At 59.2% G+C, this 57222-nt stretch carries 53 protein-coding genes, 8 pseudogenes and 1 riboswitch (1 of these 62 only partly in view); of the genes and pseudogenes, 35 read left to right on the top strand and 26 right to left on the bottom strand.

The window, feature by feature from the left end; all coding sequences use genetic code 11:
• The 3 genes in view from CK220_RS27595 to CK220_RS27585 are tightly spaced (at most 40 nt apart) and all read left to right on the top strand, a layout consistent with a single transcriptional unit that may run on beyond the window.
• Positions 1–74 carry the final stretch of a nitrogen fixation protein NifZ gene (locus CK220_RS27595; protein ID WP_095814548.1) on the top strand. Its footprint begins 253 nt before the window's first position, so only the last 74 of its 327 coding nucleotides appear in the window; the start codon falls outside the window, past its left edge; it ends in the stop codon at positions 72–74.
• A complete protein-coding gene (nifT, locus tag CK220_RS27590) occupies positions 71–283 on the top strand; it encodes a putative nitrogen fixation protein NifT (RefSeq protein ID WP_095814547.1) in 213 nt (70 codons plus the stop codon). The genes CK220_RS27595 and nifT overlap by 4 nt, the downstream gene beginning before the upstream one ends.
• 40 nt (positions 284–323) lie before the next feature.
• Positions 324–1235, top strand: coding sequence for an SIR2 family protein (locus CK220_RS27585; protein WP_095814546.1), 912 nt, complete (start codon positions 324–326; stop codon positions 1233–1235).
• A gap of 455 nt (positions 1236–1690) precedes the next feature.
• Here the strand turns inward: CK220_RS27585 and CK220_RS27580 are convergent, their stop codons facing one another.
• From CK220_RS27580 to CK220_RS32650, 5 genes and pseudogenes are all read right to left on the bottom strand, one after another.
• Positions 1691–2644: a GDP-L-fucose synthase gene (locus tag CK220_RS27580; protein ID WP_280952761.1), complete on the bottom strand. Its 954-nt coding sequence runs from the start codon at positions 2642–2644 to the stop codon at positions 1691–1693.
• A gap of 85 nt (positions 2645–2729) precedes the next feature.
• On the bottom strand, positions 2730–3830 hold the full coding sequence (gene gmd, locus CK220_RS27575) for a GDP-mannose 4,6-dehydratase (RefSeq protein ID WP_095814544.1): 1101 nt from the start codon (positions 3828–3830) through the stop codon (positions 2730–2732).
• Positions 3831–3972: 142 nt separating this feature from the next.
• Positions 3973–4962 carry a nodulation protein NodZ gene (locus tag CK220_RS27570; protein WP_095814543.1) on the bottom strand — a complete coding sequence of 330 codons (990 nt, stop codon included), beginning with the start codon at positions 4960–4962 and terminating at the stop codon, positions 3973–3975.
• 298 nt (positions 4963–5260) lie between these two features.
• Positions 5261–5403, bottom strand: a pseudogene (locus CK220_RS27565) (acyltransferase); the annotation flags it as partial.
• Between the two features lie 188 nt (positions 5404–5591).
• Positions 5592–5902, bottom strand: a pseudogene (locus tag CK220_RS32650) (transposase); the annotation flags it as partial.
• 490 nt (positions 5903–6392) lie between these two features.
• On the opposite strand from CK220_RS32650, the gene CK220_RS27560 reads away from it, so the two are divergent.
• The 11 genes and pseudogenes from CK220_RS27560 to panD all read left to right on the top strand — a co-directional run bounded on the left by CK220_RS27560 (position 6393) and on the right by panD (position 18132).
• Positions 6393–6737, top strand: a complete 345-nt coding sequence (locus CK220_RS27560) for a hypothetical protein (RefSeq protein WP_095814542.1) — start codon at positions 6393–6395, stop codon at positions 6735–6737.
• Position 6738: 1 nt separating this feature from the next.
• A complete protein-coding gene (locus tag CK220_RS27555) occupies positions 6739–7305 on the top strand; it encodes a DNA-binding protein (RefSeq protein WP_095814541.1) in 567 nt (188 codons plus the stop codon).
• 552 nt (positions 7306–7857) lie between these two features.
• Positions 7858–7989 carry a hypothetical protein gene (locus CK220_RS32860; protein ID WP_280952760.1) on the top strand — a complete coding sequence of 44 codons (132 nt, stop codon included), beginning with the start codon at positions 7858–7860 and terminating at the stop codon, positions 7987–7989.
• A 239-nt stretch (positions 7990–8228) separates the two neighbouring features.
• Complete coding sequence (locus CK220_RS27550) at positions 8229–9656, top strand: dicarboxylate/amino acid:cation symporter (RefSeq protein WP_095814540.1); 1428 nt, start codon at positions 8229–8231, stop codon at positions 9654–9656.
• Between the two features lie 420 nt (positions 9657–10076).
• The gene (locus tag CK220_RS27540) at positions 10077–11108 is read left to right on the top strand and encodes a LacI family DNA-binding transcriptional regulator (protein WP_095814538.1); all 1032 of its coding nucleotides are present in this window, start codon (positions 10077–10079) and stop codon (positions 11106–11108) included.
• 550 nt (positions 11109–11658) lie between these two features.
• Positions 11659–13485 (top strand): nif-specific transcriptional activator NifA, encoded by a 1827-nt coding sequence (gene nifA, locus CK220_RS27535; RefSeq protein ID WP_095814537.1) that lies wholly within the window; start codon positions 11659–11661, stop codon positions 13483–13485.
• 370 nt (positions 13486–13855) lie between these two features.
• Positions 13856–14812: a hypothetical protein gene (locus CK220_RS27530; RefSeq protein ID WP_095814536.1), complete on the top strand. Its 957-nt coding sequence runs from the start codon at positions 13856–13858 to the stop codon at positions 14810–14812.
• A gap of 61 nt (positions 14813–14873) precedes the next feature.
• A complete protein-coding gene (nadA, locus tag CK220_RS27525) occupies positions 14874–15848 on the top strand; it encodes a quinolinate synthase NadA (RefSeq protein WP_095814535.1) in 975 nt (324 codons plus the stop codon).
• Positions 15845–17386 (top strand): L-aspartate oxidase, encoded by a 1542-nt coding sequence (locus CK220_RS27520; protein WP_095814534.1) that lies wholly within the window; start codon positions 15845–15847, stop codon positions 17384–17386. The genes nadA and CK220_RS27520 overlap by 4 nt, the downstream gene beginning before the upstream one ends.
• A gap of 33 nt (positions 17387–17419) precedes the next feature.
• Positions 17420–17635, top strand: a pseudogene (locus CK220_RS32645) (3-oxoacyl-[acyl-carrier-protein] synthase III C-terminal domain-containing protein); the annotation flags it as partial.
• A 44-nt stretch (positions 17636–17679) separates the two neighbouring features.
• The gene (gene panD / locus CK220_RS27510; protein WP_095814562.1) at positions 17680–18132 is read left to right on the top strand and encodes an aspartate 1-decarboxylase; all 453 of its coding nucleotides are present in this window, start codon (positions 17680–17682) and stop codon (positions 18130–18132) included.
• 358 nt (positions 18133–18490) lie between these two features.
• On the opposite strand, the gene CK220_RS27505 is transcribed toward panD, so the two are convergent.
• From CK220_RS27505 to CK220_RS27480, 7 genes are all read right to left on the bottom strand, one after another.
• Positions 18491–19081 carry a NodA family N-acyltransferase gene (locus CK220_RS27505; protein WP_095814533.1) on the bottom strand — a complete coding sequence of 197 codons (591 nt, stop codon included), beginning with the start codon at positions 19079–19081 and terminating at the stop codon, positions 18491–18493.
• A 373-nt stretch (positions 19082–19454) separates the two neighbouring features.
• Positions 19455–20192 (bottom strand): 3-oxoacyl-[acyl-carrier-protein] reductase, encoded by a 738-nt coding sequence (gene fabG, locus CK220_RS27500; protein ID WP_095814532.1) that lies wholly within the window; start codon positions 20190–20192, stop codon positions 19455–19457.
• Positions 20193–20498: 306 nt separating this feature from the next.
• Positions 20499–21707: a beta-ketoacyl-[acyl-carrier-protein] synthase family protein gene (locus CK220_RS27495; protein ID WP_095814531.1), complete on the bottom strand. Its 1209-nt coding sequence runs from the start codon at positions 21705–21707 to the stop codon at positions 20499–20501.
• Entirely contained in the window at positions 21708–21986 is a 279-nt protein-coding gene (locus CK220_RS27490) for an acyl carrier protein (protein WP_095814530.1), read from the bottom strand.
• A gap of 1012 nt (positions 21987–22998) precedes the next feature.
• Complete coding sequence (locus CK220_RS32140; RefSeq protein WP_176479233.1) at positions 22999–23163, bottom strand: hypothetical protein; 165 nt, start codon at positions 23161–23163, stop codon at positions 22999–23001.
• The gene (gene queC, locus CK220_RS27485) at positions 23163–23861 is read right to left on the bottom strand and encodes a 7-cyano-7-deazaguanine synthase QueC (protein ID WP_095814529.1); all 699 of its coding nucleotides are present in this window, start codon (positions 23859–23861) and stop codon (positions 23163–23165) included. Before queC ends, CK220_RS32140 begins: the two co-directional genes overlap by 1 nt.
• 532 nt (positions 23862–24393) lie before the next feature.
• Entirely contained in the window at positions 24394–24642 is a 249-nt protein-coding gene (locus CK220_RS27480; RefSeq protein WP_095814528.1) for a helix-turn-helix transcriptional regulator, read from the bottom strand.
• A 145-nt stretch (positions 24643–24787) separates the two neighbouring features.
• Here CK220_RS27480 and CK220_RS32135 point away from each other — a divergent pair, with 145 nt between their 5' ends.
• On the top strand, positions 24788–24925 hold the full coding sequence (locus tag CK220_RS32135) for a hypothetical protein (RefSeq protein WP_176479232.1): 138 nt from the start codon (positions 24788–24790) through the stop codon (positions 24923–24925).
• Positions 24926–25097: 172 nt separating this feature from the next.
• Here CK220_RS32135 and CK220_RS27475 read toward each other — a convergent pair whose 3' ends face one another.
• Positions 25098–25727: an acyl-homoserine-lactone synthase gene (locus tag CK220_RS27475; RefSeq protein WP_095814527.1), complete on the bottom strand. Its 630-nt coding sequence runs from the start codon at positions 25725–25727 to the stop codon at positions 25098–25100.
• 342 nt (positions 25728–26069) lie between these two features.
• On the opposite strand from CK220_RS27475, the gene CK220_RS27470 reads away from it, so the two are divergent.
• From CK220_RS27470 to CK220_RS27415, 15 genes and pseudogenes are all read left to right on the top strand, one after another.
• Positions 26070–27041 (top strand): hypothetical protein, encoded by a 972-nt coding sequence (locus CK220_RS27470; RefSeq protein WP_095814526.1) that lies wholly within the window; start codon positions 26070–26072, stop codon positions 27039–27041.
• A 65-nt stretch (positions 27042–27106) separates the two neighbouring features.
• Positions 27107–27274 (top strand): annotated as a pseudogene (locus tag CK220_RS32640) (quinolinate synthase NadA); the annotation flags it as partial.
• Between the two features lie 151 nt (positions 27275–27425).
• Entirely contained in the window at positions 27426–28304 is an 879-nt protein-coding gene (nadC, locus tag CK220_RS27460; protein WP_095814525.1) for a carboxylating nicotinate-nucleotide diphosphorylase, read from the top strand.
• Between the two features lie 134 nt (positions 28305–28438).
• Positions 28439–29419, top strand: coding sequence for a biotin synthase BioB (gene bioB, locus CK220_RS27455; RefSeq protein ID WP_095814524.1), 981 nt, complete (start codon positions 28439–28441; stop codon positions 29417–29419).
• Positions 29416–30555, top strand: coding sequence for an 8-amino-7-oxononanoate synthase (locus CK220_RS27450; protein ID WP_095814523.1), 1140 nt, complete (start codon positions 29416–29418; stop codon positions 30553–30555). The genes bioB and CK220_RS27450 overlap by 4 nt, the downstream gene beginning before the upstream one ends.
• Positions 30552–31187 (top strand): dethiobiotin synthase, encoded by a 636-nt coding sequence (bioD, locus tag CK220_RS27445; protein WP_095814522.1) that lies wholly within the window; start codon positions 30552–30554, stop codon positions 31185–31187. The genes CK220_RS27450 and bioD overlap by 4 nt, the downstream gene beginning before the upstream one ends.
• A complete protein-coding gene (locus tag CK220_RS27440) occupies positions 31187–32452 on the top strand; it encodes an adenosylmethionine--8-amino-7-oxononanoate transaminase (RefSeq protein WP_095814561.1) in 1266 nt (421 codons plus the stop codon). Before bioD ends, CK220_RS27440 begins: the two co-directional genes overlap by 1 nt.
• Complete coding sequence (locus tag CK220_RS27435) at positions 32449–33432, top strand: beta-ketoacyl-ACP synthase III (protein WP_095814521.1); 984 nt, start codon at positions 32449–32451, stop codon at positions 33430–33432. Before CK220_RS27440 ends, CK220_RS27435 begins: the two co-directional genes overlap by 4 nt.
• 350 nt (positions 33433–33782) lie before the next feature.
• Positions 33783–35429: an MFS transporter gene (locus CK220_RS27430; RefSeq protein WP_095814520.1), complete on the top strand. Its 1647-nt coding sequence runs from the start codon at positions 33783–33785 to the stop codon at positions 35427–35429.
• An 824-nt stretch (positions 35430–36253) separates the two neighbouring features.
• The gene (locus CK220_RS27425; RefSeq protein ID WP_245429419.1) at positions 36254–37450 is read left to right on the top strand and encodes a porin; all 1197 of its coding nucleotides are present in this window, start codon (positions 36254–36256) and stop codon (positions 37448–37450) included.
• Positions 37451–37548: 98 nt separating this feature from the next.
• Positions 37549–37653 (top strand): annotated as a pseudogene (locus tag CK220_RS32960) (FAD-dependent oxidoreductase); the annotation flags it as partial.
• Positions 37654–37861: 208 nt separating this feature from the next.
• Positions 37862–38284 carry an FAD-dependent oxidoreductase gene (locus CK220_RS32955; protein ID WP_348629678.1) on the top strand — a complete coding sequence of 141 codons (423 nt, stop codon included), beginning with the start codon at positions 37862–37864 and terminating at the stop codon, positions 38282–38284.
• Positions 38173–38442: pseudogene (locus CK220_RS32950) on the top strand (FAD-dependent oxidoreductase); the annotation flags it as partial. The gene CK220_RS32955 and the pseudogene CK220_RS32950, both read left to right, overlap by 112 nt.
• A 124-nt stretch (positions 38443–38566) precedes the next feature.
• Complete coding sequence (locus CK220_RS32945; RefSeq protein WP_348629679.1) at positions 38567–38800, top strand: FAD-binding oxidoreductase; 234 nt, start codon at positions 38567–38569, stop codon at positions 38798–38800.
• Between the two features lie 138 nt (positions 38801–38938).
• Positions 38939–39057: riboswitch (TPP riboswitch) on the top strand.
• Positions 39058–39161: 104 nt separating this feature from the next.
• Positions 39162–39927: pseudogene (locus CK220_RS27415) on the top strand (phosphomethylpyrimidine synthase ThiC); the annotation flags it as partial.
• A 111-nt stretch (positions 39928–40038) separates the two neighbouring features.
• Here CK220_RS27415 and CK220_RS31665 read toward each other — a convergent pair.
• Entirely contained in the window at positions 40039–40398 is a 360-nt protein-coding gene (locus CK220_RS31665; RefSeq protein WP_141245241.1) for a hypothetical protein, read from the bottom strand.
• An 87-nt stretch (positions 40399–40485) separates the two neighbouring features.
• On the opposite strand from CK220_RS31665, the gene CK220_RS27410 reads away from it, so the two are divergent.
• Positions 40486–41238, top strand: a complete 753-nt coding sequence (locus CK220_RS27410; RefSeq protein WP_095814519.1) for a carbonic anhydrase — start codon at positions 40486–40488, stop codon at positions 41236–41238.
• Between the two features lie 158 nt (positions 41239–41396).
• Positions 41397–43913 (top strand): ATP-binding protein, encoded by a 2517-nt coding sequence (locus CK220_RS27405; protein ID WP_095814518.1) that lies wholly within the window; start codon positions 41397–41399, stop codon positions 43911–43913.
• 118 nt (positions 43914–44031) lie between these two features.
• Here the strand turns inward: CK220_RS27405 and virB11 are convergent, their stop codons facing one another.
• From virB11 to CK220_RS27350, 11 genes are all read right to left on the bottom strand, one after another.
• Entirely contained in the window at positions 44032–45072 is a 1041-nt protein-coding gene (gene virB11 / locus CK220_RS27400) for a P-type DNA transfer ATPase VirB11 (RefSeq protein ID WP_095814517.1), read from the bottom strand.
• Complete coding sequence (virB10, locus tag CK220_RS27395) at positions 45056–46198, bottom strand: type IV secretion system protein VirB10 (protein ID WP_095814516.1); 1143 nt, start codon at positions 46196–46198, stop codon at positions 45056–45058. The genes virB11 and virB10 overlap by 17 nt, the downstream gene beginning before the upstream one ends.
• Complete coding sequence (virB9, locus tag CK220_RS27390) at positions 46195–47076, bottom strand: P-type conjugative transfer protein VirB9 (RefSeq protein WP_095814515.1); 882 nt, start codon at positions 47074–47076, stop codon at positions 46195–46197. The genes virB10 and virB9 overlap by 4 nt, the downstream gene beginning before the upstream one ends.
• Positions 47073–47786: a type IV secretion system protein VirB8 gene (locus CK220_RS27385; protein WP_095814514.1), complete on the bottom strand. Its 714-nt coding sequence runs from the start codon at positions 47784–47786 to the stop codon at positions 47073–47075. The genes virB9 and CK220_RS27385 overlap by 4 nt, the downstream gene beginning before the upstream one ends.
• Positions 47783–47941: a type IV secretion system lipoprotein VirB7 gene (locus CK220_RS27380; RefSeq protein ID WP_095814513.1), complete on the bottom strand. Its 159-nt coding sequence runs from the start codon at positions 47939–47941 to the stop codon at positions 47783–47785. The genes CK220_RS27385 and CK220_RS27380 overlap by 4 nt, the downstream gene beginning before the upstream one ends.
• Positions 47942–47966: 25 nt before the next feature.
• Entirely contained in the window at positions 47967–48854 is an 888-nt protein-coding gene (locus CK220_RS27375; protein ID WP_095814512.1) for a type IV secretion system protein, read from the bottom strand.
• A gap of 58 nt (positions 48855–48912) precedes the next feature.
• The gene (locus CK220_RS27370) at positions 48913–49596 is read right to left on the bottom strand and encodes a type IV secretion system protein VirB5 (protein WP_095814511.1); all 684 of its coding nucleotides are present in this window, start codon (positions 49594–49596) and stop codon (positions 48913–48915) included.
• Between the two features lie 13 nt (positions 49597–49609).
• Positions 49610–51979, bottom strand: a complete 2370-nt coding sequence (locus CK220_RS27365) for a VirB4 family type IV secretion/conjugal transfer ATPase (protein WP_095814510.1) — start codon at positions 51977–51979, stop codon at positions 49610–49612.
• Entirely contained in the window at positions 51979–52305 is a 327-nt protein-coding gene (locus CK220_RS27360) for a type IV secretion system protein VirB3 (RefSeq protein WP_095814509.1), read from the bottom strand. Before CK220_RS27360 ends, CK220_RS27365 begins: the two co-directional genes overlap by 1 nt.
• Positions 52305–52610: a pilin major subunit VirB2 gene (gene virB2 / locus CK220_RS27355; RefSeq protein WP_245429421.1), complete on the bottom strand. Its 306-nt coding sequence runs from the start codon at positions 52608–52610 to the stop codon at positions 52305–52307. The genes CK220_RS27360 and virB2 overlap by 1 nt, the downstream gene beginning before the upstream one ends.
• Before the next feature lie 73 nt (positions 52611–52683).
• Positions 52684–53454: a type IV secretion system lytic transglycosylase VirB1 gene (locus CK220_RS27350; protein WP_095814507.1), complete on the bottom strand. Its 771-nt coding sequence runs from the start codon at positions 53452–53454 to the stop codon at positions 52684–52686.
• Positions 53455–53565: 111 nt separating this feature from the next.
• Here CK220_RS27350 and CK220_RS31660 point away from each other — a divergent pair, with 111 nt between their 5' ends.
• From CK220_RS31660 to CK220_RS32635, 3 genes and pseudogenes are all read left to right on the top strand, one after another.
• Positions 53566–53925: a hypothetical protein gene (locus tag CK220_RS31660; protein ID WP_141245240.1), complete on the top strand. Its 360-nt coding sequence runs from the start codon at positions 53566–53568 to the stop codon at positions 53923–53925.
• A gap of 497 nt (positions 53926–54422) precedes the next feature.
• Complete coding sequence (locus tag CK220_RS27345; RefSeq protein WP_095814506.1) at positions 54423–55142, top strand: response regulator; 720 nt, start codon at positions 54423–54425, stop codon at positions 55140–55142.
• A 26-nt stretch (positions 55143–55168) separates the two neighbouring features.
• Positions 55169–55675: pseudogene (locus CK220_RS32635) on the top strand (ISKra4 family transposase); the annotation flags it as partial.
• Between the two features lie 103 nt (positions 55676–55778).
• Here CK220_RS32635 and CK220_RS27340 read toward each other — a convergent pair.
• Positions 55779–57222: Ulp1 family isopeptidase (locus CK220_RS27340; protein WP_245429418.1), on the bottom strand; the 1444-nt coding region annotated here is incomplete at its 5' end.

Here is a 57222-nt window from a genome sequence, read left to right as displayed (position 1 = left end):
TGAGCCTTGAGACGGCCGGGATTCCTTGCACTTCCGAAATCGGTGCTGGGTTTGACGAAGGAACGACCGGATGAGGGTAATGATCCGCAGGACCGGTTCTGGCTTGTCGGCATATATTCCCAAAAAGGATCTCGAAGAGCCGATCATCAAGGTCGACAACGAACACTTGTGGGGTGGCGCTGTGACGCTGAAGAACGGCTGGCGGTTAGTCTTGCCCGACCTTCCGCGGGATACGGCTTTGCCGATAACCGTGGAGGCAAGAAAGATTTCCGACGAGGACTGACCGTCGGGTTGACACAAGAGAGCGGCAAAGGGATACGAGCATGAACGCAATGACCTCGGGCCACCTCGTGGTCGTTCGGGACAGTTTTGCCGAAAGGCAGCTTGACCTTTTGAAGAAAGCGCTCGCGGCCGACGAGGTCATCCCCTATCTCGGCCCAGGTCTGCTTGAGATCCGCTCCGCGGGACCGCCCGTACCGCATACCCCCGAAGCCGTTGCCGCAGCGCTCAACAAGCGCACGCCAGCCCCTTCGAAGATTCGCACCAACATGTGGTCGGTAGCGCAGTATATCGAACAGCGCCGGCACCGCCGGACCCTTCAAGTTTGGATGGCCGAAATATTCGCGGCCCCGGTGGTGCCGACCATCTTGCATGCCTGGCTTGCAACGCTGCCGCTCTCCGTGATCGTCGACAGCTGGTACGACGGTGCCATGCGCGCGGCTCTAATACAGGCCCGCCGAACGGACGTCGTCGAAATACAGGGCGTAACACGGGCGGACGAGATCGGTGACATTTGGACGAAAGCCTACGATTTGTCCGGGATATTACTCGAATCCGCACCAGCGGCGAAGACGGTTCTCTACGCCCCTCACGGCGGTGCCAGGCCGGCCGCAAACTTCCTCGTGGCAGATTCCGACTACGTTGAAGTGCTGAGCGAAATCGACATCCAAACGCCGATCCCTGACCTGGTGAAGGAACGGCGAGCCAGCCGTGGTCTTTTCTTCCTCGGCTGCCGCTTCAACGATCAGATGCTACGCACCTATGCCCGGCAGATTATGAAGCGCTCCCATGGCCCACATTTTGCGGCAATCGATACAGCAACGCTGACCAGGAACGAGCGGCGCTTCCTTGCAGAAAGGGCAATCACGGTCATTGACATGCCTACGGGTCAAGCGGCGGCCCGTCTGGTCGGACTGGGCAAGACATTGCATGAAAGCAAAAGTGCAATCGCTTGATCCATTCCCAGACGGAGAGCACGGCGACCAAAGCCGTCAGCTACACCACCTAGGGGACACGATCTCGCCTGCGGCAGCGAGCAGCATACATCCACGTCCGCCATTACCGCGTGTACCGCCTTGCCATAAGGCATGCCCCGAGCATGGCGGGCCCCGGTTGGCGTTCGTAGCGATGCCAGGTTCCTAAGCTGCGGCAGCAGTTCTAACTGGCGGCTTGAGTCGACGGCGCTCACGCACAGCCTCCAGGTGCGGCCGGTAATGCGGCCTCCCCATTTGGGCAAGGTTCCGACTGATCCTCTGCATCGCCGGTCGCGGATAGGTCCGGTTTGCACCGTTAGCGCAGGCCAATATTGTGGCCGCCTAGGCGTGTATGCGTCCCTCTCTTCTGTTTGGCCTGACTGAACAAGAATGCACCCGGTCGGCCACGCAGTCCAACCAGGATGCGCGCATCAACATCAAGCCGCATGAACGCGCAGAAAATCCTCATACATCGCTCGCAACCCGGCACCAAGGGAGGTTTTGGCTTTCCAGCCAAGATTACGCATGCGCGTTACGTCCAGTAACTTGCGCGGAGTACCGTCTGGCTTCGTCGTGTCGAAAACCAAGTTGCCCTCCCAGCCGACCGCCGCCTTGACGAGTTCCGCCACCTCGCGAATTGTGACGTCCTCGCCAACGCCAACATTGATCAGGGGCGCAATGTCGGGAGCCGTCAAGGCGTTGAAATCTGAATCTGGCAGGCCAAGCAGGAATGCTATGGCATCGCCTACATCCGACGAATACATGAACTCTCGCCGAGGGTTTCCGGATCCCCAGACCTCAACGGAGGCGTCGCCGTTCATTTTAGCTTGATGAAAACGGCGTATCAGAGCAGGCAGAACGTGGCAATTTTTGGGGTCGTAATTATCGCCGGGACCATATAAGCTGGTCGGCATCAACGTGAGATAGCGTGTCTGGTACTGCCGGTTAAAAGACCAGCACGACTCGATTCCTGCGATTTTTGCCAAAGCGTAGGGACGATTCGTCGCTTCAAGCGGACCGGTTAGAAGGTATTCCTCACGTATCGGCTGCGGGCAGTCGCGTGGATAGATACACGAGGAGCCAAGAAAAATCATCCGTTCGACGCCGGAAGCGTAAGCGGCATCAAAAACACTGAGTTGAATCGCCAAGTTATTATGAAGGAAATCGACGGGGGAGCTAGCGTTCGCCAGTATACCACCGACCTTTGCGGCGCACATAACGACGTAATCAGGCCGCCGCGACATGAAGAAGCTGCGCGTCTCGCTCCGATCAAATAGGTCCAGTTCGCCGTGAGTGCGTGTTATTATTTCATAGGATCCCAACGCCTCGAGCGCTCTCATCGTGGCGGACCCAACAAGGCCGCGGTGGCCTGCTACATAGACTTTCTTCATCTTTATACTTTCCATTGATAGCGCTCTGCGCGCTCCTTGAAGGCCACCATAGCACTCGACAACAAGCCCGCATGGCGCGCGGTTGTCAGCATAACTCTCGTGGACTGTGTGAATGATAACCTTGCTTCATCAGCACTGCGTCACGCTCTGCCATGCGCAAATCTTCCCGAACCATCTCCCTAACCAATTCGCAGAAGGAAATTTTTGGCTCCCACCCGAGTTTTTCTTTGGCCTTGCGCGCATCGCCGAGAAGTGTCTCGACTTCCGCGGGACGAAAGTAACGGGGATCTATCTTTACGATCAGAGCGCCCGTCTTTGCATCGTACCCCTCTTCGTCGACCCCTTCCCCCACCCAACGAATGTCCATGTCGAGTTCAGCGGCCGCGACGGTGACGAATTCGCGCACCGAATGTTGCTCACCGCTAGCGATCACAAAGTCTTCAGCTTGCTCCTGCTGAAGCATCAACCACTGCATCTGAACGTAGTCTCGAGCATGCCCCCAATCACGACGCGCATTAAGGTTGCCCAAGAAGAGGCTCCGCTGCATTCCTAGCTTAATCCGAGCCAAGCCACGCGTGACTTTGCGCGTTACAAATGTTTCTCCGCGCGCCGGTGATTCATGATTGAATAAAATACCGTTACAAGCATACAACCCGTAAGCTTCTCGATAGTTCACGGTCATCCAGTGAGCATACAATTTGGCCACGGCGTAGGGGGACCGGGGATAAAACGGTGTGGTCTCGGTCTGTGGCGTTTCCCGCACCAGCCCGTAAAGCTCGGAGGTCGAGGCCTGATAGTAGCGCGTATGATTGACAAGCCCCAGAATCCGAATTGCCTCGAGGATACGCAGCGCCCCTAAGGCATCGGAGTTGGCGGTGTATTCTGGTTCTTCAAAGGAGACTGCAACATGGCTCTGAGCGGCCAAATTGTAAATCTCGTCCGGCTGAACAAGTTGGATCACGCGCGTAAGGCTGGACGAGTCTGTCAAATCACCGTGGTGAAGTGTAAGATCAACGCCACTTTCATGAGAGTCATGATAGAGATGGTCAATGCGATCCGTATTGAAGAGGGACGAGCGTCTCTTTATCCCATGCACAGAATAGCCTTTTGCTAAAAGCAGTTCTGCGAGGTAGGAACCATCCTGTCCCGTGACCCCGGTGATTAAAGCTACTTTTCTCTTCGACAAGCTTGGATCCTTTTTGATGTTGAGGCGCCCAAGAACCTACTTGCCTGCGGCGGGGTTGCGCGGCGAGAAGGGAATGAACTGGGCAAGGCGAACGGCGACACTGCGCGAAGGCAGCCAGAGTTCGAGCGGGATGCCAACGCTTTCATGGAGCCGGGGAGCGTTCGAAGGCGTTCTCACTCGAGATCAAACGACGTGGGTCATTCAAATCGAATTCAATAATGCGCGGCACGACGAGGCGGGCATAGCGACTGAAGGCGCTAGTCGGAGGAAAGCGAATTACAGTGTCACATCGACCAAGGAGATACATTTCAACGAGAGCGGAAAAGCCCCCTTCCGCGCCCAGTGCTGCACTGTGTAACGGGCCGGCCTGATCCGCCTGGAAGCGTTTTGGGACGGTGAAAAGTTCGGGAAATGCGCCCGACAAGTGATCCACAACCTTGGCGCTGTCTGTGCACAAGAACACCCTAACAGGCCTTGGATGCGGTTGCGCTTTGGCCATACGAATGGCAGTGCATACCTGCTCTAAGGCAAGCTTTTGATCAGCCCAGTAAGGGGTGTGATCCATAATATTCTCGCCGTTGCCGTGGCGGACATGGACTCCAATTATGCTGTGACCCGCGAAATGTTCTTGGTGAAGCGCTTCAATCCGATCCTCGATTTCGGCCCTCGGCGTGATGCTCCGAAATATCGTTCGCTCGGCTTGCTCATCGCAACGCCACATCAAACAAGCATCACAAACTACGGTGTTGGCTTCACAATCATCCTCGGCCCGGAAGAGATCGCTAAGCTCGTCACGTTCTTGGAATATCTGTTCATCCGGGCGGTACACGCAGTCAATGGATGGCTTGTTCCACCACGACGGGAAGAACGGTCCGGGGAATGAGACGTGGTTGATCTGGTCATCGCAAATGACCGGCACACCACCGATCTCCTCAATTGGCTTGAAGAAAACCGGAAAGGCATTCGCAAAAGGGTCGTCAAGGTAGCAAGACCCGCGCCAATCTATTGCTAAAGCTCGCCCCGTCCGATGTGCGTATTCCCACGCCGATGCGAGAGACCACAGGCAATCACCGAGACCCTCGCGCCGTCGAGAAACAACGTACCGATCAATTTTTGTGCCATTAACACGCATCTACATTGTCTCCTTCAGAACACCGTAAGCATTAAGCGGCTTGAATATGTCTGACCCCGCACAGACCAACCGCCAGCGATCGTGGTCGTTGCCAATTGCATTGGTATAATGTTCGTGTCATTGTCTTGAACTGGCCAAGCCATATAGGCTTCTATCCTTTCGGCCCTTGGCCGCTGTGTTGATGGATGCGAGCAGGAACGCGTAGCGCTGGTTCCGCAATGCCGCCGCTCCTTTGCGAGAACTTCACGCCTGGTTTGCCGGCGTCGTTAAGTTGGGCAGGTCTGCTAGCATGGTTTCAGCGGACCTCCGGCCCTGCACCGGTGCGACTTCGAGAGCCTTCGAACGGTTTTGCGTTGAAGACCCCGGTCGGCTCGCAGGTGTTCTCAAGAACTCAGAGAGTTCGAGGTGGTCGGCAAGCTGCAACTCATTTTCCCAGCACAACCTCCACCCATGTCAGAGCGTATGCGAAGACTTCCTCTTTTTCGGATTCGTTTGTGCACCTCACGCGATAGAGCAGCAGCGATGCATGTCAGTTAGCCGGTCTATGAATGACAGGCTCGGATTGGTAAAATCGATTGTTTAGATCGAGAGCATCCACCCTATGGATAAGTGACAGACTGCTCGTCGAAGTAGGCAAACGGCCCGCGAAGCGGGCGCTCCGCAAAGGTCTTCAGGCTCTCATCCAGCCGCTTGTTGATGGCCACGCTCGATGAGGCTCAGGACGCATGGCCGCACAGCTCAGCCATGATCGCATTGTGACTTCCTGGTCGACACCCCTGCACATACATCTGCGCTAGGGTGGCCCCAAGGCGCTTCGAACACTCGGTGGAGAAACGGCCGGCGTGATCCTGGGGAACCCGAAGCTCAAGCACTGGGGACGGGGGGCGCCATATATCACCGAGAGATAGCCCGGCCGCTCCTGTGTGCGTTCTCCATCAGCTCGCCATTGACGGTCCAGGAGGCGTTGTTGACCGGCATCAGTCGGCGGGCCTTGCCTCAGCTCGCGGCGACAGGATCGGGATATCTTCGCGCCTTTCGGGAAGCGGCGGGATGCGGAGCGTCAATACATTCGCTGGAAGGCGCCCTTTGCCAGTGCTTCTTTTGCCATCGCGTTCTCTGGTTCAACGATCCATGTGGGAGTTGGGAAGCGCGACCACCGCTTACACCGAGTAGTGTTCTGCCGGGCCGCTCGCACGAGGTGAAAGCTCACGCTGCGAGCCTGGCCCGGGAGCGCCTACCGACCTGGTGCTCCGAGTAGACCCCATCGGATCGGTTGGAGCCGTGACGTTCCCCCCCTTTTGGAGAGCTTCAGCAAAGCAACCTCCGGGCCAGGCCAACAACCGCCTTTTTTCGGGGTATTTGAAAAATTCACCTTGCCTGCTATGTTGTCTAAAATCGAATTTTGTTGAACGGACCTGCGAGGAACCCCGATGACGAAGACTGCTGTACGTATCCGTCGCGGCCGAGGGTCCGTGGGCAAGCGGACGAGAACCCTTCCCAAACTGGCTGAGAAATTGCAGGTCCGCCGCTTGGCCAGGATTAAGGCCGTCCTGCAGAGGGCGGAAGAATCCGGCCTGCGCGCTGAGAAGGACGGCAGGATTGCGGGCCGGGTGAGTGCTGATCTAATCAAGAAGGCCAAAGCTCGAACCGGATTGACGTCTGATACCGAACTCGTCGAATTTGCGTTGGCTAATGTGGCTCTGGAAGACAACTTCGCCGAGACCTTCAGGAAAACACGGGGAACTGTGGATCCGACGCTGAAGCTCGGATTCTGAATTGGCCGATTTCGACTTTGGTGCGGCCGTAAGATGGTCGCGATTTGACCCCCAAAAAACCTTAAGCCGCCGCCCGGACATGGAGCTGCCTTTCATCGGCAACCTCGTCGGGGCGGGGCAAGGACTGCTGCTGGACACCTGCGTCTACATCGACGGTTTGCAAGGCCGGGCGCCTGAAGCAGTCGCCGACCTCCTCGATGTCAGGCAGGTCAACCATTCCACCGTAGCGATCCAAGAGCTGATGCACACCGTCGGTGTCCTTGACCCGAAACATTCGGGCACGGGCAAGGCTGTCAAGCAGATCGGGACCATGATCAAGGATATGCCTCCCCATCGGGTTTTGGCGCCAGATCCCGATGTCTTGGGCCGAGCCGCCCTTCTGTCTGGAATGCTGTGTCGCCTCCAAGGCTACCAGCATGATTCAAGGCTTCGGGCACTTCAGGACTGCGTGCTGTTCCTGCATGCGCAGAAATTGGGATTGGCCGTTCTAACGGGCAACATCAGCGACTTCGACTATTTACTGCAGCTAATCCCGACGGGTCGGGTTTTGATGTATCGGCCAATCTGAATAGCCCCCGCTCAGCGTTCTAAATATAATCTGGCGATCTTTGCTGCCTCTTAATGACTATGGTCAAGGTAGTGCATGATGTTTTCAGCCCCATATCCTTGCCACAGGATTGTGCCGTTGATGGGGGACAGCACGGAGACGGGGTGGGCCTTGAGACGACGGTTAATTCAGCTCCTAGCCGCGGGTTAGTTACCGCATTTCCATTATTCGTCTTGGGGGCTTTCCCGTCTAATGTCGGGCGTTGGGGCGATGCTCCCGCCACGTACCGCTGTCATCTCCCGTAGAGAACGGCCGTCCAGGCTCTCCCTAAAAACCAAAGAATGATCCACGCGGGACCCTGTCGTCTGTTTCCAAAAAGGGTTCGCCGTCAGACAAGCGGCCACGGAGATGTCGATCTTGGTCGTCGCTTGGAAGGAACGGAGTGCGCTAGTAGCGGCGGAAGGACGGTCAACTGCGTACTCACTGCGACCACCTGATGGCTGCTGATCTCGAGCATAGCGAGGAAGCGCTCGCTCGGAGTTTCGCCCGCCTCTACGCCGGAGCATTCCCACCGTGGCAACCACCGTCAAGGACGACCTGTTGTACGCCTGGCAGAAGCGTGTGCACGCGTCAGGTTCGGAACTTTGGGTTCCTCAAAGTCAGAACTTTGCGTTGCTGGAATTAGCCAGGCTCGAAATCGCATGAATCAACCGATTGCAAGCGGCTGGTTCGGAACTTTGGATATCCCGCCAGCGATCAGTGCAGAAAATCACACCAATCTAGATCTGCAATTGTAGCAAAATACCTAAGACCCGGCGATTTCTTGGCTTGGCACGGCTGTTGCGTCCAGCATTGAAGCAGCGTTTGACCGGAGCGCCGCGATGGGAGAAGCGCGGGAAGGGAGGAAGAGCCCGCCCCACACCGGTCAGGGAGAGAAAACTTACATGTTGACCCCACTTGCCCCCAGCGCAAATCGCGCATCCCGCAAGTCTCTTTGTGGCAAGCCTTACGTGCAGGTGCTTGTCGCAATCATCCTCGGAGTTGCAGTTGGCCATTTTTATCCGCAAATCGGAGAACACCTGAAGCCGCTCGGCGATGGCTTCATCAAGCTCGTCAAGATGATCATCGCGCCCGTAATTTTTCTGACCGTGGCGACCGGAATTGCCGGCATGAGCGATCTTCAGAAGGTCGGCCGTGTTGCCGGCAAGGCGATGGTCTATTTCGTCACCTTCTCGACGCTCGCGCTTCTCGTCGGCCTCATCGTCGGCAATGTCATTCAGCCTGGCGCCGGCCTCAACATCGATCTGACCTCGCTCAATGTCCAGGCCGTCAATGGCTATGCCGCGAAGGCCCATGAGCAGTCCGTGGCCGGCTTCCTGATGAACATGATCCCGACCACGATCGTCGGCGCCTTCGTGGAAGGCGACATTCTCCAGGTGTTGTTCTTCTCCGTCCTCTTCGGCATCGCGCTGGCGATGGTCGGAGAATCGGGCAAATCGGTTCTTTCCTTCCTTCAGGACCTCACTGCACCCGTTTTCAAATTGGTCAGCATCCTCATGAAAGCCGCGCCGTTCGGCGCTTTCGGGGCAATGGCCTTCACGATTGGCAAATACGGCATCGGTTCGGTGGCCAACCTTGCGATGCTGGTCGGGACCTTCTATCTCACCGCCTTTCTCTTCGTGTTCGGGGTTCTCGGTGCAGTCTGCCGTTACAACGGCTTCCCGATCTTTTCTCTTATCCGCTACATCAAGGAAGAGCTGCTGCTGGTTCTCGGAACGTCCTCCTCCGAGGCCGCGCTGCCCTCTCTCATGGAGAAAATGGAAAAGGCCGGAGCCAAGCGCTCGGTCGTGGGCCTGGTCATCCCGACCGGATATTCCTTCAATCTGGATGGCACCAATATCTACATGACCCTGGCGGCCCTTTTCATCGCGCAGGCGACGAATATGGATTTGTCAGTCAGCGATCAGGTCCTCCTGCTGCTCGTCGCGATGCTTTCCTCGAAGGGTGCAGCAGGTGTCACAGGTGCCGGCTTCATCACGTTGGCCGCTACGCTGTCCGTAGTGCCGTCTGTTCCCGTTGCTGGAATGGCGCTGATCCTTGGCGTCGACCGCTTCATGTCGGAATGCAGGGCACTCACCAATTTGATCGGCAACGCGGTGGCATCGCTCGTCGTCGCCCGCTGGGAAGGCGAATTGGATCAGGCGCAATTGCAAGCTGCCTTCTGCGGCCACCAGCCTGCCGCGACATCAACCGACCAGCCACTGACAGCGCCCGCGCCGTGCAAGGCGGCAGCATCGCTACCGGTTGAATCGCCTGGCTGGTCGCAAACGCCCGACAATCGAGCCGCGGGTTCAAAACAGCCTCGCGCGTGAAATCAAGAATCCCGAAATGCAGTGAATGCAAAATCATGTGCGCCTTGCCAAGGTCCCGCACTGGTTACGACACACAAGCCATCGACGATCGGCTTGCTTACGAAGATTGCGACGGTTCGTGGAACCGGGCGCGGAGCTCGATCGGAGCCCCGCGGTCAGCTCTCGTCGAGGCATGGCTGAACAATTCGCCCACGCTCTAGGCAACGAAAGCGACCTTGGCATGGAGGGATCAATCATCTATGGGCATCGATGATGTCGAAGAGGGTCGGAAGGCGCGTGGCTCACGTTCGGCTTCTGCCTCCCACCCCGCCACGACAGGAATTTCCCGGTAGCGAACAGGATCAATGCAGGATGACAGAGTTTACTGAATCTTACCTTTACCGGGTTTCTTCCTGATGTCGTTTTAATCAGACTCCGACCATGGCGAAGCGACCCACAATTGCTGATATCGCCCGGGAATCCGGGCTCAGTGTTGCCACCGTTGATCGAGTTCTGAATGCCCGTCATCCGGTGCGCGAGGAGACTGCGCAGCGGGTCTTTGCGGCAGCACAGGCCATCGGATATCACGCCGCAGGTCTTATCAAGCAGCGCCTGCAGCGGGACCTGCCGCAATATCGGCTTGGCTTCATCCTGAGAAAACCGACTCACCACTTCTACCAGCGCCTCGCGCGTGAGGTTGAAGCGGCGGTCAACGCGGCGAAGTGCTTCCACGGCACTTCGCTCATCGAATTCGCGCCGTCGCATATGCCTTGCGACCTTGTTCCATTGCTCAAGGAATTGGGCGCGCGCTGCCACGCGATCGCCATGGTGGCGCCAGACCATCCGGCGATCACGGCAGCCGTCCAAGAACTCAAGGCAAAAGGCATCCCCGTTTTCTCGCTGCTTTCCGATTTCGCCGAAGGTGTTCGTGAGGGTTATATCGGCCTCGACAACCGCAAGGTCGGGCGGACGACAGCGTGGATGCTTTCAAAGGTTGCAAGACGGCCCGGCAAGGTGGCGATTTTTGTCGGCAGCCACCGTTTTCAGGGGCAGGAGCTGCGGGAGGTCGGCTTTCGCTCTTATTTCCGTGAGAATGCACCGACATTCGAGCTGCTCGATCCGCTCGTGAACCTCGAGGCACGGCAGATCACCTACGAGGCAACGCTGGATCTCATGCAACGGGAACCCGAACTCACCGGCTTCTATGTGGCCGGCGGAGGTATGGAGGGAGCGATCTCCGCGCTCCGTGAAGAAGGCGAAAGCCGGGGTCTCGTCGCGATCGTCAACGAGATCACGCCGGAGTCGCGGGCAGCACTCGCAGATGGCATGATCACGATGTCGGTCGGCACGCCCCAGCGCCTGCTTTGCCAGGAATTGATGACGCTCATGGCCCAGGCCATCAAGGTCGGCACTTCGGAGACGCTTGGGCAGACTTTTCTGCCATTTGAGATCTACCTGCCGGAAAACATCTGAAAGACTGATAAAATACTATCATGAGAACCTGATTTCCTTTCATCGATGAAAGGAAAGCGGCGGGAGTTTGGTTGACTCACCTCTGGCATTCCGGTCGTTTAACAACGAATGATTGCTGCGCGGCGCAAGCAAGTCATCCGAGACGACGACCCGCACTTCATGGAAGAGAAAGGAAAGCCATGCGTCAAGCATCGCTCCGCTTTGCGATCGACAGCATGACGCCGCCCCAATTTGCCAGGGCCGCACTTGCCCGCGGCCCGGGCCTGACTGGCATCGACATTGACTATCATCTCGGCGGCCATCTAGTTGGTCACGAAAAGCCGGCTGCAGACGTCCGACTCCGTGGCCGATCAATCGTCAAGACTGTCTTCATCAAAGCCTTCTCCTGCTTAAATGAACTCCCGCGTGCCAAGCCGAGGCGAGCAAACTCGTCGATTGTGCAGCGGCCTGCAGAGCAAAGACGCCCACGAATGCGATTGGCCAAGGAGATGCGCGCGCCTGACAATAAGCGCACTTGTCTCGAGCATCGATTTCGATTTCACGGCGCGAGATGGATGATCACATCCAGCGCGATGCTCGCGCCTGCGAGCAAAGTGCCAGGCAGATCTGGTCACGCTGCATATCGCTTCCAGAAATGAAAACGCCTAATTCAAAGTCCGAGACGAATCACGTGGTGTCTCTTGTGCCGCTGCGCGAGAGGGCGCCAGATATCTTCGAAACATCGAAAGCACTCACCGCCCCCGCTGCGCTCGAAGCCACGTTGGCCAACGTCGTCGATCTCCTGCCATCGTTGGTGCAGGTGCGGCACGGCGTCATCGCGCTCTTCAACGGTGCCGGCATACCAGACATGATCGTCGGCGCCGGCTCGAGCGAAGGCAGCGATGAGCGCCACCGGAAGCATCTGCCACGGACGGCGATCGACCAGATCATAAAGACGGGCATGGCGCTCGTCGCCGAGAACATAGCGGTCGATCCGGCCTTCAACGCCGCCGACAAGGACGTGCTCGGGGCGTCCGACAACGTGAAAGTGTCGTTCATCGGCGTACCCATTCGCGTCGATGCGACCGTCGTAGGCACGCTGACCATCGATCGCATCCTGGACAACAAATCAGCCTCCCTCCTCGATTACGACCTCCGCCTCCTCACTACGATCGCCAATCTGGTTGGGCAGACAGTGAAGCTGCATCGCCTGTTCGCGTCAGACCGCGAGCGACCGATGGCGGAGAAAATCCGGATGCAAAAGCAATTCGGCGAGCTCAAGCAGCCTGGGCATGAGGGCAAAAGGGCTCATGTCAAGGGGATCATTGGCGACAGCCCGGCGCTGCGCCGGCTGCTTGAGAAGGTCGCATTAGTAGCCAGGTCCAACAGTACCGTTTTGCTGCGCGGGGAATCCGGGACCGGCAAGGAGCTGGTCGCCAAGGCCGTTCACGAGCTGTCGGGGCGCGCCAAGCGGCCGTTCATCAAGCTCAATTGCGCAGCGCTCCCTGAGACAGTATTGGAATCCGAACTGTTCGGTCACGAAAAGGGTGCCTTTACCAGTGCATTCAACTCGCGCAAGGGGCGCTTTGAGCTCGCCGACAAGGGAACGTTGTTTCTGGACGAGATCGGCGAGATTTCGGCCTCGTTCCAGGCAAAGCTGCTGCGCGTGCTGCAGGAGCAGGAGTTCGAACGCGTCGGCAGCAACCAGACGATTAAGGTCGACGTTCGCGTGATTGCTGCCACGAACAGGAACCTGGAAGACGCTGTTGCAAAGAACGAATTTCGCGCCGACCTTTATTATCGCATAAGCGTTGTTCCCCTGCTGGTGCCGCCATTGCGCGAACGGCGCAGTGATATTCCGCTCCTTGCCGCTGAGTTTCTCAATAATTTCAACAGCGAGAACGGCCGTACCCTGGTCTTCGATGCGAGTGCGACTGAAGTGCTGATGAACTGTGCTTTTCCCGGAAATGTCCGCGAACTTGAAAATTGCGTGCAGCGGACAGCGACCCTGTCAACGGGAGCGTCAATCGTCAGAAGCGACTTTGATTGCTGCCAGGGCCGATGCCTTTCCGCGATGCTTTGGAAGCACGCATCGACGCAGGCTGCGCCGCACTCGGAGCCGATCGCACCATCGCCACTGAACCCGGCCATGCAATCGTCTGGTGCTGTTGCTTCGGCGGCTTTTGGGGCCCCGCCTGTTTACAGCGAACAGGCACTGCCAGCGCCTGCTCGGGTGGCCCTCGTAAGCGGCGCGAAGATGACCGATCGCGAGCGTCTCATCGCGGCCATGGAAAGATCCGGCTGGGTACAGGCAAAGGCAGCGCGCCTGCTTGGACTGACGCCGCGCCAGATTGGTTACGCGCTGAGGAAATACGGTATCGAGATCAAGTGTCTCTGACCCGACTGTCGGACTTCCGACATGTCGGGGCCGCGACATACCGAGCGAGGCGAATAGCTGGGACAAATCAAGCGGTGGTGGACTCGGTGAGGCGGTGCAGCCTTCCTGTCGACGCCGGCTGCTATCAAGAACGGCCCGCTTTCGGCGAGCTTTGGCGCCGCTAGGCGCTGCTCGGCCGACAGCCTGAGATCGCCCAATCCACGTCTCTCCTCACCCGGCGTCACCCACGGCGAGTGTCGCGTTTGGCATATTTTTGTCCAGGTGCGAAGAGGTAAAATCTCAAGAGCGCGTCGTGTTGCGCGACGAGTGTATGATAAAAGAGCAGAGCTAAATCGGTTAGACGGGTGCTCTGCTAACTAGGCCAGGAACCATGGACCAGGCAAAGGGACCGAGGAAAGGCAGAGCTATAGGCAAGACCAACGACGTCAACGCGGACCTGATCGCAGTCGTCGTCGCCGTGAACGACGCTGGACCATGTGTTCTGACCATCGAACAGGGTGCCGCCCTTCCCTCGGGCCCGTTTGAGCTCGCTCATCGTTCGCTCCAGTCGGGCCTCAGAGCATGGGTGGAACTGCAGACCGGCCAGCCTCTCGGCTACATCGAGCAGCTCTACACCTTCGCCGATCGCGATCGAACCGGCGGCAACGAGCGCGTGATCTCGATCAGCTATCTCGCACTCACGCGCGAAGAAGATGCGGGCGCCTCGGGCAGGCGCAGATGGGCGAGCTGGTACGACTATTTCCCCTGGGAGGATCATCGCTCCGGCAGGCCCCCGATGCTGGAAGAATTGTGGCCGCGGCTTATCGAATGGGCGCAAGACGCGGACGACGGCGCGACGCGCTTCGATCGCCGGCGGCGAGCGGCGGTCGCCTTTGCCATGGACAACCGGGCATGGAACGAAGAACTCGCGCTGCAGCGCTACGAGCTGCTCTATGAAGCCGCCCTGGTGGAGGAAGCAAAGCGCGGGGGAGATTCTGCCATCCTCGCTCCGGTGCCGGGCAGATCGATGAGCGGCGATCATCGCCGCATTCTGGCAACGGCTATTGCGCGGCTGCGCTCCAAGATCAAATACCGGCCTGTTGTGTTCGAACTGATGCCGCCGCTCTTCACGCTTTTACAGCTACAGCGAACCGTGGAGGCGCTCTCCGGCAGGCTCATCAACAAGCCGAACTTTCGCCGGCTCATAGGGCAGCAGGAGCTGGTTGAGAAGACCGGAGCGACGACCGCCGAGACTGGCGGCCGGCCGGCGCAGCTCTATCGCTTCCACCATGCTATTCTAAACGAGAGGCCTGTGGCCGGCACAAAATTGCCGCTCGCACGGGCTTGACACCACTTATAGTCACAACGATTATAGCCTTATTATCGCGTTGACTATAACTGGAGGCTCGATGAGCGCCGTCCTGCCTTCGAGCGCCGCACTATACGACCGCGTTCGGCGCGTTATCCCCCCGATCGAGTGGCCGGTCTTCGTTGACGACATCGACGCGATCCTGAAACTGAAGCGACAGCGCAACGCGGTCATCCTGGCACATAACTACCAGACGCCGGAGATTTTTCACTGCGTGGCTGACATCGTCGGGGACAGCCTGGCGTTGGCCCACAAGGCGATGACAGTCGACGCCGATGTAATCGTACTAGCCGGCGTGCATTTCATGGCTGAAACAGCCAAGCTCCTCAATCCCGACAAGACCGTGCTCATCCCGGATCTCGCCGCCGGCTGCTCGCTGGCCGACTCGATCACGGCCCAAGACGTGCGCCTGATGCGACAGCGTTATGCCGGTGTTCCGGTCGTCACCTACGTCAACACCTCAGCCGCGGTGAAAGCTGAGTCAGACATCTGCTGCACCTCAGGCAACGCGCTCGCAGTGGTGAAGTCGCTCCGGGTGCCGCGCGTGATCATGCTGCCCGACGAATATCTGGCGAAGAACATCGCGCGACAGACGAAGGTTGAGATTATCGCCTGGAAGGGGCACTGCGAGGTGCATGAACGCTTTGAAGCGGCCGACATCCGCGAGCTGCGTGAAGCGCATCCCGGCATCAGCGTACTTGCCCATCCCGAATGTCCGCCCGCGGTCGTGGCCGAAGCCGACTTCGCCGGCTCGACGGCGGCGATGTCCGACTATGTCGCGCGGCATAGGCCGGCGCGTGTGGTGCTGATGACGGAATGTTCGATGAGCGACAATGTCGCGGTCGAGCATCCGGACGTGGATTTCGTGCGTCCATGCAATCTGTGCCCGCACATGAAACGGATCACGCTCGCCAACATCCGCAGCGCGCTCGAGGAGAACCGTCACGTCGTCACCATCGATCCGCACGTCACTGAACGGGCCCGCTGGGCTGTGGAACGCATGCTCTTTGTATGACGCCCGACATCCATGACATTGGCGGGGCGCCGGTCATCATCGGCGCTGGTCTCGCCGGCCTGCTGACGGCGCTTCATCTGGCGCCCCAACCGGTCGTTCTTCTCTCCAGAACACCGCTCGGGACCGAAGCCTCGAGCACGCTTGCACAGGGCGGGCTCGCAGCCAGCCTCGGCGAGGACGATACCCCGGAACTCCACCTCACCGATACGCTTGCTGCCGGTGACGGCCACTGCGACGAACAGATGGCCAGGCGGGTGATTGAGGCCGCACCTAAAGCCATCGAGAATCTCATCCGTCTCGGCGTTCCCTTCGACCGCTCACTCGACGGGAGGCTGCGGCTCGGCCTGGAAGCGGCGCATTCGCGTCGCCGCATCGTCCACGCCGCCGGCGACGCAACCGGCCGCGAGTTGTTTCGGGCGCTGCTCGGCGTGGCGAGGCGAACCCATTCGATCACGATCATGGAAGGCATGACAGCGCTTCGCTTGGTTGTGTCGGAGGGCAGCATTGTGGGCTTGCTGGCAGTCTTGCACGGCGGCGTGTTCGCATTGCCCACACGCCGCGTGGTGCTGGCGACCGGTGGGATAGGCGGGCTGTTTTGCGACACAACGAACCCGCTCTCCTCATTCGGGCATGGTCTGGCGCTTGCCGCCTGTGCTGGAGCGGAGCTCGCCGATCTCGAATTTGTGCAGTTCCACCCGACCGCGCTCGATGGTCCGCGCCGACCAATGTCGCTTGTCAGCGAAGCGGTACGAGGCGAAGGCGCGGTGCTGACTGATGAAGACGGCCGTCGCTTCCTGGCCGACACACCCGGAGCGGAGCTCGCATCGCGCGACGTGGTTGCGAGGGCGATCTCGGATCAGCTCGCTGTCGGGCATCGGGTCTATCTCGATGCCCGACATTGCCTTGGGCAGAAATTCGCAAGACGCTTTCCGGCGATCGACGCTATTTGTAAGCAGGCCGGCATCGATCCGGCTGTGGAGCCTATTCCTGTGCGTCCCGCTGCTCACTATCACATGGGCGGAGTGGCCGTTGATGCCGAAGGGCGCAGTTCCGTTAGCGGCCTGTGGGCCTGCGGCGAAGTCGCATGCACGGGACTGCATGGCGCCAACCGGCTTGCCAGCAACTCTCTCGCGGAAGCTGTTGCGACAGCAGTCTGGGTCGCGGCAAGCGTGGCTGGATCTTGCGCCGGTTGGCAGTGGCCCAGGCTTCCCGCAACCATTCCCGTCCGACCCGACCCTTCACCCATACGCCCGCTCGTGTCGAAAGCGCTTGGCATAGTTCGGAATGGCAAATCAATGCGCGACACGGTCGCGACAGTGCTGCCGATCGCCGTCGGCGAGACGGCCGCGGCCGATCCGGCCCTGGTGACACTGTTGATGGCGATCGCAGCCCTTCGACGCGAGGAGAGCCGCGGTTCACATTACCGATCCGATTTCCCAGGGCGCGATGCTGCCGCCCTCCCCTCACGACTGACGCTCTGCACAGCCTTTGAGAATGCCGTCACGATCAGTTGGCAAACATCCGAACGGAGCTGTTGATATAACTTCACCTGCACCGCTTACCTCGGTTGGTTCGTGCAGCATCAGGCCAATGTTCGATTTTTCGTCGTGGTCCGGAGGAACCTCGGCATAGCCGATCGCGCAATCGTCACTATGGCAACTCTTCCGCCGCGACGATCCGATCTTGCTCTCGCTCGCCCATCGGGCGCAGCCTTTTTGGCCGAGCGAGAAATTCTTGGGGGCGGCGGGTGCGGTCTCAGCGGCGGTGCGCTCGCCGTTGTGATTTAGCCGGGCGTTGCCAGGATTCACCTTGTATGCTGATGAGGACAACAATGCGAAAAATAGTGGCCGGCAAGCTGCACGGCATCCACGTCACCGAAGCGAACCTCAACTACCATGGTTCGATAACGCTCGACCCCGACCACTGCGAGGCAGCCGGGATCCTGCCGATGGAATTCGTGGAGATATGGAATAGGAATTCCGGTGCGCGGATTTCGACCTATGTCATCCTCGGCGAGCGCGGTTCACGCTGTTGCATTCTCAACGGAGCGGCGGCTCGTACCTGTCAGCCCGAGGACCCGATTATTGTCTGCAACTCCATCTACCTGGACGAATCGCATATCACCTTGCTGAAGCCGCGGATCGTCACGTTCGACCAGGATAACTACATACTCGACCGCCTGAGCTACTCCGTCGATCTTGACACAGATGGCCGTTACAGTTTCTCCATTCTTGACGAGGCGAATGAGCCTTTGATCATTCCTGCCCTGGTCTCCGGGGCGTGAGCCGCGCTCCACAGATGTGCGAGCCTCTTCGCCCGTTGAAACTTGCCGGTGCCGAGAGCGCCAAGACTCGACGAAGTTGCTGACGCTCAGCTTCGAAAGGCCGACGCCCCCGCGCTTTCGGCACGGCGGGCTTCGTGGTATGGGGCAATGTCTCGCATCTGGTGACGGCGATTCAGGTCCGGAACGTCTGTGCGCGCGGAACCCCGCGCCTGGGTCTAGATGCGCAGATTTTGCATGTTAATTCAGCCTTGATTACCCACAGCTAACGTGAATGGGAACGCTTATTCAGTCGGAGCCGCTCTGCAAACACGCGCCGCTGCGTTGCGTTCAGCGCGATCACCCGGCACTTCAAGATGTGTCATAGCTCCGGACCGTTCCGAACGATCAGGGTGCCGGATGGCCACTCGCTCATCGAGCGTCCAATCGGCACAACCATGACGAGCACGTCCTCGACGCGCGTGGGCGGGAGGTCCAGATACACATGTGGGAGAGTGGACCGAACGCGCACGCCCGACACAATCGCCGCCAGGCCGTCTCTGCAGAACCTCTCCATATGGTTCCGCATCGCGCGCCGAACGGTGCCGAAAGCGAATGGAACCCCAAGCTGCCGCAATACCGGATATAGAACGCGCATCGAATGACCGATCCCTTGTCCCTCAAGATCTGGACGCACCCCGTACAACCCCAGGTCGGCCACTAGGACCTCGACCTCGTCAATCTTGATGAAGCGGCGGAGTATGCCGATATGAGCCGCTACGCCGTGCGCGTCGTAGCTGATTGCGCGTAGCTCCGGCCTCGCACCGGCCCAGCTACGGCCGCCTTCGAATGGCTCTGAGTTGAAGGCGCCAGTCGGTCCATACGTCTTTTGGAAGAACTCGGAGAGTTCGACGTGGTCGGTCTGTTGCAAGTCACTTTCCCAGCACAACCTCCACCGCACGTCAGAGCACATGGAAAAACCTCTTCTTTGTTGCTGTTTTGTTTGGGAAGCGCCTAGCAGGGGGATGCTTGTCGGCATCGAGCCGGCTCGATGTAGCTTGCGCAGGTCACCGTAGAAACTAGCCGCAATAACAATGCGACTCCGTTGTGTTGCGAGCACACCGGAAGGCGTATGCCCGAAAAATACTGCTCGGAGCCAATACAAACATGGATAATTGCCCTTTTGGCTTGCATCTTTGAAATCTTGCTATGCGACGTTCTGCAGAATTGGCAAATCGCGTGTTTCGAATGAATGCATTGCTATGGATAGGATAGCATCCGCTTCAAAGAGCTTGATCTAAGCCTCCACGGTTGATGCGCCCATCGGGGCGCACTGAACTTTTAGGCTAAATCATTGCCATGCCGCCGTTGACATGAATAGTTTGGCCGGTGATGTAGGCGGCCTCGTTCGAGGCTAGGTAGACCACGGCCGAGGCGACTTCCAAGCCGGTGCCCATGCGCCTGGTCGGAATGGCGGCCATGATCGCTTCTTTCTGCCTGTCGTTCAGCTTGTCGGTCATGGCCGATTCGATGAAGCCCGGCGCCACGCAGTTCACCGTCACGCCGCGTGTCGCGATCTCCTGCGCCAGCGATTTCGACATGCCGATCATGCCGGCCTTTGAGGCGCAATAGTTCGCCTGGCCGGGATTGCCGATTACGCCGGACACGGAGGTGATGTTGATGATGCGGCCGTTGCGGCGGCGCATCATCGGATGGGTCAGTTCACGTGTGAGCCGGAACACGGCGGTCAGGTTGACCTCGAGGACCGCGTCCCAGTCCGCGTCCGACATGCGGACAAAAAGCCCGTCCTTGGTGATGCCGGCATTGTTGACCAGGATGTCGACGCCTTCGAGTTCGGCTTCCGCGTTTGCGCCCAGGGCCTTGACCTCGTCGCGGTTCGAGAGGTTCGCCGGAAACAGTTTTGTCCGCCCGCCAAGTTCGGCAGCCAATGCTTCGAGCTTTTCGACACGCGTGCCGTGCAGGCCGATGGTTGCGCCCTGCGCGTGCAGCGCCCGCGCCACGGCCTCGCCGATTCCACCACTTGCTCCGGTGACGAGCGCCTTGCGGCCGGTCAGATCGAACATTTATCGATTTCCTTTCTAAGAACCGGCTTCGCACGGAAGCGGTCACTGGCGGCTCATCCAGACTTTATCTGCTACAGCTTTGAACAGGCCCTCGAGCCGGCCTCGACGACCTCACTTAACCTCCGGGTAGCGGTACGACCAAATCCCCTCAACAGTTGAGAATTTTGCAGAAACGGGCCGCGGTTCGTCCAACTTGCGCCACCACTTGGCGCATTCACCGAGGCGGTCCAAGGCGACGTCCTTTACGATCGTGATCGGCAAGGATTTGACTTCCAGACAAAGAGTTACTGGCATTTCGCATGGGTTCTACACCTGCTTGAACGCCAGAACTGCGTTCATGCCGCCCATGGCGAAGGCGTTGCTCAGTGCCACGCGTACCTTGCGCTCGCGCGCCACATTGGGCGTGACGTCGAGATCGCAATCGGGGTCTGGCTCGCGATAATTGGCCGTCGGTGGCACGACGCCCTCCTGGATCGCCATCACGCAGGCGATCATTTCAAGTGCGCTCGCCGCGCCGAGGCAATGCGCGTGCATGGACTTGGTGGACGAGACAGACATCGAATAGGCATAGTCTCCGAAGACGCGCTTGATCGCCGCCGTCTCGGTCTGATCGTTGGCCTTGGTGCCGGTGCCGTGGGCGTTGAGGTAGTCCACGTCCTCGGCATTCAACCCGGCGTCGGCAAGGCAAGCGCGCATCGCGGCCTCCGGCCCTTCGATGGAAGGCGCGACGACGTGGAAGGCATCGCCGGACAGGCCGATGCCTGCGATCTCGGCAAGCATTGTGGCACCGCGCGCCGCGGCATGCTCATAGCTTTCCAGCACGGCCATGCCCGCACCCTCGCCGATCACAACTCCCTTCCTGTCGGCGGAGAAGGGCCGGCAAGTATCCGGAGCGAGGGCGCGCATTGCTTCCCATGCCTTCAGCTGAACGCATACGAGTGGCGCTTCTGCGCCTCCGGCAAGCATCACGTCGGCCCGGCCGAGCCTGATCTGATCCGCTGCCGAAGCGATCGAATGATTGGCTGATGCGCATGCAGACGCGATGGCAAAGACCGGCCCGCGCAGGCCGAGGCTCATGCTGACCTGGCTGGCAGCGGCGCTCGGCAATCCCTTTGGTGCAGCGTAGAGGCCAGTACGCTTCGCGCCGTCCAAAAACAGAGCGCGGTAGGTTTCTTCGACCGTTCCCCAGCCCCAGCCGCAGACGCCCACTGTCGCGCCTAAGCGATACGGATTTCCCTCGTCGCAGGAAAGCCCGGCGTTTTGCACGGCTTCGCGCGCTGCAAGCACTGCGAGCAAGCTGAGGCGGTCCATGGTGACGAGCCGGTTGCGGCCGATGTCATGCTTGGGCAGCTCCTTGATCTCGGTACCGACAGTGCCCTTCATCTCATGAAGCTCGGAAGTGACCATCGGGCCGATGGCGGAGCGGCCTTCGCGCATCTCTTTCCAGATAGAAGCGGCGCTGTTGCCTAGGCCGCAAAGCCCGCCCAGCCCAGTAATGACGACTCGCCTGTCCAATCAGACCTCCTTCACCAGCAAACCGCGGACGGCTTCCACCATGTCGCCGACATTCTTGAGATTCGACCAGGCGTCGGCCGAGTTCATGTCGATCTTGATGCCGTGGGCCTGCTCCACATCCCACAGGAGATCCGCCAAACCCAGGGAATCGACTCCGAGCGAGGTCAGTTCCGTGGCAGTCGTTATTTCGCCGATGTCGGACACACTTCCCTCGCCGTTTTCCAATTCGATGCGCTTCTTGATCGTGGCAATGATTTCCGTTGCGAGTTGATCGGCCATTCTGTTCCTTTCCATAGTAATGCCTTTTGCCATGGGCGCGGCGCCATGCCCTTGCCAGCCGCGTCGCGACAATCGTCGCTGACTAGGCTTGTGCCACTTACGAGTACCAATTGATGATAGAGATGGTCTGCGGCGTGGAGTCGAAGAGCGTTGCCGCTACCCGATTTAGGACCGGCGCACCGAGCATTTCGGATGTGCAAGTGGACCGTCGCCAAGCGGCTCGGCCGCCTTCGAATGGGTTTGCGTGAAGACCCCAGTCAGTCCATAGGTCCTCCGCAAGAATTCGGAGTTCGAAACGGTCGGTTACAACTCATTTTCCCAGCACAACTTCCGTCGCACGTCTGAGCTCATGATATATTTTCCTTTCCGACTCCTTTTTCGCAGTCGTCACACGTAGCGAGTGTTCAGTGTGTGTGAGGTGCTGTGGTCAAATGCGAGATTTCGGAGGATTGATAAAATCGTTTGTTTCGATGAGACCCATCTACGCCGTGGATACATTTTAGGGATCGGGCAAGCCCTCTGGCGGTGGGAGATAATGCTACAGATGCATCCCGCATGGGCACTCCATGCAAAAAGCTCGGCACGCCTCGGGCGCTGCTACATGCTCAGCGCCTCACACTCGCTCTCCGGTTTCGACGATGCGTGGGCGGATAGCACAAGGCACAAAGGTCACCGATCCGCAGGGCGGGTTCATCCTGTGGGTCGGGCTTGGCGAACACCACGGATCCGCTCGAACTTTTCAGCCCTGCATCGCCAGGACATCGTGATCGCCCAAGCAAGATGTTCAGCGCCGGCCTACTTTCGCCACTGCTCCGTCTTGGGCCGGGGGGCGAATTGGGCGATACTACGTGGACGACTCCGCCGTCCCGTATCGGCGCAAGGCGGACGCGCTGGAGAGAGGTGGCCGACCGCAGCACATACGGATCGGGGGAGCGGTCGAGACGGTCGGCAATCATGGCGTCAGAGGCGTCAGGCTCGCGCGCGCCGCGGATCGTTCGGCTCAAAGCATTGTTCAGTTCGTGGTAGCGAACACCCTTCCCGGAGCGGTGTTGAGTCTGACATCCTGGGCCCGCTGCAGCTCATCCCAGGACAGTTTCCAGCGCACGTCTGAGCTCATGCCAAAGATTTTCCGTTGATGCGAGGCCGAGAAGTGGAATTCCTTGGTGATGCGGAACATCAGGCGCTCCTCCTCCGCAGCGCCTCGAGCCAGAAGTCGGCGTCTTCGTAGTCGGTTGGATCAGCGTGCCTCGCGAGATGAAATGCCTCGCGCCGCTCCACGCAGGTCCCGCATCGTCCGCAGTGAAGCTCGCCGCCCTTGTAACACGACCAGGTCTCCGCAAATGGGGTTCCGTGTCTTGCTCCATCCCGGACGATGTCGTCCTTCGTGAGGTCGACGTAGGGGGTATAAAGGCGAATCTCCGCGTAGCCGTCGAGCGCGCGGTCTTGCATCACCTGGAAAGCTTCGATGAAGGCCGGACGGCAATCTGGATAGATGAAATGGTCCCCACCATGTACGGCCATCGCCACCGCTTCGGCGTTGTATGTGGCGGCGAGACCGAAGGCGATCGCCAACATGATGGCGTTCCGGTTCGGCACCACCGTGATCTTCATCGTGTCTTCGGCATAGTGTCCGTCCGGCACGTCGACATCATCGGTCAGCGCTGAACCGGAAAGGGCGTGGCCAATTTCGGGGATGTTGATGATCTGGTGCAAAGTGTTCAGTCGCTCCGCGCAGAGAGCGGCAAAGACCAATTCTTTCCTGTGCCGTTGGCCGTAATCAAAAGACACCAGGCCGGCGAGTTCGTGCTCCGCTGCCACGCTGTGAGCAAGGGCAACGGAGTCCAATCCGCCGGAGCAGATAACGAGAGTCTTCATTGTGGGATCCTTGTTTTAACCGGGTAAGGCTGCGACCGGAGATTTCTCTACGCCCCTCCTACCTCAGCGAGTCAATGTTGTGAACCCGGTGTGAGTCTAATGCGCTGCGCTGACGTGCCGTGGTGCAGAAGTGGTGCAGCAGGGTCCCGACAGCGGGGCTGAGCCTCGTTCCTGGATTTCCAAGCCCAAGCGTATGCTCAGTCGGAAAAGCGCAATCGGCGCGCGCCCGAACTCTGCACAAATGACACGCCTCAATCCGCCTGCCGCCGCTTTAGAGCGCCGCGTCGATTATCGAGTCTGGAGGTTGAGCGCTCAGCGCTACTCCTTGGGGCGAGGCCGGCGCTTCGGCGAAAGCGCCATTAACCGTGGGTGCCCGTCGTCTAGAATTGACGATCAGCAGTGATAGCTTGGGAGGGAAACAGGCATCGGTGGTTCCGTTCTGTTATTATCCTGTCGCCATCGGAACACCAATTCAGTTGGTTCGTACGCGACCTGCTCCCACAGACCTAACGGGCAACAAGTCTTCCCCTGATTAGGCCGCGTCCAGTATGTCCGCCTCAAGAATTCCCAAAGGTAGGGACAGCGATTTCGCGATCCGATCTCGATAACCCTTGTTGTATCTCAGACCGGACTCAATGTTCAGGATTTCCTCAGCGGCCAGGCCGCACGCCACCGCCAGGTCGTCGACGGAATATCCAAGGTGCTCACGATAAGCACGGATGATGTGGGTTCCCCCCAACACAGCCTTCAAGACTGGCTCGGGAATGCGCGGATCTTTCATACATCACCTCGAAGGAGAGCAGAGGCGCCTGTCAGCTCGGAGAGTTCCACCCGAGTTGGCGCTCGTAGCAAGTCGAATAAATGGACATCAATTCGACCGGTTCGGTCTCGTCCATGGGCCACCTGACTGGCGGCCGGACCGGTATATGGCGGTTCAACTGGTTCTGATCAAGTCCGAAGATCCTTCCTGCCTAAGTTGGCCTGATCTGCTGTACCAGTCGCTGCGCGATACCGGCGGCTTGCTCATCACCGAACCTCTTGAGCAGGAATTCGAGGCTGCTTAGCGCTGAATCCAAAGCCGTGGTGACAGCTCCCTGGCCCTGTCGGAGCCACCATTCACCGGTCGATGAATTGACCAGAAGGTCGTACCTCCGCGTCTACGCCAGTCTGGTCAGCATACCGACAGTCCGTAGCGCCCGCGGCCAGGAGTATTGGTCAGGCTGAGCATCGTTAGGCCTATGCCGACAGGCCGAAAACCGGTTGCCATAACACCGGTCCGTTCAGACGTCCCTTCCAGCGGATGCGCAAGAGGCTAGCGTGGGAAATCTCGAGAAAGCCGGCGACGGCCTCCGTGTTACCGACCGGCTTTGGCTGTCCGATGCGCGACAACGGCCACGTTGCAAGACGCAGGATCCGTTCCATGCGTGTATCGGTCACAGTTACAATCCGGGTGAGATTGTTCGCCAAGCCAAATTCCATCATGCCGGCGAACAGTTCGTAGGTTGCTTGCGCCAGTCCACCAGCCTTAGGCGCTGATGGAGGCAGATCGAGTGCGAAACGACTGCTCTCCCAAATCCAGGCACTCGCGGGCGCCGCAGTCTCACCCAGCAGCATCGGAAATGTGTCGCGCAACATTGTCGGTCCGGTAGTCGGCAGAAGACGGACGCAACCGCAAATTCGCCAGTCGGATCCCTTGAGAAGCAGATAGACAGGGTTCAGGCTGTCAAATGCGTCTGTTTCCATCTCGCTTTCTGTCTCAACTTCCCAATCCAGCCTTTCCTTGAAGACCCGATGCCTGACCCCGTGCATTTCTTTGAGCTCGTTTGGAAATTGGCCGTAGAGTTCAGGTGTTATCAGCTGCATCATTTCTCGCCTCCGGGCAGGATATGTTCCCGCCATTGAAGAGCAAAGCCGACATTGATGCAGCCTGTGGACCTTTACAGCTATCCGACAAAAGGAGTCATTTTCCACTGGCGGGAAGCAGTCAGTCGCGCCACGCCAGTGTCGATCGGCCGTCCTGGCGACGGGGGTCGTATAGGCAGTGAGGCGAACGAGGGGGGCCTGGCCTTTCCGTGAGCGGATATCCGGTGGCGCAATGCGAACAGATAAAAATACTCTCCAGCTGTGGGGGTGTTGACGTGCAGGCAGTCACGCTTACACTAAATCGATTAGAGTCGCCGAGCTGGGGGGCCGACCAAGTTCGCGAATATGAATGATCAACGGAGACGACGCGGGAAAGACAGAGCTGACGATAAGGCCGACGAAGCCAAAGTGGACCTGATCGCGGTGGTCGTCGCCGTAAATGACGGTGAGCCCTGTCTTCTCACAATCGGTCAGGCGGACACCTTGCCCTCCGGACCATTTGCGCTCGAGCACCGATCGCCGCAATCCGGTTTGAGGGGGTGGGTCGAACAGCAAACAGGCCATCCCCTTGGATACATCGAGCAACTCTACACGTTCGCCGATCGGGACCGTGTCGGCCCCCAGCGCCAGCAGCGCGTCATCTCGATCAGCTATCTCGCACTCACCCGGAAGGAACAGGCGACGGCCGCACCATCCACGTGCGGCTGGCAAAGCTGGTACGAATATTTTCCATGGGAGGATCACCGCTCCGGCTCGCCGCCGGTGGGCCTGGATGTTCTGCGAGCGCGCTTGATTGAATGGGCAGACGGCGCTGACGATCCGGCCAGGCAGCGCGAACGCCGGCAGAGGGTGGCGATCGCCTTCGGCTTTGACGACCGCCATTGGAACGAGGAGCTCACGCTCCAACGCTATGAGTTGCTCTACGAAGCAGGATTGGTCGAAGAGGCTAGCGACGGGAAGGCTGCGCCTCCGCCTGCGGCCGTCTCAGGCAAGGCGATGGTCGCTGATCATCGCCGCATCCTGGCGACAGGCGTTACGCGGTTGCGCTCCAAGATCAAATACCGGCCAGTCGTATTCGAGCTCATGAGACCGACTTTCACGCTGCTCCAGCTGCAGAGGACGGTGGAAGCATTGGCTGGCAGACTGATCGACAAGCCGAACTTCCGCAGGCTTGTTGAGCAACAAGAGCTGGTCGAGGAGACTGGCGACACTTCAGTCGATACGGGTGGGCGGCCCGCAAAGCTCTATCGCTTCCGCCGTGCCGTGCTCGATGAAAGAGCTTTCGCCGGGACAAAATTGCCAATGTCTCGGGCTTGACATAGCTTATAGTCAAGCTAGAAATATTCCCCTTATTGTCAGATCGAATATAATGGGAGGCGCTGATGACTGGGGCGTTACCTATCGCCTCGTCCCTAAATGAGCGCGTCAGGCGGGTGATCCCGCCAGTCGAATGGTCGGCTTTCACCGACGACATTGAAGCGATCCTCGCACTGAAGCGCGAGCGCAATGCGATCATCCGGGCGCTCAATAACCAGACGCCGAAATCTTTCACCGTGTGGCTGACTAAGAGAGCCCTGGTTCGAACTCCCGCACTTATTTCCCTGGCGCGATGCAGAGGCGTGCCTCGCCCGGCTGACACTGCGCGCCGCAGTTCGGGGCGCACTCGCAATTGGGTGGCAGGCACGGACACGGGCACCTGATATGAAACCTTTCGCACCCCTTCCCTCGACCCTGATTGAACCGATCGTGCGCTGTGCGCTCCTGGAAGACCTGGGCAGATGCGGCGACCTGACCAGCGATTCGGTGATCCCGCATGATTGCACTGCCACTTTGATGCTTAAGTCCCGCCAAACGGGAATCATCGCCGGCCTCGATCTGGTTGCATTCGCCCTGCTGCTCGTCGAGCCTGCGATCCAAATGCAAATCTGGCGCCCCGACGGCAGCGATGTCGCGGCCGGCGAGATCATTGCCAAGCTGTGCGGACCGGCCCGTGGCCTGCTCACGGCCGAGCGCACGGCGCTTAACTTCCTTTGCCGCCTGAGCGGCATTGCCACGGCCACAGCCGCGATGGTCGAGGCTGTGCGTGGCCATAAGGCAAAGATCGTATGCACAAGAAAAACGACGCCCGGTTTGCGCGCCCTTGAGAAATACGCCGTGCGTGTCGGGGGCGGCGCCAATCACCGTTTCGGGCTCGATGACGCCGTGCTGATCAAGGACAACCACATTGCCATCGCCGGCGACATTCGCACGGCAATAGAGCGCGCGCGCGCCGCAGCGGGCCATATGGTGAAAATCGAGGTCGAGGTCGACACGCTGGAGCAACTCGATATAGCGCTCGCGCTGGGAATCGACGCAGTGCTGCTCGACAATATGTCGGTCGAAGATCTTGCGCGCGGGGTGGCGATGGTCGATGGCCGCGTCATCACCGAGGCTTCCGGTCGGGTGACACCGATCACCGCCCCGGCAATCGCGGCGACCGGAGTAGATCTCATCTCTGTCGGATGGCTGACACACAGCGCACCAATTCTCGACATCGGCCTGGATATGCCGGCCGATGGGCACGGCTGCAGCCTGAACTGATGGAAACGAAAAAGGAAGAGCTAGCAGCCTTGGAGCCGCAGGCGCAGACCCCTGTACCCCGTTGGGGCCGCCCTGAACGCGCTGCGGTCCAGGCGCATTTGATTTTTGACGATGACGATTGGAAAGAGGTGGGGATGAACAAAGCCCTGGATCCCATGGACGGAGCGCTGGCGCGATGGAACCGCAAAGAGGCCGAGGCTATCTACAGCATGCCGTTCAACGACCTGCTCTTCCTGGCCCAGACCATCCATCGGCAGAACTTCGATCGGAACCGGGTGCAGCTCAGCCGGCTGCTGAGCATCAAGACCGGCGGCTGTCCGGAGGATTGCGGCTATTGCAGCCAGTCTGCGCATCACGGAACTGGCCTGAAAGCGTCGAAGCTGATGGAGGTCGAGCGTGTCATCGCCGAGGCGGCCAAGGCGCGCGAGGCCGGCGCCACGCGCTATTGCATGGGCGCAGCCTGGCGCAGCCCCAAGGCGCGCGACATGGACGCGGTCGTCGCGATGGTCGAGGGTGTCAAGGCGCTCGGCATGGAAACTTGCATGACTCTCGGCATGCTCGATCTTGAGCAGGCCACCCGTCTGAAGCAGGCAGGCCTCGACTACTACAACCACAACATCGACACCTCCGAGCGCCGTCACGGTGAGGTCGTCTCGACCAGGACCTTCGCCGACCGGCTGGAAACGCTTGAGCACGTGCGCGAGGCCGGCATGAAGGTCTGCTGTGGGGGCATTGTCGGAATGGGAGAGGAAAAGGCCGACCGCATCGACATGCTGATTACGCTCGCAAATCTGCCTGAGCCGCCCGAAAGCGTGCCGATCAACATGCTGATCCCGATCGATGGCACGCCGCTCGGCCAGGCCAAACCCATCGATCCGATCGAGTTCGTCCGTACCATTGCGCTCGCCCGCATCTTGATGCCGAAGTCCTATGTAAGGCTCTCCGCCGGTCGCACCGCCATGACCGACGAGACGCAGGCGCTGTGCTTTTTTGCCGGCGCCAACTCGATCTTCGTCGGGGCCACGCTGTTGACGGCGCTCAATCCCGGCGAGGACAAGGACAGGCTTCTATTTCACCGTCTCGGCATCGAGCCGATGGAATGTGAGGCCAAATGAACGAGCCGCCGCTTGCCCGCTTTGAGGCGACCCTGCAGGGGTTGGCGCGCAAGGATCGGCTGCGGACGCTTTCGTCCCGCACCGGTCTCGATTTCTCCTCGAACGACTATCTCGGACTTGCCGCCTCCAGGAGACTTGGCGATGCTGTCGCAGGGGCGATCGGAAGGGGTACTCAGGTAGGCGCTACCGGATCGCGGCTATTGCGCGGCAATGCACCCGAACACGAGGCACTGGAGGCGGACGCGGCGGCATTCTTCGGGACCGAACGCGCGTTGTTCTTCGGCAGCGGCTACATCGCCAACTTTGCACTGCCGAGCACGCTGCCGCAGAAGGGCGATCTGTTGATCCTCGACGAGCTCGCCCATGCGAGCATGCATGAGGGCGCGCGGGCCGGACGCGCCGAGTTCAAGCTGGCCGCACACAACGACGTCGATGCGGTCGAGGATGCGATCACCAGTTGGCGCTCCGAAGGCGGCATGGGGCGCGTCTGGATCGCGGTCGAAAGCCTCTACAGCATGGATGGCGACCGTGTGCCGATGGAGAGCCTCATCGAGCTTGCCGATCGGCACGAGACATTCCTTATTGTCGATGAGGCCCATGCCACCGGCGTCTGGGGGCCAGATGGCCGGGGACTGGCCGCTGCGTTCCAGGGCCGCGACAACATTGTCGCGCTCCACACATGCGGCAAAGCACTCGGCGCGTACGGCGCGCTCGTCACAGGACCGCGAACGCTGTGCGACTATCTCGTCAACCGGTGCCGGCCATTCATCTACGCCACTGCACCGTCGCCCCTGATGGCGGTCGCGGCGCGCGAAGCGCTCGCCATCCTGTCAGACGAGCCCGCGCGCCGCGCTCAGTTGCGCGAGCGCATTTCCTTCGCAGGCCGGCAATTGGCCGAGCAGTGCGGCGTGACGCCCAGCGGCTCGCAGATCCAGCCGTTTGTCATCGGCGACGTCGCACGCACGATGGCGGTGGCGGCAGCCTTGCAGGGGCGCGGCTTCGACATCCGCGGCATTCGTCCGCCGACCGTGCCCGAGGGTACATCGCGCCTGCGCATTTCGCTGACGCTCAACGTCGGCGAAGCCGAGATTTGCGCAATGGTCGAGGCGCTCGTCGAGGTGTTGGCGGCGGCATGACCAAGCGCCTCGTCGTCACCGGAACAGGCACCGGAATTGGCAAGACGGTGTTTTCGGCGGGAATCGCCGGCTTGCTTGACGGCTTCTACTGGAAGCCGGTGCAATCGGGCCTCGACGAGGAGACCGACAGCGAGGTCATTGCCCGGCTTTCCGGCCTGCCCGCGGGGCGCGTCCTGCCGGAGGCCTATCGCCTGAAAAGCCCGCTCTCGCCGCATCGCTCGGCCGAGATCGATGGTGTCGCCATCGAAGCGGCGGATCTTGCCTTTCCGGTTTTACCGACACCGCTCGTAATCGAAGGCGCCGGCGGGCTGATGGTGCCGCTCGATCGACAGACAATGTTCATCGATATATTCGCGCAGTGGGGGCTACCGGTCATTCTGTGCGCCGGCACCGCGCTCGGCACGATCAACCACACCTTGCTCTCGATAGAAGCGCTGCGGGCCCGTTCCATCCCGCTCCTCGGCATCGCCTTCATCGGCGAAGAGGTGGCCGATACCCAAAGGACAATCGTGGAGTTGGGGGGCGTGCAACAGCTCGGCAGGCTGCCACACCTCCATCCACTGACGGGTGAAACGCTGAGAGACGCGATGGTTGCCGGCTTCGACGTTGCCCTGATCGCCGGAGGCGAATGATGCTGGGGTCCCATGTCTGGCATCCGTTCACCCAGCACGCGCTTGAACCAGCCACCCCTGAAATCGTACTGACCGAAGGCGCCTATCTCCACAAGGCCGACGGCGCGCGCATCCTGGATGCGATTTCTTCCTGGTGGGTCGTTACGCATGGGCATCGCCATCCCCGCATCACGAAGGCCATCGAGACGACCGCGTCAAGCCTTGACCAGATCATCTTTGCCGGCTTCACCCACCAGCCGGCCGAAAGGCTGGCCGAAGCGCTCGTCGGCCTTGCTCCTACCGGCCTCGACTGGGTGTTCTATTCCGACAGCGGTTCGACCGCCGTCGAAGTCGCATTGAAGATGGCGCTCGGCTATTTCCGTAACATCGGCGCGCCGCGCTCGCGCATCGTCGTCATGGAGCATAGCTACCATGGCGACACGATCGGCACGATGAGCGTCGGCGCCCGCAGTGTATTCAACGCCGCCTACGAGCCCTTGCTGTTCGAGGTCGACACCATCCCCTTCCCGGCCGCAGGGCGTGAGCAGGAGACCCTGGATCGTTTCGAAGCAGGCTCGCGCGACCAGCGCGCAGCTGCGCTGATCGTCGAGCCGCTCGTGCTCGGCGCCGGCGGCATGCTGATGTACCCGGCCTGGGTTCTCAGCGAATTGAAGAGGATCGCTGACGCCTCCGGCACGCTGCTGATCGCCGACGAGGTGATGACCGGCTGGGGACGCACCGGAACCATGTTTGCCTGCGAGCAGGCGAACATCTCTCCTGATGTCCTGTGCACCTCGAAGGGCTTGACCGGTGGTGTCATCCCGCTGGCGGCCACGCTCGCCACCGACGCCATCTTCCAGGCTCACTATTCGACAGACCGGCAGAAGACCTTCTTTCATTCGAGCTCCTATACCGCCAATCCGATCGCCTGCGCGGCCGCACTTGCCAATGTCGAGATCTGGCGTGACGAGCCGGTGGCCGAGCGTATCGCGGCCCTGAGCGCGAGACAGGCCGCCGGGGTTCGGCGCTTTGGGGACAATCCCTACTTCGCCGACAGCCGGGCGACCGGCACGATCGCGGCCCTCGACCTACGCACCGGCTCCGCCGGCTATCTGGCTGAGATTGGGCCCAGGCTGCGAACATTCTTCCTCGACCGCGGCCTGCTCGTGCGCCCGCTCGGCAATGTGCTCTATCTCCTGCCGCCCTATTGCGTCACTGGCAACGAACTGGACGGGCTCTACAACGCGATCGAGGAGGCCGGCGAGCGCTTCGGTTCTAATCCGTGAACAGGTCGTCGCGCCTTCTCGGGTTTGGTCATCATGCACCAGCGCGCAAGGTCGAGAACCCGGAAATCGAAAACAGTCTCGGGCTTGAACCCGGCTGGATCGAGCGGCGCACCGGGATTCGGTCGCGCTTTTGGGCAGCGGACGAAGACACGCTGTCGGGCCTTGCCGCCTCTGCCGGCGAGATGGCGCTGGCGAACGCCGGCATCGACCGCAGCGACATCGGTCTGCTGTTGCTTGCCACCTCGACGCCGGACCATCTTCTGCCGCCAAGCGCGCCCCTGGTCGCACATCGGCTCGGACTCGGCCGCGCCGGTGCGGTTGACCTCACGGGCGCCTGCGCCGGCTTCATCTATGCCTTGATGTTCGCCGACGGATTCACCCGCGTCCATTGCAAAGCGACCCTGGTCATCGCCGCCAATATCCTCAGCCGCCGCATCAATCCTGCCGAGCGCGCCAGCGCCGTGCTGTTTGCCGATGCCGCCGGCGCCGTGGTGATTGGTCCGTGCAAGGATACTGACCAAGGCATTCTTGCCGCCGCCGTGGATTCGGACGGCTCGCGCTACGGGCTGATCCAGATACCCGCCGGAGGAAGCAACAGACCGTTCCATGGTGGCCTCGACCTTGTGCAAACGCGTATGACGATCGCCGACGGCGGCGAAGTATTTGCTAAGGCCGTGGAGATGATGACCGCATGCTCGCAAGACGCACTCACCGCTGCCCGAATGCGGCCGCAGGACATCGATCGGTTCGTGCCACATCAGGCCAACGCCCGGATTTTCGATGCCGTCGGACGGAACCTCGCAATAGCGGATCAAGTAATCGTCAAGACGATCGGCGAGTACGGCAACTCTTCCGCCGCGACCATCCCGCTCTCGCTGTCGCTCGCCCATCAAACGCAGCCGTTTCGGGCGGGCGAAAAGGTTCTCCTTGCGGCGGCGGGCTCCGGCCTCACCGGAGGCGCGCTCATCCTCGGAATTTAGCGGTACGACGGCCATGAACAGGATTGGTCACGAATGACACTAGCAACACGGACCACCCAATGCGAAAAATTACACGCCGGCAAGTCACATGGGCGCTGGCTCGGTGAACAAGAGCGATCACCCTGCAGACGGTTCTTGTCGAGCAGGGATGATCGGCGAGGCTTCCTTGTTGGGCGAGAAGTGGTTGGCGCCAGTCCAGGAAAGCGGATTTATCTGAGCTCATGCGCGCCCTCCTCATTGCGATGAAGTCACTAATCGATAGGTCGGCCCTTCTGATCCATTGATCAACATCGTAACGGCGGTAGGGCAGTCGTGAATGGATAAGCGGCCGCTGGAAGGCGTCAATCGTCATGCAGTCCGAAAAAAATGCTCATCTGCCTGTCTCAACAACGCTCGCTCCATTTCGAAACCAGGTGTTTCGCTCGATCTGGACGGCCACGCAAATATCCAGCCTCGGATGGCTCGTGCAAACGGTCGCCATCAGTTGGCTGATGGCCACGATTTCCGCTTCGGATCTTATGGTCGCACTCGTGCAGGCCGCATCGACGTTGCCGGTGTTCTTTCTCTCGATCTTGGCCGGAGCCATCGCCGACAACTTCAGCCGCCGATGGGTGATGTTTGCGGGGCACTGCCTGATAGCATTGGCGTCAACGACGCTGATGATTTCCGTGGGCCTGGGATTTGCCGGTCCCTGGCTAATTCTCGGATTAGGGTTCCTGGCCGGCTGCGGCTTTGCCTTGAATGATCCGGCCTGGCACGCTTCCGTTGGCGATATCCTTCACAAGCGCGACATCCCGGCCGCGGTGACGCTTATGTCTGTCGGATACAACATTGTGCGCAGCGTTGGTCCGGCTTTGGGTGGCGTGGTCTTGGCATTTTTTGGACCGCTGGCCGCTTTCGCATTGGCAGCGCTGAGCGACCTGGCGCCGCTAACCGCAATATGGCGCACTACATGGGATGTTCGCACGTCACCTCTCCCGCGTGAGCGAATGACGATGGCAATTCATGACGGAGTGCGCTTCACGCTCATGTCGTTGGAAATCAGGGCAGCGATTGCCCGTGCAGCCCTTTTCGGGTTGGCAAGCATCTCCATCCTTGCGCTGCTCCCGCTAGTCGTCCGGGATCAGCTGAAAAGCGGCCCAATCATCTACGGCATCTTGCTGGCGGGCTTCGGCATGGGTGCTTTCATGGCCGGCATGAGCAATAGCTTTCTAAGGCGGATCACGTCTCAAGACAGGCTGGTGTCGTTCGCCTCTGTTGCTTGTTCAGCATGTTGCCTTTCCCTTGCCCTGACATCGTCAGTCACTATGGCGGCCATTTCGCTGGCACTTGGTGGCGCGGGTTGGCTTATCACCTGGACGGGCATTGACGTGTCGGTTCAGCTGGCAAGCCCAAGGTGGGTGGTGGGCCGCACACTATCGATCTACTACGCCTTGAGCGCAGGCGGGATGGCGGCCGGCAGCTGGATCTGGGGGACCATCGCACAGAACTACTCCTTGGGCTGGGCTTTGGAGAGTGCCGCGGGCGCTCTGTTGCTCGTTGCAGCTGCGGGAATAGTGTTGCCGGTCCGTCCATGGGAGGAAACGGATCAGGAGAGTTCGGATTTTCACCCGCCGGAGCTGGCACTCGAGTTGAAGCCCAGGAGTGGTCCCATAGTGGTCAAGGTCGAGTATCTTATATCCGAAGAGAATATCGAGTCCTTTCTGGGGTACATGCGCGCAAGGCGCCATGTTCAGAGCCGTGCCGGGGCGCGAAACTGGACACTCCAGCGCAATCTTCAAGCGCCTTCGATTTGGACAGAGACATTCCGCACGCCAACCTGGATGGACTTTCTTCGCCTGAATCATCGGCTCACGGCCGCGGATAAGGAAGTCAGCCAGCGTCTCCTGGCACTGCATGATGGAGAGCGTCCTCCGCAAACAGTGCTTTCGATCGAACGAACGACTGAGGCAGCTCGAACCCGTGCCTCAACAATCGTTTCTCGTCCTCCGAGGTGACGTGATCGAGAAGGCGGCCCTATCGTGCATTGGGACCTGCCGCGCCGGTCGACTCGAGCAGCGCGAAGGCCGCATCACCGGTACGCGAGGCTATGCGTGCGTCCCTCTCTCGCGAATATCCATGCCGCGGCGGGCCTCGAGGCGGCGCTTGACAGAAGGAGGGCACTGTGTCCCGCGCCGCCTGCGCACAAGACGATCAGCATCACCTTCGACGTGCGCTTCAGTCAGCGGATTGCGGCTCAGAGACCTGCGCCGAGATTGGTCTATGCCGCTGCAAACGGGCCGTGCTTGGCACAATCCGGATGCGCCAGCGATGCTCCCGCCTGACAGCCGAGCGGCGGACGCAGCATGGTATCTCCAGCCGAGGCTTCACAGCGAACAAAATGCTGCTGGCATCGAACGAAAGTGTCACATATCGAACATACGAAGCGTGTCCGAAACCGCTGCTTTTCGTGCTCTGCCCCGACCCCCAAAAGCAAAAAAGAAGAGAGCCCGACGAAGTTGCGCCGGGCACTTAAGTGTCCGCGCGAGCTACCTCTTCAGTATGGCACGTCCCTTGCTGCTCTGCATCGAAGCCGACGGGCAACCTAACAAATAGCAGAGATAAATAATGGCAATTCGTTCAGAAATGCTGACTGCTAAATGAATGTGTTTGGCTGAACAGCTGCGTGGAAACGCAGCGGGAAACGCAACAGGCGTTCTGCCTTCCTTGAGCATGGCGTCGAGTCTCACCCCGTGCGGGAGCAGACCTCCAAGCACGGTTGTTTATTCCATAAGTATCGCGTCATTGGAGCGCCTCATCTTTTACACAGGAAGTCATCTTTATGATGCCGCATTTAGCCTTTGGATATAGATCCGGAAAGAAGGTAACCAGCCTTCTTCTTGGTTCAGTTGCAGCTCTGATCTCCGTTTCCGTCGCTCGCGCGGCGGAGGAAGTCTCTGCGCCGGACCCGACCGAATACGTCAAGGTCTGCGACGTCTACGGTTTGGGTTACTTCCATATCCCCAACACCGAGACCTGCCTGCGCATCGGGGGCTACATCCGTTACGAGGTCGGCCTCGGCGATGTCCGATCGTATGACGGGGCAAGAACCACCGATGTGAGAACTGGCGAGGCTCAGGGAACCTGGCGAAACAACACGCGTTTCACCTTCAAAACTTGGACGCGCCAGGAGACCGAACTCGGCGCACTGAAGACCTACACTGAAAACCGCGTGAATTTCGGCAACCGCAACGCCTATCCATACCCGGACAGTCCTCAGAACTATGGCTTCAGCAGCGGCGTCAAATTGACTTACGCCTGGGTCCAGCTTGGTGGCCTCCGAGTTGGTAAGGACCATTCGGCCTTCGACACGCTTACGGGCTACGCAGGGAACGTCCTCAACAACGTACTCGTTCCGTACGGCGACTTCGATACCAACGTGGCACAGTATTACTTCGATGCCGATAACGGCTTTTCGGCTCTGGTTTCACTTGAACAAGGGTCGGGTGTAGTCGGTACTATTGACAGCCATGTCCCGCACGTCGTCTTCGGCGTAAAACAAACGCAGGGCTGGGGCGCGATCACCAGCGTAATCGCTCGTGACAGCAACTACGATGCTTTGGCCGGCAAGATCCGCGTCGATGTCAATGTCACAGATGACCTGTCGCTATTCGGAATGTTTGGCTATGGCTCCATTGGCGTTACCAACGATGATCCAACCAATGCAATCGCCGCTCACGGTCGCGGCTTCTACAAAACTTGGAGCGGCAACTGGGCTTTCTGGGCGGGCTCCACTTACGCACTCGACGAGAAAACTTCGTTCAACCTTCAGGTATCGGGCAGTCAGTTCAAGAACTATGGTGTGGCCGCAAACATCGTCTACACGCTCGTTGCCGGTTTCACGGCGACGGTCGAAATCGACTACGGCCACTACGGCAATTTCGGGATCGGCATGGTCGACCCTTCGAACGTGAATTGGACGAAGGCTGACAAAAAAGATTGCGTCGGCGGCATCCTCAGTTTCCAACGCTCATTCTGATTGAATGAAAATCTCTCGGTGGTCGATTGCGCGACTAGTCCCGATCATCCGAGGTGCCGAGCGCAATCTGTCACCGTTTTGCTCACGGTTGTTCAGTCATGACTGAAATTGCGAACCGTCCGATCATAGTGGTCGGCGCAGGGGTTGTGGGCCTCTGTGTGGCCTACGATGCCACAAAACGCGGAGCTAACGTCACGATCGTGGATCGCGATCCGGTAGGCGATAAAGCGTCTTGTGGCAATGCTGGATGTATCGCTGTTACCGAGGTACTTCCAGCGTCTGTGCCCGGTTTATGGAAAAGAGTCCCTAGGTGGATACTTGATCCCCTTGGCCCATTGTCATTGAGGATGACACATTCCGCGGCTGCTCCCATGGCTGTGGCACTTCGCGCAGGCAGGATCGCCGGCAGAGGTGGAGCGGATTTCGCGAGCCCTTGCAGCGCTGAACCATCGGGTTTACCGCGACCTTGTTCCTCTGTTTGCAGATGTTGGATTAAGCGGGCACCTCCATCGCAAGGGCGCTCTCACGGTTTACGAAAGCGAAAGAGGCTGGCATGCCGCCACGCCCGGGTGGGAAGCAAAGCAAAGGCTTGGTATCGAGGTTCGTCACCTATCGGGAGACCAGGCCAGGGAACTGGAGCCGGCGCTAGGCCCACTGGTCAAGCGCGCGATTTTAACACCTCAGTGGTCGCACGTTTCCGACCCAAAGCGGGTGGTCGTTGTCTGCGCTCCTGGCTGGCGGCCAATGGTGCGAGAGTCCTTGCGGCCCAAGTCTCTCGTATCGCCTCAAGTCCCGAGGGCGGCACGGTTACCCTGGCCGACAGCTCTGTCTTGAAGGCATCCAAAATTGTCGTAGCCGCCGGCGCATGGTCGGCAGAACTTTCTCGCCAGCTTGGCGACCATGCCCTGCTGGAAAGCGAGCGCGGCTACAACACCACAATCGCTGCACCTCAGATCGAACTCAACCGGACAATGATCTTTGCAGAGCGCCACTTCGTGGCGGCACCTCTCTCTATCGGTTTACGCATCGGCGGTGCGGCCGAGTTCGGAGGATTGCGAGCCAGCCCGAATTTTGCTTGCAAAGGCTTATCTCCCGGCCCTGGATGGCCACGGCGGCATGGTGTGGAGCGGCCACCGGCCCGCGACCCCGGATACCTTGCCGGTCATCAGCCGCTCCGCGACCCATGCTCACATTCTGTATGCGTTCGGGCACGGTCACCTCGGCCTCACACAAGGCCCAACCACGGGCAAACTGGTTGGCGATCTGCTGTCCGGGCGTGATCCGCCAATACCACTCGAACCCTATACAATCGAGCGCTTCAGTGCCGCCGGGCGGACAACTAGTCTTTGAGCCAGGCGATCCGGAATGTCGCGATGCATTTTGCCTAAGGGCTTTAATGACGATTGGAAGCGTTGATGATCGATGAGGTTACGTGTGTCGATTCCTCTTCACTGCGCTTGGCAAGATAGGGCCCGCATGTCCAACAGAGGCAGTCACCAGGGAGTCCCGGCAAGGGGCTAGGGGCTGAGATACTGCTGGTCGCGGCGCAGTGACCCGTTGAACTGATTTAGTTCATACTGGCGTAGGAACGGTGCAAGCGCTTTGCGGGAGTTTACGCCCGAGGTCCTGTTTCGAGCAGGGCGACCAAAGCGTCTTTTCATACCTCCGGCACAGAGCTGGGTGTCCAATGCATGAGCAAAGGAGCCTCGTGATGAATGCACTCACCCCCGCCGTGTCAACGGGACCACTGCCCGCCTCGCGAAAATCCACAAGCCCGGTGCCATCCACCCGCACATCAGGGTGCCGATGCGCGAGATCTCCCTCCATCCGACGGCCGGCGAGCCGCCCGTCGCCGTTTACGATCCGTCCGGCCTACAACGACCCGGCTGCGAATCTGCATCGAAATGGGCCTTGCCCGCCTACGCCAGGAATGGATCATGGCGTCGCGGCGACGTCGAGGCCTATGACGGCCGCCATATCAGGCCGGAGGACAATGGATTCGCGACGGGGAAACGCCTGACGGCGGAAATTTCCGATCCGCAACCGGCCGCTGCGAGCGAAGTCCGGCAAGGCCGTGACAGATCGCCTAGGCGCGCGCCGGCCCATCACGCCTGAGATGGAGTTCGTCGCCATCCGCAAGAACCTCGGCCGTGAGCAGTTCCGTCGAACTTCAACGTGGCGAAAGCTTCGGCGCCGCGATCCCTGACTTCGTCACGCCGGAATTCGTGCGCGACGAGGTGGCGCGCGGCCGCGCCATCATCCCGTCCAACATTAACCACCCGGAAAGCGAGCCGATGATCATCGGCCGCAACTTCCTGGTCAAGATCAACGCCAATATCGGCAACTCCGCCGTCACCTCGTCGATGGCCGAAGAGGTCGAGAAGATGGTGTGGGCGATCCGCTGGGGCGCCGATACGGTAATGGACCTCTCGACCGGGCGCAACATCCACAACATCCGCGACTGGATCGTGCGCTCCGAGGCGATGATGGCAGGGTGCTCGCTTGATGCGGTCACGGGTGCCGCATCGAGACTCGCCGCCAACAGCTTCGACACGGGGCGGCCCTGAGCTGCTTGAGAGGGCGAAGGTTCAATAGCCCACCGGAGTGAGGCGCTCAGTACCGCGCATTGCGCGTGAATGCATCCAAAACGTGAATGTTCGTAATTGAAGCAATCGATTTTTCTGGTCGACGGATGATGAATATGAAGGCGTCACGAGGCCGAGGATGCGATCGGAATACCAGGCAACCGGTGGTCGTGGAAGCAACAACCACGTATTCGGCGCAGATAGCTCGGACCAGGTGAGAATGGCCGCTACAAACCGCATACCGTCGGTGAGGACAATGACAAGCTCAGCGGCGGTCCCGACAAGGATGTCGTCTAACGCCGCATTGAAGCGCTGCGTGGTGCGCTGGTCGTATGCCGAGTTGTTCGGCCTAGTTGCTATCATGCTGCCACATCAGGTGGTTGCGACCGCAGTTCCCGCCATGCCAACCGCAAATAATAAACTCGATTCACGTCCAGGAGCGAAAGCAATATGCATCGTCGAAATCTGATCAAAGGGTTCGTTGCACTCGGCGCGTGTCCCATTTGCGCTGATGCCGCGGGGGCGGCGAGCACCCATTGGGGATATGCCGGCCCGGCCGGGCCCGAACACTGGGGCGATCTGGATAAGAGAAATTTCGTCTGCTCGGCGGGCACACAGCAATCGCCGGTCGATATCAAAGGCGCGGTCAAAGCGGATATTCCGCGCATCGCCATAGGTTGGCACAGGGGCGGCGGCAGGATGGTGAACAACGGCCACACCATTCAGATCAACCTGCCGCAAGGCAGCACGCTCACTCGAGGGGATCGTGTCTATGAGCTGCTCCAGTTCCATTTCCATGCGCCAAGCGAGCACCACGTCGCGGGCAAGAGCTTCCCGATGGAAGCGCATTTTGTCCATAAGGACACCGACAGCGACACTCTGGGTGTGCTGGGCGTTTTTCTAGCGCCAGGCGCCACAAATGCCAGCTTTGCCAGGCTTGCTGCAGCATTTCCCGCAACATCAGGCGAAGAGGCAGCAGTCGACGAGGTCGACCCGAACGGGCTTCTGCCGGCTTCGCTTGGCTACTGGACATATGAAGGATCTTTGACGACGCCGCCATGCACCGAAAACGTCGACTGGATGGTGGCCACGGAACCGGTTGAGGTCGACCCAGCGGACATCAAGCGCTTTACCTCGCTCTATCCCCGGAACGCGCGCCCTATCCGTTCACCCAATCGGCGCTTCATCCTGGGCCTCCCCTGAGGGGCCCTGCCGCCGTGAGGGGGCGAAGCGCCGCCTGCGCGGATATTCATCTGCTTCCAAGATCGTAAGGCGCCCGTTGGGCGCTCATTCTGGTCCTGAAAGCGGACCATGACCAAATTCGGCAACGGTGTTTAAGCCGTCCAAGGAGAGAGGTAAGCGTGGCTTTCCTGTTCCAGCAGCATCTGGCCGCATACCGAACCCAGGTGGCGCTGGAATTCACGTCGGACCGTCGCCAGGCGTGCACCACGGATCAAACGCCGTTTCCTTGGAAAACATGGCTCACTTCCGACAAAGCAATTCTAATTGCCCTAGCCGCCTCGATTGCACTCTTGGTCGGAACGCAGTGGCAGGCTCCCGAGATCAACGACGCGGTCCTAAGCCAGTTGCGTACCATTCAGATCAACGATGCATTGCTCCAGCGGGACCTCGCTCGCGCGCGAACCGATATGGCATTGGACTTCCGTTCGGTTGCGTCTACCGGACAGGCGCTGCAAAGCGACATCGAAAACTTGCAACACCATCTCGAGATTTCGCCCGATGAGAGCTCCAGAGAATCCGCACTGCTCGCGCAGCTTAAAAACTCGATCGAAAACACTGACGCTGCTATCTCAGCCTGGGTCAAGCAAAACCAGCTCATGAAAAGCTCTGTCGCAGACCTTGCTCGCTCGATTTTTCTCCCTGGAGAGGCACCGTCCGGCAGGCTTGAACCTTCCAAGCTAGTGCTGTGGCTCAACCTCGCATCACACATGGATCACCCTCTCGAGCGATTTGCCAGGCAGGCCCGGGCTGCCGCGGATGTTGTGGGCAAGGCCGGCGCTGCGGTGTCTTCCTTATGGAGGTTGGACCAAGCTGCCAATCAGATCGCATTGCTCGACACGTCCTCCAAGGCTGCCGAACTGGAGCGAGAGCATCTGAAAGGCTACAGCCTCGCCCGCGCGCAAGCGCAGCGTGCGCGACTTTTCTTTGGCTTGCTGTCCATAAGCATCTGCTTGTTTATGATCATTCGATCCTCCAGACAGCGTCTGCGGACGAACCGACTGAAAAGGCGGTTGGAGCTTGAAGAGGCGATGAGCGAGATCGAAGCTCGCTTCAACGACAGTAGAGCAAAGGACGACGCGGCGCGCTTTTCCACCGAAGCAGCGCTTAGACTCGTTCAACGCGTTTTCGGTGCGGATCAATGCGCGCTTGCTCTGGTGGATCCGAGCCTCAGCAGGCATACTGAGTGCTTTGTGGCAAACGCGTGCATACCCGTCTGGAACCTCGCCCTTATTGATGAAGTCGTTTCACTTGTCTGCGCCGGACGGCCACTGTTTCGCGTAGTTCCTGCGGCCGAAGTGGTTCAGACCGCCATAGGCACCTCCGGTGTTTGTCAAATTGTTGCTTGCAGGGCCTCCGCTCAGCAGGCTGCGGTTTGTATCCTTGTTTTTGAACGAGCTTGCTCACTCCCCTCAGCTGACGACCTCCGGGTTCTTGGCAGTGCTATTGTGCGTTTGAGCCACCATCTTGAGATGCAACGTGTAAATGCCGAACGCGACCTTCTGGTGAGTCGATGGGAGCATTTGGAAAGGCTAAGGACCGTCGGCACGATCGCAAGCGGTGCCACACATGAGTTCAACAATATTTTAGGCGCAATAATCGGATATTCAGAGGTTGCCCAAGGTCTTGTACGTCGTCCGTCTAGACTTCGGAACCACATCGACCAAATCATCTTAGCTGGACATCGCGCCAAGCTGATCGTTGACCAGATCTTGTCACTCAGCCGAAATCAAAAGCGCGTGGCAGCGCCTATCAGCGTCTCCGAGATTGTTATCGGTCTTGCGCCATTGCTGCGGGTTACGGTTCGTGCGGGTGTTCAGTTGAACTTTAAGATCGACAAGGGGCAAACGGTGGTCGAGGGCAGCCCAACCGAGATACAGCAGATCCTTATGAATCTGTGCAAGAACGCGTCGGAGGCTGTCTTGAACGAGGGCCGTGTCGAGATAAGCGTTTCTCGCGCCCGGGTGTGCCAAACAAAGCCGCTGGCTCAGGGCACCTTGAGACGTGGAGATTACGTTCTCCTCTCCATCAGCGACGATGGTCCAGGAATTGCAACGTCGATACTTCCGCATGTTTTTGAGCCCTTTTTTACCACCCGCTCTCGCGTCGGCGGGACCGGGCTGGGGCTTGCTGCGGTTGACAGGCACGTGAGCGCGCTCGCAGGATGCCTTGACGTCACCTCGGCTGTTGGCCGAGGTACCCGCTTCGATATCTACTTACCGGCCTCCGAGGAGGAACCAGTCAGCGCTGACATCGCTGTCGGCCCATACGACGGGTCACTTGGCAGCGGAGAAATCATTGCAGTCGTGGAGCCCGACCCAGCAGAGTTGGAGACCTACACGAAGAAGATCGTCGCGCTGGGTTATGAGCCGGTCGGCTTCGCGACCTTCGAAAGCCTTTGCGGCTGGATCGAGAGTGGGAAGGCAACCGACCTGCTGATTTTGGGTAAAGCGCCTTTCCTCGAGCGAGGACAGGCCGAACCCATATGCCCCACCCTCATGGCGGTGCCTGTCATAGTCGTCGGTGAGATCGACCCCATGCCGGTCACATTTGATAATCAGGCCTTCGTCTTTTGGTTATCGAAGCCGGTCTCGTCCCGGACAATGGAGCACGCGGTTCGTACCATGATGATGGCATGATGCCGCCGACTCGCTCAGGCTACCCAAAGCCATCTCACGAGCCCCGTCAAAAGAGATATCGACGCAGAACAAAAGACGCGTCTCGTCACCGACTTAAGATCCCGAGGTTATTCCAGCCTCAGTGCTTGTTGAGAAGGTCGGCTACTGTCTCTCCCCGTCGCCGGGCATCGGCGGCGAGCCATACCTCTCCCACTTCATACACGTCGCCTTGGGTACGGAACGGTACAATGACGTCAATGGCAGCCGACAGCATGTCAAGAAGCGTGCGGTCTTCCACAGCGGCTCCTTGCGCGCTGCTCTTGACGAGTGAAAACAGCTTTTTAAAACCTTGGACCGGATCCGCCCCATGAATCGTTGATATCGATCCCGCATGGCCGGAGACGACTTCGCTAAGGTAGGCCCAAGCCGCATCATCGCGCATCTCGCCAAGCAATATTCGATCAGGGCGCATGCGCAAGCTGGCTTGCAACAGTTGCTCGGCTGTCACCGCACCAACGCCTGCTCGATCCTTCGGATAGAGTAACCGGACATGGTTCTCGTGCGGGATTGCAAGTTCGAGCGTATCCTCGATGCTGATCAACCTCTCTTGCGGGGGTATAGCGTCGATCAAAGTCTTGCTCATTGTCGTTTTCCCGCTTCCCGTAGGTCCGCAAAGCAGCATCGTGAGCCGCCCGCAAACGCAGGCCCGCAGAAATTGCTCCAGGTCACCGTGGTCGTAGTGGTGAAGAATCGTTTCGTCCTGCCGCTCCTGACGCTCTTTCCTGGTCCGCCATTGATTCCAACGTGAGTATTCGTAGCGAGAAGAAACTTCCTTGAGTTCGGTCACACGACTTGAGGGACGCCGTATCGTCAGGCTTATTGTTCCTGAGGGTACAGCGGGTGGCAAACAGATCTGCAGCCGCTCTCCGTTCGGCAACTCAGTCGCACACAGGGGGCTTTGCGGTCCGACATCTTGCTTGCGCAACGCTCCAGCGAGTATCGCGATGTCCTCCAGATCGTCATAAGATAGCGGTAGCGGATGTTTCGTGAAAACGCCGGCCTGCCGGACAAAGGCTTCCCCAGGCCGGTTGATAGCGACCTCTTCGGTTCTTGCCTCCTCAAGCCATTTTAGAACGGGCTCGAGAAGCAACCGCAGCTGAGGGTCAGCCTCCGATGGCATTGTTGTCTCCCCTGCGTTCGCGATGGTGGCGGCTTGGCGCCGCGGCAGTCGCTCTAAGGTCGTATACATCTGAAAAATCGAGGTCGCGAGCCACAAAGATGGATACAGCATCTCCCTGGTTTTTCTTCAGGGTTGGCGGAATGTTGACCGTCGCTCTCAGTGTCGCCTCGACTGCTTGTCCACCATTGCTCTGGAAGCTGTTGATCCCGCTTCCTCCGCCAGAGCTGGCCGCGTATTGACCGGCCGCTTGAAACGTGCCTTGGATGACGCTCATGAGAATCGCGCCGCCAAAGCGTTCCCGGAAGTGACTGTCCACCGTGCCAGGCATTCCGGAGCGGCCGAGCTCATCCGCGCCGGGGGATGCTATCGAAACGAGGGCATGGTCAGGTGTTTCGATGCGCGTCCACAGGACGAAGACACGCGCATCCCCCTGCTGGAGACCGCGCTGGATTTCGCCAATCACGATCGTCCCGCGGTCCAATAGCACGACATTGTTGGTTGTGCCGCGGACGTCCTTAGGTAAGACGCACTTCACATAGCCGGGCAAATTTGTATCGACCGCCGTCTGCAAAATGCAGGGAATGATCGTTCCTTGAGTGATCACGAGATCAGGGTGCGGCAAAAGTGTGGCCCGGCTCGGCTCCTGTACATCGGGCTTCAATCGGCCTGACAGCTCGCCATCGATTGAAATCTCATCCTGCTTCGTGGGAGCATCCTTATGGTTGTCTTCGCTCCGCTGACCGTCATTGGGCATTTGACTGCTGCTGGTGTAGGCGAAAATTGGTGTTTCCTCCGGCGGCGCATCAGCTGGCGCCGTTGGGGGCGGCGGGGATGGCACAGGATCCGCCGCCTGCGCCACCTGTGCGGGTGCTGGAGGTTCGGGAGCAATCTCAATTGGCGCGGGGCGGAATGGCTCGGGGTTGGCGACGATTGGCGGTTTTGGCTGAGATGGCACGTCTTGTGTGCTGGAACGACCTCCGAGCCAGATGAGCGATAGAGATGAGATGAGGACAAGAGCAGCGACGGCCAACTTCTGCGATCCCGAAACATGCCGGCGGGTCGGCTCCGAGACCATCGATCCGGATGCATGGACATCATGTCCCGCCTGTGGGCCGGTTTCATTCATCGGTCCGAGCCTTTCAAAACGCGCCACACATCGGGCGTCACTGTACCGGTCCCTGGCGCTCGTCCCAAACGATCATAAGCCCTGTTGAAAATGGACAAGACCGTGTTGCCGTCTCTCAGACGCCATTCCCGGGCGACTGCGGATACTTCAACATAGTCCCCTTTGACCGTGTAATTGGCAGCGGCTTCCTTGCCGTCAGGATTGATAACGTAGAGGGAGGGGATGCGGGAATTGCTTGCGAAGCCAAATACGGTCGTAAAGCCATTGTCGAAAACTTCCAGCGGCGCCAGCGATCGATCGCCCTTTGCGACGTAGTGAAAATTTTTTTCCTCCGGACTGGCCGTTGCCGCAGGTCGATTCAACAAATCCTGAACTCTCTGTTGTTGCAGCACTTTCGCGCGGGCCTGAGCAAGTACCGAGCGCCTTTCTGCTTCCTTCCTCCGAGCAGCAGCCTCGTCCTCAGGATAGGTGAACTGCACACTGTAGTATAGGTCAGGTTGCTTCTCGTCGAGTTTTGGCATCGCTCTGGTTGAAATACTGAACACGTATCTCCGTGTACCCGACTCACTCTCGGCCAGCACGATCACCGGCTGCGGCGCGAGCATCCGGCTGGCCTTAAAGAAGAGGTAGTTGGCACGTGGGAGCGCAGCCAGGTCTTTGCTATTGGACACGGCCACGGCTGCGACGGTCTCATTGGCCGCGAATGTGACAACCAGCGTTGCCCCCACTGCGGTCGATAGGTGCACCACTTCGTCGGGGCGGTAAGCAAGGTAGCGCATCCGGGCATCATGCTTGCCGGCAAGTGGTGTGTCTTCCGCAAACGCCTCCATTGTCAGGAAGAGTGAACAAGCCAGCGCGAGAAACGCTCTTTTTGTCATGGCTGCACATTGCCCAGGTTGGATACGGTATCTTCCGAGGCTTGATAGGACGTGACGAGTAGACCTCCCGGATTGGTGAGCCTCGATTGCGCCGGCAGACCCGTCAGGCGCTCGTAGCGGATGGTAGCTGTCCAGGTGGTCACTATCGGCGGCTGCCCATCGACAACAAGCATACGTTTGTATCGGATCTGCTGAACGTCGGGACTGATGTCGTTTGAGGAAATATGCCCGACCTCGAGCCTGCCGCGTTTGCCGACCGTGACTTGCGGCGAAGTGGGATTCGGATAGTTGAAGAACTCTTGATATTGCTGTTGCACGGCCGGTGCGCTGAAACTGGATACGAGGTCATAGGCATATTGGGCCGTATCTGCCGTGTAGCCCTCGCGCAGGCGTACATATTCCCAAAGCGAAGCATTTATGACGGCTCGGTCTTGGGTTGCGGGCAGCTGAGAAATTGACACTTCGCTGTCAACGGTCCCGTCCGGCCGTACCCAGAGGAACACAGGTACGAGCTTGGCCAACGGGACCATGGCAGCGATGGTGAATGCTTGGGCAACGTTTCCTAGGACCGCCACCGCCGCAAAGGCTATAAGGGCCTTTGACAGGCGCCGCGCAGACTTCGCTCGTGTAGTTTGAAACGCTTCCACCTTCTTGTAGTGAGCGGCTAGCGTTTCTCTCTCCACCAGAAGGGCATGTTCAGGAAATTTCACTTGGGCTCTTCCGCACACTCGACCTGAAGATCCTCAGGGGTGGTTTCCCATTGTCCCGCGTTGAGTTGGAATGGCGTACCCGTGCAGGTCGCAAGCCGATCGGTTGTCTTGCAGGCCGCCAAAGCGAGGATTGACAAAAGTAGATAGCGTTTCATGTTTTTGGCACCGCTTGTTGATTGATTAACGACCCGCCGTTTTGGCAAAGTAGCGATTGAGGTTGTTTAAGGGTCGGTTCGCCCCTGCCCAAGAGCCGCCGGCGATGCTGCTGGCGATCGTCGGAAGTGCGACGATCAGAGCGTCGCCAGCCAGGAAAAGCATGTCGAGTTCGTAAAGTCCGATGATCTTGGCTGCTGTCGTGCTCGACAATTTGATGATCAAAAGCATGGCTACCAGCGAGGCTGCTTCGGCCGCGATAACTATAGTCGCAACGATGTTGAGAAGGAGAAGCAGCAGCCCGTACGAGAGCAGTTGGCCGATCCATCTGGTGGCCATGTCTCGAGTGTGATCAAAAAGGTACCCGACAAGAACCAGGGGGCCGATCGTCAAGAGCACCTTCGTCAAAATTCCAACGGCATCATAGATTTCGAATGCTGTCCACAGCGAGCCGTAGAAAATCCATTGCGCCCCCTCAAAAGCAATTATGTCCTGGCTGTTCATTGGCCCAATTTCGGAAGCAATCATCTGAAAGGCATACTGAGTTGAAGCAAACATCCAGTCGAGCTTCCGGGGAATATCGATGAAGGGCAAGTCGCTGCCACTGATGTCGTGAGCAAATCTCGGAATCGTGTCGTCGAAGACCGTTTCAATGTATATCTGGTAGTTGGCCTGTCCCAAGATAAGGCCGACGACAATCGACACCATGATTACGCGCGAGATACCTCCACGCGCATCGACTTGACCACGCATGACCAGACAGCCTTGGATTATTATCCAAAGCGTCACACACGCAACCAGAGGCGCGCTGATCGCCTCTTGGATTTTTTTAAGCACGTTGTGCAGCCCTGACGTAAAGGCCAGATGAAAGATCGTGTGTATGGCCGTGAATGGCGCGGGAATCTTGAAATTCATGGCCTGAGCCTGGTTTGTCCCTGATCAGCGCAACTGAGCCGGATGAACTCTGCGTCGTTCACGGGAGGCTGCTGAAAATCTTGGCGGTGTCCTGGCGTTCGCGACGCTGCGTTGCGGCCTCCTCGACGGCGTGAAGGCTCCCTTGTGCAGTGGCCATCGTCAGCAGACTCGTGGCCTGGACATTTTGGATGACCGCATCGTGAATCTGCTTGAGGACCAGACCGTTGGTCACTGTGGCCTGCACAATATTCCGGGAGCGGGAAAGCTGACCAAGCGTGTCGGCGTTGTTCTTAAGGCGCTTGTCCATCACTTCCAGAGTGTCGGCTGCAAGAGCTGCGGCATTGGCGGCGCCAGTGATTTGCCCCTTTAACAGTTTCCCTTCTGCATCGGTGCCGGTGACTATCCTGGTTGGGTCCTGCGCAATGTTACGCGCCATGGTAGAACCTGGCGCCCGAGCATCAAACATCTGCCCCTCCAGTTTGTTGCTCGACGGGTAGTGATTTCCTTGGTTCAGTGCGCCCAGCAGTCCCGTGACAGCAAATGACGACTTCAGCATCTCCACCATTTCGATCGTGGTAGCGAGCGTCTCGGCTGACTTTATAAGGATCGCCGCGGTCGAACCCGCTGTTAAGGCCGATTGTATTTCCGTTGCCGGGTCGCTGACTATAAATTGCGACCGGGCCTGTGTGCTCAGCAGAAAGGAAGCAGCAAGCGTCGTTGCTGCAAGCTTGGCAAATCTCATGAATATTCCTCCGTCAGTCTTGAACTTCGTGGTAACGAGCCATGAACTTGTCGAGCCACGCACTTGGGGCATCCCCGTGCTGGTCACGAAGCTGGTCGGCAAAGCGCACGGTGTTGGCCCGCCCCGAGAGCACAGCTACATATTCGCGCATCTGGCCAAGATCGAATTCGCAAACGACACTCCCGCTGTCGCGCTTGAGCAAAAACTTGCGGCTGCCAATTGCCATTCCCTGGCGGATTGCCTCAAACTCCTGCGTGGTGCACTTCAAGCCATCGACATACGCAGCCCGATCCGCCGTCGGTGATGGGTAGAAAATCTTCGTCATGCATTGTGCAACGAGACTGGCTCCGAGGGGCGATTCAAGCACGTGTTCAGGCTGCTGCGTTGCTAGTATCAACATCCCGTTGTTCTTGCGGACAGTGAGCAAGAACTTGTCGATAACAGCCGAGAATTGGGGGTTGAGCAGATAGAAGCGAAATTCGTCGCAGCTCATGACGAACCGGCGGCCATCGACAACAGCGCCCACGCGGTGCAGAAGATACGCTGCGGCCGGCGCACAGACCTCCTCAAATTCCAGGAGCTGTGTCATGTCGAAGCCCGTAATCGAGGCGTCCAGCCTTACTTCGTCGACATCGCCGTCAAAGGCCCATCCAAGCGCGTTCCCTCTGCACCACCGCTGCAGCCGCGCTCCAGCGCCCTCGGAGGGGCCGTGCAGCAGGAATTCGCGCAGGCCCGCAATTGAGCGCATGACGGGTTCGAACGAAAGTTGACGAACAATGCCACGTTCCAGTCGACGGCTTTCCTCCGGCGAGATCGGGCCACGGCCGTCACTCTCGATTAGAGCGACCAACCATTCGCGCAGAAAGTCCAACGAGGCGGAGCTGTTGTCCAGTCCACGCAGAGGGGCCATGCCGCTCGGAGTGCCTCTGCGCAACGCTAGATATGTCCCTCCGGTGGCTCGCACCAGCAGTTCACCACCCCGGTCCTTATCGAAAAAGACGATGGCACCATCGCGATCGACCACGCTTTGCTCAAGCATCGCGAGGATAAAGGTCATCAGCGTTGTCTTGCCTTTGCCGACGGGCCCGAATATCGCCGTCATGCCGACGTCATTCTCATGGGGGATGTAGTCGAAAGAAGTTCCACCATTGGTGCGAAAGCGCGCAACAGCTTTGCCCCAGTGGCCAGAAGTGGAACCACTTGGGAAGTTCTCAAAAGAGACAAGCCCGGCAAAATTGTGCGAGGTGATCGCCCCGGGGCGCGTGCGCCACTTGTTGTTCCCCGGAAGTTGGGACCAGTACGCGGCTTCCATGCCGATACCCTCTTGCACGATAACCGCGCCTGCGTCGGCCAGCCTTGCGCGCGCATTTGCTGCTCGATCTGCAAGGCTATTGAGGCTGTCGGCATAGACACATAGACTCAAATGATGTGAACCCATGACGAACTCGTTACTTGCCAATGCGTCCTCTGCCTCGGCAAGTTCACTGATCTGGGTGAGAGCCTTGTCGCCGGCGCTCGTCATCTGGCTGGACTTAAGGCTAAGCTTCGCATGAGCTTGCGGTCGAGTGAGAAAGGAAAAGCTCTGGCTGAGGACAAGCGGGAAGTTGGCGGACAGCAAGGGATTTAGCATGCCTGGCCGCGTCGTCGCCGGATATTCACGGAACGAAAACAATGAACCTACCGAGCTACCGTCGGGTCTTCGAATCTCAAGCGCCCGCTTCCCGCAGATGACCTGGTCAGTGTAGATCGAGGCGCCGAGTGAGCCGGTAACCATCGGAACCGGAAGAAACCGGCACGTCATTATCAGCCGAAGCGCCTCACCGATTTCAGTGAAGAGCACGTCGCCTTTTTCGCGAATACCCAACCGGCGCAGACCGTAACCGCCAAGTGACCCAGCAATGATCTGCCAGAGGTCCTCCAGGCTTCGCATTTGTGTGGCCAGATCGTTGTCATTCCGCTTGGGGGATTTGGCAATGCGCCAGCCGATCTTGCCGATTGCTGTGCGGGGGAACACGACCACAGTGAGGAAATGATCGTTGCGAAAGAGCTTGCCCGACAGCACACGGCTCTCGTAGGCCTCGCTCAGACTGCCAGCGAATGCACTTTGAAACTGGCGCGATGCCGGCTCCGGCACATCCTTGTTTCGCACAAGATGAGCATATAGCGTGACATTGTCATCGGCGATGTTGCGCAAGAGAGTGTTGAACGCGCGGCAGCGCGAGTTGCGCATCTCAGCGTCTTCCAAATCAAACGGCAGCCCGTTCACGTGTGCCATGGCCATGACCGATCCGTCTTCCAGAAGGACAACCTGGTCGCTTAGATGACCGACATATGGAAGATAGATCTCGCCAGATCTCTCGGTCCGGCCACTGGCGCCAAACATTACACCATTCCTCTTCCGCGTTTCGGCACTCTGATCGGATTGGCGCTTACGCTCGCGCCGCCCCAGACCTGCCCGTCCACGCTTCTGCCGGCCGTCTGCAAATAGAGGAACGCGACGCTTGCGGCGTTATAGTCGCGCTCAACAATCAGCCGTGCTCCGAACCAGAGTGGCACGAGCACGACTTCATAAAGTGGGTTCTTAAGAATAATGATGACGAGCCCCGCCAACATCATCAGCAATCCGGCCAGCGTGAGCGGCACCCCCAGAAACAGTGCGGGGCGTGTCGCCGCCACATAGAGGGTGCTCACTTCCAACCGGTCGCTCATCAGCCACCGCCTATGAGCGCCTTGCCCAGGAAACTGGCGCCAAACATGATGACGATCCCTCCAACGACACCCGCGACCAGGCCAAGTGAAGCACGACCGAACATCCAGGAGATACCGATGGCCACCAGCCCGAGCACGGCCAGTGATTGTCCGAAGGGGCCAAGTATGAAGGTGCAGATATTCTGGATCATCTTGGCAGGATCCGTCCCTCCGGTCACCTGGGCCGCGGCTGGCCCGCTGGAGAAGACCGTCCACGCCACGCCTGCAGCAGCGGCCGGTACATATTCAGCCGTAATGCGCAGCATGGAAAAAGGCGAAGGAACACGCGTTTTAAGCGCACGAAGGATTGCGAGAGGCTTCATCATTGTAACTCCATGATCAATCGAATACGAGCTTGTTCGGGTTAGAGGGTTCCAGACCTTGCGCAGCCTGATCGGAGGGATCGGCCCCGGAGCGGTTTGGCTGATATGAGCCCCAGATGTCCCAAGACTTTTGGTTGGGCTGCTTTGTATTGGCCTGTTGGCTCTGTTGGAGCAGAGGCGGCACGGTTTTCCGACCTGGTGCCTCAAGATGTGGCACTTCTCGGGCGGTCGGCTCCAGCATTCGCTCAAAGTGACTTGAGATGTCCTTTGCGGCCGACTCTACCTTGCGTACATAACCGTTGGCGAAGCCACGCGTGACGTCGCCGGTGTTATAGGCCGAGATGGCACGGCGAAGCGCCAGTTGCTGCGCTGGAGCAGTCGTGCCGCCGGCATACCGGCTTTCAAGCAAGTGGCCGGCAGCCGATAGGGAGGCGCAGGGCTCGAAAGCCTTTTCCGGCGTGAGACTGAGCATGGGAAAGTTCTTGCTGTTTATCTGCATCAATCCGACATCGACAGAATGTTGTGCTTCGAGGCGGTCCTTGATGCCCCGCGTGGCTTCCAGGTGATTTATCCAGCGAAGCTGCTCGCCTGTGGTGTTGTCATGAGCCACCAGCGTTTCAAAGCCACTTTCAATCTTGGCAATCGCGGCAAGGGTGGACGGCGCAACCCAGGGAGCGCATTCGCGCGAGAGGCGGTGGAACTCACGGGGCGAAAGTGGGGTGGGCGCGGCTGGAAGTGACATGGACGTCAACAGGGCAATAGCCAGCGGCCAAACTGCAATAAACATTCCCTATCACCTACCTTTCCAAGCCGCCGGACGGGTTCTGGCCCTTCCGGCACGCGCTTATCGGGGAGGTTTGTTACTGTGTGATGTTCAAGTTAAGCTTTTTGGTATCAATTGAAACAAAAGACATTTTTGCCGGGAGAAAAGACGCTAGCCGAGCTGGCAGCAGTAGATGTGGATGCGGAACTAGGCCACGAATTGGAGAAAGCAGCTTCTGGAAGGAGCCTCGAACCTGTTTCGCCGGGGCGGAAAAATCGCAGCCGAGGTGGACATAAAGCCGCCCATGCCCAAGGTCAGAGAGTGATGCTGGCGAACCCGGTTCAGCTGTTCGGCCGCGCACTGGATGAGTTGATCATACACGGTCCCATCAGCAGAAAACCGCACGCCTTGACCGAATCCGACGGGCTATCGCCGGGCACAATCAAGAGATTCGATTTTGGCGCTGCCGAGTTCGAGGTGCTGCCCGTGACGTGACAATGTGGAGGTCTCGCGAAGCTGAGAAATGTTAGGTCGGACGGTAACCGTTCTCTGCCAAACCTTTCAGGGACTCAAACTCGGCGCTGCTCAACCACGTCGGACTCACACGAGTCGGCCGATGTCGAAATGATTCCGGCCGCAAGTGCCAGATAACGTGACGATCATGCAACCACATTGGAGGCGATTCGGCATCCATGCCGTCGAACCCGAATAGTGTGAGCAGGCCCGCATCAAACTGACAAAACGGGGAATCACGATCCGGAAACCTTACGGCAAGCCATGTTAGCGCTTGAACCTGTCTGGCCTCACGGCTAGATGCATGCCGCCAATTCGCGATCGACAAAGGCCAGCTTTCTACCGATTCTGGACGACCAAGGCCCTCGTTACTGGCCGCCTGCAGCTCGGGTGGAACCAAGGGCAGCTGTTCTATATCGGTGCCCTAGAATTGCTCGGCAACAGCTTAGACAAGGCGATTCGAGATTGAAGGTGACCCGTTGAAACATGTTTTTGTCATCGATGATGATGCCGCAATGCGGCGCCTCATCGCCGAGTACCTCACGATGCATGCCTTGAAAGTAACCGTGGTCGCCGATAGCAAGCAGTTTGACTATGTTCTTGCACATGAGCCAGTCGATCTCGTGATTGTTGACCTTAACCTAGGCCGAGAGGATGGACTTGCGATCGTCCGCAATCTGGCGACAAAGTCGGACGTTCCGATCATAGTGATCAGCGGCGACCGGCTTGATGAGGCGGAAAAAGTGGTTGCACTGGAGCTCGGCGCAACCGATTTCATTGCCAAGCCTTTCGGGATGCGCGAATTCTTGGCCCGCATTCGGGTAGCGTTGCGCGAGCGCATTCCGCGAACCAGAGATCAGCGCTCATTTCGCTTTGGGGCCTGGAAGCTCAGCGTTAAGCAGCGACGTCTGATCTGTGAGGTGCGTGGCGAGGTCAAGCTTACTGCATGTGAGTTCAATCTCTTGATGGCGTTCCTGGAGAACCCACGCAACGTGTTATCCAGAGAACGGCTTTTGCTGGCGAGCCGTGTGCGTGGAGAAGAGGTGTATGATCGAAGTGTGGATGTCATGATCATGCGTCTGCGCCGAAAGCTGGAGGTTGACGCGGCCAATCCTCGCCTGGTCAAAACATCACGTGGTGCAGGGTACTTCTTCAACGCTGACGTAGATGTCAGCTACGGAGGCACCTCGGCCGCTTGACCGGGAGCTATTCTGGACTTCCCGAGTACATCCGCCACCGTGATGACCGGAAGAAAAATCGAGCTGATTGCAGGCCGCTCGCGGCCTGAAGACGGCGCTCCGCGCTACGTCGGTTTCATCCACGGCGGTGATCGCGAGCTGCAACGGCGCGTTCTCGACGACCTCAACAAGCAGGCGTCCAGACCAATCAGGATATTACCTTCATCACCGAGGGTGGGAAGGAAGTCCGCTCGCTCGCGGAATGATTGCACCGGCAAGCGACCATTGTCTCTACTGATTCCTCATCAGCATTCGCATCACGGTCCTTCGCCAGTTCGTGCAAGAGCCCGAAAACCACGACTAGCAGGACGGACAAGATCTGCTTGAAACCTTGCGCAGGAGGCGTCTTCTGGCATCGTAACGTCTATCTTGCCCGTGACGAACTCGCTGACCTGCAGTTCCACGCGGAAGGTCTCGAAGTCTCGAAGCAGGCCGGTCTTGCGAACATGCGCAAGTTCCTGACCGCCGTCGGCTGGTTCCAAGCCTACATCGCCTTCCCACAGTGCCAGCTAAAAAAGTCGGCAAGAGCTACGGTCCCGAGATTGCATCAGAGCCTCTGTCGTCAAAGAGCTGTTCTGCTTGACCCACCCATGGAGCTCAACGTCCCGCGTCGGAGCGCTCTCTGCTCCTGGAGGAAGCCATCAGATCCGCTCGGGCTTGATCGGGGGCTTGGCTGATGGACGTTGCGGTTGCTTCACTCAGCTGCCCGATGACGCTTTGCGGATTATCGGTCCTCTGCCTCTTCGCCGGTCTCAACAGCGCTGTGTAATGTTCAGTGTTTATGGTGACGCCCCCGCTGTTCACGCGGTTGCTCCTGTCAAGTGTACTCGTCAGCTCGTTCTGAGCCTCGCGCGGCTTGCTCAAGTGCTGGTCGAATGGCGCTGACGCGACTTGTCGGGCTTGCTGCTCTCGCGACACGGCGTGTTGCACCTGCGACCCGGCTACTCCAAGAGCCTCCGCGGGGACTGCGGCAAGCTCGTGCGGCAAGCGGCCCTGCCTCAGTCGGTTTTGTAGCGCCTGCCGATCGGCGACGAGGTTGTCGAGGTGCAGCGGCCGCTGCCGTTCCGGCCACTCTTGGTTCGCCAATCTCTGAACCAGCGCGCGCGTGCCGTCCACCACGAAGACGCCGCAATCAACACCGTTGTCCTGCCGGGCCATGCCGGGTGTCACCACGGTGGTCGCGTCCAGTCTTGCTGCGAGCTCTCGTGCAGGTGCGTCATTGTACCCCCGTCCATCGCGCTGACGGATGGAGTCGTAGTGATAGGCGACCACTCTTTCCGGGTCTCGGCGATCAACGAGCAGCAGCGACCAATGCTCAGGGGGTCCCGCATTCTCCACTGTAGCCAAAGGATTGCCGCTGTTCACTGGCAGGAACACGAAGTCGGCTGCGACGTCGCTGTGATGATAGATGGACAGCAAGGTAAGTTGCGGGTCCCGGTCGTGACGGCGCAGCTGCTGTGAGACCAAGGGATCCACCAGCCGCGTTCGGGCGGCGAGCACTGGGTGGGCCGCCTGCAGGTTCTGCTCCAGCAACTGGTAATCCCTGCTGATATGGGCGTCATCCAGCAGGTCGGGGCCGAGCACCGCCCCCCGGGGGAGGTTGGACGAACCTGACGGAAGCGCTCCCATCCGAGCATCGGAGGAGGTGGTCAGATCGACCAACGGAACACCGTGATAGGTGGCTGACAGCCTGGCGGTCGCTGGCGAGGCGGGCCCTGGAGCCCTTGGCGGTACTGCTGCTGCCGCTGCAGCTTCACTCATCGGACCCCGATCAACCGGCCAAAAGTCGTTGCGCCCTTCCGGCCTCTCGGCGGTGTAGCCGTGGCCTTTAATCTCGTAGTTCCATTCCGGCTTTTCCGCATCCGGCAAGAGGCCATGGCGGTTCAAGAAAGGGAGCATCGCGTCTGGCACGCGTTGGGCCCCATGGGAGAAGCCTTTGGGGACGGCGAATGAAACGTTTATGGAGTGCTCGATCGCAGCCGGGAGCTCAGGCCATGCGGAGCGCGCGGCCTCCGCATGCAGCCTTCCGATGTGTTCGGAC

It is taken from the genome of Mesorhizobium sp. WSM3860, from assembly GCF_002294995.1.
Lineage (GTDB): Bacteria > Pseudomonadota > Alphaproteobacteria > Rhizobiales > Rhizobiaceae > Mesorhizobium.
The sequence above is the reverse complement of the archived record's forward strand: the minus strand, read 5'-3'. Positions and strand labels throughout refer to the sequence as shown.

Bases quoted from the DNA above. Each gene is read 5' to 3' on its own strand.
- nifT (WP_095814547.1), top strand. From the start codon at position 71: ATGAGGGTAATGATCCGCAGGACCGGTTCTGGCTTGTCGGCATATATT.
- CK220_RS27585 (WP_095814546.1), top strand. From the start codon at position 324: ATGAACGCAATGACCTCGGGCCACCTCGTGGTCGTTCGGGACAGTTTT.
- CK220_RS27580 (WP_280952761.1), bottom strand. From the start codon at position 2,644: ATGAAGAAAGTCTATGTAGCAGGCCACCGCGGCCTTGTTGGGTCCGCC.
- CK220_RS27570 (WP_095814543.1), bottom strand. From the start codon at position 4,962: ATGCGTGTTAATGGCACAAAAATTGATCGGTACGTTGTTTCTCGACGG.
- CK220_RS27560 (WP_095814542.1), top strand. From the start codon at position 6,393: ATGACGAAGACTGCTGTACGTATCCGTCGCGGCCGAGGGTCCGTGGGC.
- CK220_RS27550 (WP_095814540.1), top strand. From the start codon at position 8,229: ATGTTGACCCCACTTGCCCCCAGCGCAAATCGCGCATCCCGCAAGTCT.
- CK220_RS27540 (WP_095814538.1), top strand. From the start codon at position 10,077: ATGGCGAAGCGACCCACAATTGCTGATATCGCCCGGGAATCCGGGCTC.
- nifA (WP_095814537.1), top strand. From the start codon at position 11,659: ATGGATGATCACATCCAGCGCGATGCTCGCGCCTGCGAGCAAAGTGCC.
- CK220_RS27530 (WP_095814536.1), top strand. From the start codon at position 13,856: ATGGACCAGGCAAAGGGACCGAGGAAAGGCAGAGCTATAGGCAAGACC.
- nadA (WP_095814535.1), top strand. From the start codon at position 14,874: ATGAGCGCCGTCCTGCCTTCGAGCGCCGCACTATACGACCGCGTTCGG.
- CK220_RS27520 (WP_095814534.1), top strand. From the start codon at position 15,845: ATGACGCCCGACATCCATGACATTGGCGGGGCGCCGGTCATCATCGGC.
- panD (WP_095814562.1), top strand. From the start codon at position 17,680: ATGCGAAAAATAGTGGCCGGCAAGCTGCACGGCATCCACGTCACCGAA.
- CK220_RS27505 (WP_095814533.1), bottom strand. From the start codon at position 19,081: ATGTGCTCTGACGTGCGGTGGAGGTTGTGCTGGGAAAGTGACTTGCAA.
- fabG (WP_095814532.1), bottom strand. From the start codon at position 20,192: ATGTTCGATCTGACCGGCCGCAAGGCGCTCGTCACCGGAGCAAGTGGT.
- CK220_RS27490 (WP_095814530.1), bottom strand. From the start codon at position 21,986: ATGGCCGATCAACTCGCAACGGAAATCATTGCCACGATCAAGAAGCGC.
- CK220_RS32140 (WP_176479233.1), bottom strand. From the start codon at position 23,163: ATGTTCCGCATCACCAAGGAATTCCACTTCTCGGCCTCGCATCAACGG.
- queC (WP_095814529.1), bottom strand. From the start codon at position 23,861: ATGAAGACTCTCGTTATCTGCTCCGGCGGATTGGACTCCGTTGCCCTT.
- CK220_RS27480 (WP_095814528.1), bottom strand. From the start codon at position 24,642: ATGAAAGATCCGCGCATTCCCGAGCCAGTCTTGAAGGCTGTGTTGGGG.
- CK220_RS32135 (WP_176479232.1), top strand. From the start codon at position 24,788: ATGGCGGTTCAACTGGTTCTGATCAAGTCCGAAGATCCTTCCTGCCTA.
- CK220_RS27475 (WP_095814527.1), bottom strand. From the start codon at position 25,727: ATGATGCAGCTGATAACACCTGAACTCTACGGCCAATTTCCAAACGAG.
- CK220_RS27470 (WP_095814526.1), top strand. From the start codon at position 26,070: ATGAATGATCAACGGAGACGACGCGGGAAAGACAGAGCTGACGATAAG.
- nadC (WP_095814525.1), top strand. From the start codon at position 27,426: ATGAAACCTTTCGCACCCCTTCCCTCGACCCTGATTGAACCGATCGTG.
- bioB (WP_095814524.1), top strand. From the start codon at position 28,439: ATGAACAAAGCCCTGGATCCCATGGACGGAGCGCTGGCGCGATGGAAC.
- CK220_RS27450 (WP_095814523.1), top strand. From the start codon at position 29,416: ATGAACGAGCCGCCGCTTGCCCGCTTTGAGGCGACCCTGCAGGGGTTG.
- bioD (WP_095814522.1), top strand. From the start codon at position 30,552: ATGACCAAGCGCCTCGTCGTCACCGGAACAGGCACCGGAATTGGCAAG.
- CK220_RS27440 (WP_095814561.1), top strand. From the start codon at position 31,187: ATGCTGGGGTCCCATGTCTGGCATCCGTTCACCCAGCACGCGCTTGAA.
- CK220_RS27430 (WP_095814520.1), top strand. From the start codon at position 33,783: ATGCAGTCCGAAAAAAATGCTCATCTGCCTGTCTCAACAACGCTCGCT.
- CK220_RS27425 (WP_245429419.1), top strand. From the start codon at position 36,254: ATGATGCCGCATTTAGCCTTTGGATATAGATCCGGAAAGAAGGTAACC.
- CK220_RS32945 (WP_348629679.1), top strand. From the start codon at position 38,567: ATGGTGTGGAGCGGCCACCGGCCCGCGACCCCGGATACCTTGCCGGTC.
- CK220_RS31665 (WP_141245241.1), bottom strand. From the start codon at position 40,398: ATGATAGCAACTAGGCCGAACAACTCGGCATACGACCAGCGCACCACG.
- CK220_RS27410 (WP_095814519.1), top strand. From the start codon at position 40,486: ATGCATCGTCGAAATCTGATCAAAGGGTTCGTTGCACTCGGCGCGTGT.
- virB11 (WP_095814517.1), bottom strand. From the start codon at position 45,072: ATGCCATCGGAGGCTGACCCTCAGCTGCGGTTGCTTCTCGAGCCCGTT.
- virB10 (WP_095814516.1), bottom strand. From the start codon at position 46,198: ATGAATGAAACCGGCCCACAGGCGGGACATGATGTCCATGCATCCGGA.
- virB9 (WP_095814515.1), bottom strand. From the start codon at position 47,076: ATGACAAAAAGAGCGTTTCTCGCGCTGGCTTGTTCACTCTTCCTGACA.
- CK220_RS27380 (WP_095814513.1), bottom strand. From the start codon at position 47,941: ATGAAACGCTATCTACTTTTGTCAATCCTCGCTTTGGCGGCCTGCAAG.
- CK220_RS27375 (WP_095814512.1), bottom strand. From the start codon at position 48,854: ATGAATTTCAAGATTCCCGCGCCATTCACGGCCATACACACGATCTTT.
- CK220_RS27370 (WP_095814511.1), bottom strand. From the start codon at position 49,596: ATGAGATTTGCCAAGCTTGCAGCAACGACGCTTGCTGCTTCCTTTCTG.
- CK220_RS27365 (WP_095814510.1), bottom strand. From the start codon at position 51,979: ATGTTTGGCGCCAGTGGCCGGACCGAGAGATCTGGCGAGATCTATCTT.
- CK220_RS27360 (WP_095814509.1), bottom strand. From the start codon at position 52,305: ATGAGCGACCGGTTGGAAGTGAGCACCCTCTATGTGGCGGCGACACGC.
- virB2 (WP_245429421.1), bottom strand. From the start codon at position 52,610: ATGCTGCGCATTACGGCTGAATATGTACCGGCCGCTGCTGCAGGCGTG.
- CK220_RS27350 (WP_095814507.1), bottom strand. From the start codon at position 53,454: ATGTTTATTGCAGTTTGGCCGCTGGCTATTGCCCTGTTGACGTCCATG.